Source organism: Pseudoalteromonas sp. T1lg22, from assembly GCF_002964645.1.
Lineage (GTDB): Bacteria > Pseudomonadota > Gammaproteobacteria > Enterobacterales > Alteromonadaceae > Pseudoalteromonas.
The window spans coordinates 40491-97202 of the sequence record NZ_PQBY01000010.1 but is presented as its reverse complement, the minus strand read 5'-3'; the positions used below and the strand labels follow the sequence as shown (position 1 = coordinate 97202).

Below are 56712 nucleotides of genomic sequence, written 5' to 3'. Positions count from 1 at the left end.
TTTCCAGTTGCTTATCGAGTATCTTCTCGAACTCTTCTTGGCTTTTCGGCAAGTGGGTTGCTCGGGAGTAGTCCATGTTAATGCTCTTTATGGCTTCTCGTATGTTTTCTTTGAATGGTGTGCTCATGTTTCATGCTCATAACTTAAATGACTTCAACTCACTAGGTGCTTTATAAATCATGTTCATCTAGTTAACTTGTCGACAATATCAGCTTTTTTTAGACGAATGAAAGTGGTGGTGTTATTTTATATTGTGCAACTTCCAAAAATGCCTAAATTTATGTATCTAGGTGCTAAGCCGCTGGAGCCTTTCCTCTTTATTTCTTTTTAAAATTTCAAAATCCCCTAGAACATGTTCAGAGGTACTTAGCTCCCAATAGCTACCCCTTGAATATCCCGTAGCAATTTTAAAATCCCTGAGAGGGTTAATCACTCGGTCTTTTTGTTTGGTTCAATAACGCCCGTTAAATGAGCCTAGGTAAAGGTTCTTATCTTCTGGTTCAAAATATAGGGTTGCAATTTTTGAGCTAGCCACCTATTATGAACCTACTTTATTGAACCAAGAGAATTGCAGCCATGCCATCAAGAACCTTCATCTACGCCCGTGTATCTACAAGTGAACTTACAGTTGAAAACCAATTAGAGGCCATCCAAAGGGCTGGGTATAGCGTTCCCGCTAACAGAGTTATCACTGAGGTTGTTAGTGGTGGGGTTAACGCTATGGAGCGTGAAGCGTTTAAAGCTATGGTCACTCACACGCTGGAAGAGGGTGATACTGTTGTGGTTCAGCGCTTGGACAGGCTGGGCAGAGATAACATTGATGTTCAGCAGGTGGTGGAGTTATTTGTGAGTAAGGGAATCAAGCTGGTTTCACTGGACTTGCCTGTAAGGGATTTATCATCTAGTGAAGGTAAATTGATGCTACAGCTATTCTCGGCATTTGCAGAGTTCGAAAAGAATAGAATTAAAGAGCGCACTATAGATGGTTTGAAAAGAGCCAAGTCCGAAGGTAAGAAATTAGGTAGGCCTAGTAACGAGTCTTTAAGGGGTGAGGTGATTCAACTGAGAAAGTCTATGAGCATCGCAGGAGTCGCTAAGGAGCTAGATATATCTGTCAGTACAGTTAAGCGCCTACAGAAGTCCTGAGAGCTTCTCAGATAGCTTATTTCAGACACAAAAAAGCCCCTAACCATCAACCTTGGAAGGGGGCTTTTTAAAATGGCTAAAATGGTTTTGGAGTATCATTTCTAGCGTCTCTTGGTTGTTAGAATGGGAGTTTGCTTATTAGCTCAGCTCGTTTTATTTCCAGTTGCTCCAGTAGCTTGGTTTCGTTCTTACAATAATTCACAGTCTTACGGTAAAGCCTAGTCGCTTTGATAGCTTCCATATCTTCCATTAGTAGTGCTGCTGGAAAGTATGCTTCCATCTTATTTCCACCTTTAGAAGTAAAGTGAAAAGTGAGAGTTTCATCTTTGAAGTAAAGCTTCTTCTTAAGCAGTAAAGTGTCAGCGTCACTCGTGGTTGGGTTGACTGGCTTGTGATGGGTTGAGATGCGCTTTACAAGGTCTTTATGCTTATCCTCTGAAGACATCTCAGAAGCTCTCTTTGATAGAATTTCAGTAACCTTGTTAGATGAATCACCGTGATGGTGTGAAGTGTTGGCCTTGAGCTGGTTTCCAACCCTGTTAATTAAAGATTGTCTATCCAGCATTTACAAACCCTCTGCTAATTCTTGAATCTGATTGAGTAGCTCAACTTCCTTATCTTTCTCAGCTTGAACGGCTTTAGTGTGTAAGGCTAGGGCTTTTATGGCTTCTTCACGAGCTTGATTGTGGGAATCAATCTCCACCCTCAACTCTGCTTCAGCCTCATCTCGTAAGGTTTTAAGGTCTTCCTCTTGAAGTGACTCTGATTTAGTCATCCAGAACTCTACGGCATTGGTGCGGGTATCGACTTTGAACTGGTAAAAGCTATGCGGGCTACCGTATTCTTTCCAACCTTCCTTAAGTAATCTTTCAAGTGTTTGGATAACTTCATATTTGTTGTTGTAGAAGATGAAGTGTTTCACAGCACCGAGTACGCCATGTGATTCAATATTCTTCTGGTACAACACTTTTGAACGCTCAAACCGAGCTTGTACAGTTTCTTTGGTAAAGCGTCTTTTGGGGCTTTGGGCAATAGTTAGCAATTTTTTGAAATCTGATTCTGATAGTTTCATGATATAATCCTCTTGTTTGGATGTAAGGAGACGCAACAGCCCCTTAGCACAAGAGGGAGCTAAGAAGGCTGGAGGGTCTATGGATAAAGCAGTGGTCTATACGAGCCTGTCATTAGGTGCTCGACCACATACGGCAAGGGGAGAACGTCCCTTATGAAATTCTTTTGAAGTTGGCGATAGGTGGAATCACCGATGATTTATCTATGGTAGTATTGAACTGGATAGATTGTTTAAGGTATTACTCAATATCTAGCCAGTGTAATTTGTAAGAACCTTGAAGTATCTTGGCTAATCTCTTGAGTAAATCTGTAAGAGATTCTAATCACCATACCTCTATTCACTTGTGGTAAGAAGGTTTGTTTACTAGAGATATTTAATAAGGATTTTATAAAATTTCTTGTAAGTGCTTTATAAAATCAAACCTTCCTGACAACCTACCTTAAAATAGATGTGATTCCCATTTGTAAAAATGGTTATGAACCCTTCGAAGTGCACACTAAGAAATGCTTTACAAAAGGTGTTATAAGTTTTTCTTTTACTAAAGATGATTTACTAAAGGTTATCCCTAATAACCTGTAACAATCTCCTCAATAAACTGTTACAGTAACTCCAACCAACCTTTTAAGTAAACTTTATAATACTATTATATTACCACACTTTTCCTAAAAAGTCAAGGTTTATTTTCTCCTGTTTTGCTAAGTGGTTGTTCCATAAAGGAATTTAGTTTGAAAATAATTCTTACAGCTATGGACATCAGTATAGTTATGTGCTATGGAGTGGCATTCTAATATCCCCGTTAGCTGCTCATGTATACTAGGCTCACCCGTTGTACATCTCGATACCACACTATTAATTTGCCTTGTTCCTCATTGTTTTACATTCTCCTCAGTTTTCCAAGAAAACCTAGTAAACCTAGTACCTCTACGCTATTAGTTTGTCTGTTTGCTCGTAGTATTTGAAAGAATCCATTTAAAGATGTGGAAAACATAACGAGCTTAAACCCATCAACCACACCCACCAGCCATAAATAAGCTCAGAAGCCCCTGTAACGCTCTGTGAGGGGTTTTAACTTTTTATTGGTAGTTGTTATGGGTTTTGGTGTTAAAGCTTCTTAGAATCGCTTACAGGAAGTGTTGGTGGTGTCTGGGAGCTTCTGTAAGGGTTTTTTGTTGGTGGTTTATAGGTTGGTGTGGGTTGGGTTGCTAAAGCCCCTTACAATCGCTTTGAGGGGCTTCTGGGGGCTAGGACTATAACCAAAAGCAAGCTCTACTCCATGTATCTTCGATTCTAGTTTTATAAGCCGCCGCGCCATTTTTCTTAAATCCTTTTAGTACTTTATATGTTGATTCGATTCCATCAGTCCCGCAAAAGTTTGTGTATACGGTCACTATCCCTTTGGAGTCACATACAATTTTATATCCACACTTTATTAGGGAAGCTCTTAATAATTCTTCATCGGCAAGTAGTGGTTCTTCCTCATCGGTGATGAAGTCAACAGTGAATGAGCTGCCTCCTTCCAGTAATAGTCGCTTACCTTCCAGTGAATCCAAATCCTTTTGAAAGGATTCTAGTGAATCTAGTAGACCATCTGTTACAACACGTTCAAGAGCTTTTTCTATGTTTTTTAACTTACTTTTCACTAAGGCTATCTCGCCATCTAAAGCTTGTAACTCTGCTTCATCGTTATTGTCTTGCCTGTGTTGTCTTAACATCCATTCCCAATGAAAGCTGTTTTGCTCATGGACGTATTCAAAAACCTTATAAGCAATGCTTCTATTGTTGCCGCAAGCTTCTTTTTTTCTAGAGCGTGTATTGCATCTGCTGCTCGTATATCCCTTTTGATAGTCAGTAGGAAACGAGAGGTTGGAACCACACTCACATTTAGCTATACCAGAGAAGAATAGTGACCTCGGTTCAACCTTTGGTTTCTTTGAGCGTTTAGTTAGTTCACCTTGCACCCTATAGAATAAGGTCTTGGGGATAGCAACGGGGTAAACCTCTGCACCTTCCCACAAACCTATTACAAGTGGATTGGCTAAGGTTTTCTTTACTGTCTTTGCATTAATTTTTGGAAGTAGTCCTGATGAATCACCTCTTAGGCGTTCTGCTATCAATGTTTGACCTAGGCCGCTTAGGTAGTCTTTGAACATCCTTTCCAATAGTGGTTGGTATTCTTCTTTTAAGTCTCCTTTCTTATCTAACCAAAATGGATGCGAAAATATTGGTCTAATACCATGTTCTTTAGCCTTCTTCCTCTTGGAATCCCAACTAGCAATTATCCTTGTAGATAATCTTTCACTGTATTGGTGGGCTGCTTGTACCTTACCAACGAGAATGTAAATACCGCCACCGTTAAGAGATTCACGGTTATAGGTCATATTGTCCTCAAGAGTGACTATCTCTATCCCAGCTCGGATAATACCCGTTAGTACGTTTAGCATCTCGGATGCTTCAGAGCGTCCTAGTCTATCTATAGCTTCCACAATAAGAAGCGTACCTTCGGGAAACTCACCTTTCTGAACGGCTTCTAGGAATGCTCCTAGGTCACCTTCCATCTGTTTACTATGATAAGCACTTAGACCAAGGTCTTTGAATGATTTTGAGTGTAGGCTTATATGCGGGTTTTTCTTTAGATACTTTATCAGTAGTTCTTCTTGTCGCTCTTCAGATGTCCCAAGACGTTGTTTGCTAGAACTGAATCTGAGGTAGGAAACTGCGAGTGTCATTATGGTTTCTGCCAAGCATTATTTTGGCTAGTTTAGCACCACTTGCAAATGGTGGTCTAGAGTCTTGCATATGGGCGTACACGGTCGTTGACCCTAAGAACTTAAAACCGCGCTTTTTTAGATCCTTGGCAAAGGCATCGGATTGTTCGCTGGTGGCGACATAATCCTCACGCGACCGAATCGAGTTCACCCTGGGCTTGTTATCGACAAACTGCCATTGATAGGCGCTAAAGCTGCCAAATTCCTTTTGCACTTCGATAAAACCGCTGGGCGTTATTAATGGTGGCGTTGATCTTGAGTTTATTGCGGACGATCCCTGCATCGTCGAGCAGGCGGGCGACGTCCTGGTCGTTAAAGGCGGCCACCTTGTGTACATCAAAGTTGGCGAAGGCACGGCGGTAGTTGTCGCGCTTTTTTAAAATGGTGTACCAGCTCAGTCCGGCCTGGGCCGACTCCAGAGTTAAAAACTCAAACAATTGTTGGTCGTCATAAATGGGCACGCCCCATTCATTATCATGGTAGGCCACATAATCTTCTTTGCTGAGATCCACCCAGCTACATCTGGTACACATAACTTGTTCCTTGGGTTGGGGGGCAGGTTTAAGCCTGCGTTGAGCCTTGGGGATCACTCAACCATTCCATCCGTGCTCGTTGTGGCGCAAACAGCGCGTTAAGATACTGCAGTACCTGCTCAAACTCTATATTTTCTAAAGTGTTCAACAGGTTGGCCTGCAAAGTAAAATCAACCCCCGGGTTACTGATCGCCAGCCAAAAGCGCTGTGAGCGCAGGCGCAGGTTTTTATCTTTCTCGGCAATTTGGCGATACAGACTTTGTTTACTGTGCTCCCAGGTTTGCTCATCCATTTGCGCCACCTGCTGGCAGTACTGGCTAATAAACTGATTATGGTGCGCCAAGAGCTCCTTTCCCGAGACATTGGGCGACTGCACATAAAATGCCAGGCCTGCGCGGGAATTAAAAGGTGCATAACCGGCGCCAACCAAATAGCCAAGCTGCTGCTCGGTGCGCAGGGCATTAAAGTAAGGCTGATTAAGGAGGTGATTGACCACCATCATCAGCACCTTCTCTTCAATATCGTGCGTGGCGGCCTGATAATAGATCACCATGGCATGGTCGTTACTGGGCAAACTAAGCTGTTGCTGGATTACAGAGGTGATCTCCGCAAGGGGGCGGTTAATGGCCTCGATATTGGCTCTTTGTTCCAGATGTGTCTGGATCAAGCGTAAAAAGTCGTAAGCATCGGCGGGTCGCCAATTGCCATGTAAAAAGGCTTCAATATGCACGGCGGCAAAAAACTCCTGACGGAATTGCTTAAACTGCAAATAACTGGTGCTTTTCAGTGCCTGTGCTAAGGCCTCCGGGGTTGGATTCCAAGGCATGATCTCGGCGCCGATGCGGCTGAAAATCTCGCTTACAGGTTTGTTTTGATTACTCGATTGCCAGTGGCGTACCAATTGCTTCTTGTATTCGGCATAGCGCTTGGCACAAATATCTGCATTAAAGAGGGCATCCAAGAGCCCCTGCGCCAACTCAAGCTGGCTCGAAGACAGGCCCGCAGTATGTAATGTTAAACCGCCCTGGTGCGACGATAAATGGTAGTTCAGGCCCGCCAGTTCGGCGGGGTAAAACTGCTCAGCCACGCAGTCGATAAAGAGATCCGCAAATAAGCGGGTCAGGGCCATATGTTGCACATCTTTGACCGCCAAATGGGAATCTATGGCGAGGTAAAAATGACCCTTGGCAACGCGATAGGTGGCGTCTTGTTTAAACCAGAAATTAAAGCCCGGATGTGAAGCCAGTTTTTCCGGGGTGGCACCGGGGGATTCCAGCTCATGAAGCACGCAAGGGCGCTGCAAATAAGGATTTACCTCGGGCAGCGACATGGTGCCCAGCGGCGTGTCTATGGCGGCCAGGGCGTCGAGCCACTGAGGCTCCAACGCCTTGGTGTAATAAGGGGTGTTGTACCATTGTGTGGTTTGATCGCTGCTTACGCCCGGGTGGATCAACACCAAGCGCATATTCTTCGGGCTCAACCAGTCGAGCACCTTAGCAAACTGCTGGGGCTCATAACCGGCCATCAAATAGTCGCCGTTAAGATAATGCTCGCTGGGGTAATGGTGCATATTCACGCTCAAACCGCTGACCCAATCCAGTAACCGAGCCTTTTCCTGATTATCGAAGGCGATTTGCAACAGCGTTTGCTTATCCCGATACAGGGCATGTAATTGTTCGGCGTTTTGGCGGATAAGGGCGATATAGGCAAACACCATCTCGACTATATCCTGATAATACTCGATGCCGTCATCGGTCAGCGCCAAGCTGATATTAAAGTCTTTAAAGTTGCTGCCGTTAATACCACCACCGGCAGACAGGGCATTGATCCAGCCCTGATTTTTTAGCAGAGAATGCAAGGATCCTTCGCCTTCATAGCCGAGTAAATGGGCAAGAAAGCTGACCGTTTTGTGCTTATAAAACTTATCTATGCTTGGCATAGCGAAGCTGATGATCAGCTTTTGCAAATGCTTATGGGGCTCAATATGCAGCTCCAGCCCCAGATCTTGCGGGCGATACAGAGGCTCTGCAATATCCGGCTTAGCGGTTGCATTGCTGTTGATATCCGCGAAAAGGTGCTCGGCCCAGGCCTTTAATTGCGCCAGAGTGTATGGACCACACAGCACCAAGGTCATCCACTGGGCCTGGTAGTGCTCGGCAAAGAAGGTTTCCAGCTCTTGCTTTATCGGGCCGTGAGCATCGCTCAGGGTATCGAGACTGCCCACCGAAAACTTGGCAAAGGGATGCTTTGGATTCACCGTTTCCTTGTGCGCCTGATAGATACGACGGCCATCGTCCTTAATCTTGAGTTTAAATTCGGCATCGATGGCGTTGCGCTCTTTGTCTATTTCCCCGTCATTGAACAGCGGCGCGATAAACAGCTGGCTAAAACGCTCCAGAGCCGGTTGAAAAAATTGCTTGGTGATGTCGAAGTAATAGCAGCTGTGCTCGGTGCCGGTCCAGGCATTGCTGCTGCCTCCATGGCGGCTGATAAAGTCGTGAAATTCACCGGCTTCGGGGTATTTGTCGGTGCCGAGAAAAAGCAGGTGCTCAACAAAATGGGCGAGGCCCTGACGGTGCCAGGGGTCATCAAAATGCCCGGCGTTAACGGTAAGCGCGGCGGCCGCTTTTTGACTATCACTGTCGGCGACTAACAAAACCCTAAGACCATTGGGCAGTGTTAGCGCTTGGTAGAGTCTGTTATCATTGCGGCTGATATTCAATTATTGCTCCTGAAACTAGAAAAGTTACAAGATGTTCAGGGCCAGCGGTTACGGCGAAGTGCCTACCTGAATATCGGGTGGTAAAGCTAAACTATAGCGAATATCGCGCCTTAATGGCTAGCTTTTGCGGCAAAACTTTTTCTCTAATTAGTTGATTTAACAGAAATGAAAACAGTTTTAATCATGCGTCATGGGGATGCGCAGGCAGTGCAGGGACAAGATAATTTGCGTGAGTTAACCGATAAGGGGTTGGCGCAGGCGGATCATGTTGGTCAATGGCTGGCGCAACGCTTTAATCCACAAGGGTTAATTGTCAGTCCCTATGTACGGGCACAGCAAACCGCGATGCAGGTGAAGGGGCATTGTCGTAACTTTATTTACAGTGAAGACAGCGAAGAGGTGACTCCTAGTGCCGATGCCAAACGCGCCGTTGATTACCTCAGCGCCTTGATAGCTGTGCATGATGAAATTGATTGCTGGCTGGTGGTCGCCCATATGCCCATAGTCAGCTATATGGTGGCCGAGTTGTGTCCGGATAAGATGCCTATCTTCCCAACCTGTGGTGTAGCTCAGATAGATTATGACCCACAGACGCTACGTGGCCATTGGCGGGCCTTGTATAGCCCGCAATAGCATAGTCCGTAATAACTGCGAATCTCCGGCTTTAGCCGCCAGCAATTTTTACCTTAAAGCCCTGTGCCTCAAGCAAGCCCTTTAGCTTGTCGCGGTCATCTCCCTGGATTTCGATAACGCCATCTTTAACGGCGCCGCCTTGGCCCATTTTTGACTTTAACAGCTTGGCCAGCTTCTTCAGATCATGCTCCTGCGGATCAATTCCCACAACCAGCATCACCCCTTTGCCTTTACGACCTTTGGTTTGTCGCTCTATGCGCAGCGCCCCGTCTTTAAACAACTTAACGTCGGCTTGCTCTTTCTCAACGGGTGCCTTAATACGGCCCGTTTCAGTTGAATACACTAGGTTATTGTCGCTCATCAGTACCTCCGACCTAAACAGGCTGTTAGCTTATCATAACTGGGCTCTGCGTCTTGCCAAAATAGTGCTGATAACTGCACTTCAAGCGGGTAGATAATCAGAGGCTTATGAGATCTAGGTAAGCAGTCGCAGCGGCCCCGATCCCATTTCATTTTGCTATTGCCTGTGCTTTTGCCTCTGTGCTAGCATCCTTTCAAAGTTTTGGATGTTTGGATGGCTAAATGATTTTATATAACGAGTGGGCACAAATTGAGGCGGATGAGTCGCAGACCCTGCAGTATCAAGCTTTATTACAAGAATATTTGGCGAATACAAGTGCCCAGGTGCAATGGCAATACCTTATTCCAGAGCTGGGTGAGGGTGGCGCATGCAGCTTGTTTGGTCATTTACAGGAAGAGCCCTTTAGCCTGCGGGAACATCTTGATATTGATGCCGAGGCACAGCTTGCCAAGTTGCAGGGGATAGTCGATTTTGTCGTACAACAAAGCGGCGTCGATTGGTTCGGTATTTATCAGTCCCGTGATATCCATGGTCAGTCGCAGTTGCTAAAGCTGGCGTATCACGGCGCCCCCAGTCGTCCCTTGTTTCCCATTACCCCTGAGTTTGCCGCCACCAGTAATAATGTGCAGGTTGTAAGCTCTGGAAAGGCCAGAATTATCAACAATGTGGAAGACTATGTTGCCAGCGGTGGCGAATACTATACATGTGATCCTAAAGTGAAGGCGGAAAGCTGCTTGCCGCTTTATTCGCAGAAGGGTAAAGTAGTGGGCATCATAGATGCAGAAGCATTCAGCACAGATTTTTTTACCCCCGAACGCATAGCCTTGTTGGTCGCCGCAAGCAAAGAAATTGTCGCGCATCTGCCAGCCTAATGTGGCCGGGTACTGCTAACCCTGAGATAAATAAAAAGAGAGTCCCATGTTCTCACAATTAAAACCATTACCGACGGATCCCATTCTTGGGTTGATGGCTGCGTTTAAGGCTGACACCAATGCCAATAAAATCGACTTAGGTGTCGGTGTTTATAAAGACGAGCAGGGTAATACCCCTGTGCTAAAAGCGGTAAAAAAAGCGGAAGAGTTTCGCTTAGCCAATGAGACCAGCAAGTCTTATATCGGATTGGCCGGTAACCTGGATTATTGTCAGAAAATGGAAGAATTGTTGCTAGGCGATGCACACCCTGCTTTGCTGGCAAACCGTGTACGCACGGCACAAACTCCAGGCGGTACAGGTTCACTTCGCGTAGCCGCTGAGTTTATTAAGCGTTGTAATGAAGATGCCACTGTTTGGGTGACAACTCCGACCTGGGCTAACCATATCAGCCTGTTTGAAGCTGCCGGTCTGACGGTAAAAGAATACCCTTACTACGACTATGAAAATAAGGGTTTATTGTTCGACGAAATGGTTAATGCCTTAAGTCAGATCCCAGCAGGTGATGTGGTATTGCTTCACGCTTGTTGTCATAACCCAAGCGGTATGGATTTGAACGCCGAGCAATGGCAAACCGTAACCGACATCGCTAAAGCACAAGGCTTTACCGTGCTTATCGATATCGCTTATCAGGGTTTTGGTACTAGCCTGGACGAAGATGCTGCTGGCCTACGCCTGCTTGCTTCACAGGTTGAAGAGTTGATCATCTGTTCTTCATGTTCGAAGAACTTTGGTCTTTACCGTGACCGTATCGGCGCCTGTTCTATCATCTCTAAAGATGCCAGCGCTGCCGATGTATCTAACTCGGTACTATTGAGTGTAGTGCGCAGCATTTACTCTATGCCTCCGGCGCATGGTGCGGACATTGTTAGCACTATTCTATCTAGTTCTGAGCTTACTACTATGTGGCACGATGAACTGGATGAAATGCGTTCACGCATCAATGAATTCCGTTCATTGCTAAAAGAGAAGCTAAACGACAAATGCCACGGCATGGACTTCTCATTTATTGAGCGCCAGCACGGTATGTTCTCTTTCTTAGGTATTAATAAAGAGCAGATCGAGCGTCTACAAAAAGAGTATTCGATTTACATCGTTGGTTCGAGCCGCGTTAACGTAGCCGGTATCAGCCACGCCAATATCGATTACTTCGCCGACGCCGTAGCCGAAGTAACGAAATAACTTTCGCTTAGAGCGAAGCAAAAAAGCCAGCATTTGCTGGCTTTTCTTTTTTTACTTAGGCTTCTTTGGCTTTCAGTTCGGTGACATTTTCCTGGCTGTCTTTATTTTGCGCTTTTGGCTTTTTTTCTGCTTTATTTTCGCTTGGTTTCGCGCCTTTTAACACCTGCATAAATTCATCTTTTTGTTTAGCGATTTGCAGTGCCAGGCCTTCTACCTGTTGTTCACTTAAGGGCACATCGGCATTTGCCAACAGACCTTCAAGGCTTTCGGCAATATCGAGCATTTTGTCATAAGCATCGGCTTCTTTCTTACTGGTAAAGGTCATGCGCTCGACTCCATTTCTTTCAACTACGTACTTAACGACAACAGCCATGGGATCTCCTAACTATACTGTTTTTTTATACAGTTAGATTAGGGTGGCAAGCAGCTAAGGTCAAGGTGTTTTTACGCTTTTTACTTAACTTGTGAGCGAGTGAGAGGCTTAGTGCTCGCGTTCATAAGCCTTTAGGTTGACAAGCCCTGTCTCGTCTTCTTTATTTAATAACGGTAGTACCAATGGAAGATTCATCACTTTAAGGAGAGAAGTATGAAACTACTTAACACCTCTGCAAGCGCCATTATCGGCGTTCTTGCCACTACACTCTTACTTGCCACCACAGCCCCGGTTATTGCAGCGCCAGCCGAGCCCAGTAAAAGCGAAGCCTCAAGCCATGCTAAGGTCAGCTTAAACCAGGCCACGGCCGAGCAATTGCAGACCTTGCCCGGTATTGGCCCGGCGAAAGCCAAGGCAATTATCGATTATCGCGATAAAAACGGTGGCTTTAAGAGTATTGAGCAATTGGATGATGTGCCAGGGATAGGCGAGCGGCTAATGGCTGAGCTCAAGGAAAAGGTGTCGTTGTAATTGGCATAATATAAAGGCAGCGTTAGCTGCCTTTATTATGTTCTGCAATCGCCTGCTCCAGGTGACGGCAGGCAAAGTAGTGGCGCACCGGCAGCACCAAAATGGGGTAGGCAAGACCGGCGATCAATAACCAGGGCAGCATGCTCCACCCCTCAAAGCGCACCAACAATAAAAACAGCGGCGTGATCAGCAGCAGTTTAATAATATTGAGCAGGATACGTTCCTGGGCACTTAACATTTCCAACGCCTCAGCCACCAGTTGCAAACGCTGACGGTGGCTAAAGGATTGCAGGCCGGGGATCTGGCTGGCTAAAAAATAAATCATGGCTTGTTTGGCTTAAAGAACAAGCTCGCACAGGTCACGATAACCGCTGCCGCAGCAAGGGCTGCAAAAATAACCTGCATCCAACCCGGCATAGACAGACCTAAAAACTGCCAGTCTATGTTGCCACAGTCACCGGTTGCAGCGAAAAATCCAGGGATCCATTCATGCAAGGGCACAGGGAAATTAGGCTCAAATTCACAAACGAAGGCAAAAGGGTCTGTGGTGGTTTGCATCATTATGTGCTCGCGGGCCAAAAGCAGACCCCAAATGCTGGCAACCAGCCAAGTTGCTAAGCCGCTCAGGCGCAGCCACAGATTAGCAGGGTTGATGGCGCCAATAAGGCCGGCCAATAACACGCCTAACACGGCGGTACGTTGGTAGATACACATGATGCATGGAGCTAAATCCATGGCGTATTGAAAATAAAGGGCCGTTGCCTCGAATAAAAAGGCAATCAGTGCCAACAACAACCAAGGAGCGCGTGTGCGCGAGATGCTACTTAACCAGCTCATGAGATTCTCTTATTAATTTTATTTTGGAGATTATGCCCCTGCACCTAGGTCTATGCAAGTTTAGGTCAATGGCACTCGAAAGCTGATACTTTATTATTGTCTTGTGTAATTGCCGGCTATACGAGGCGTGCTTTACAGTGAAGTTTTCTTGTTAGTTGCTGATCATCTGGTACAATCAGTGGAATAACTAAAATGAAATAAACCGTGTTGAAGTGGACCTTAGATGAGAATTTTTAAAGCGAAAAGCCCAGCTGGATTTGCTGAGGAATATATAGTTGAGTCCATCTGGAATGGGGAGTTTCCACCAGGCTCTATTCTTCCTGCCGAGCGCGAGCTATCGGAACTCATCGGCGTGACTCGCACGACACTGCGTGAAGTATTACAACGTCTTGCTCGAGACGGTTGGTTAACCATTCAGCATGGTAAGCCAACGCGAGTAAATAACTTTTGGGAAACATCGGGCCTGAACATTCTTGAGACGCTGGCGCGCCTTGATGAAGATAAAATGCCGGAGCTGACCGATCAGTTACTTTCTGCCCGCACTAACATCAGCGCCATCTATATGCGTGCAGCGATTAAAATAGACCCAGAGCGCGTTAAGGAAATTGTTGCCGAGCGCGATGGCGTTGAAGACACGGCTCAGGCTTTTGCTGATTATGATTATTTGGTACACCACCATCTGGCCAGTGCCGGCAACAACAAAATTTATGTGTTGATCCTCAATGGCTTTAGAGGTTTTTACTCCAAGATAGGTTGCCACTATTTCTCTGATCCTCGTACTCGTGAGTTAGCACGTCAGTTCTACTCGGACTTGGCTGAGCTGGCTGAGAAGCAAGATCACGACGGTGCTATTTCCTTGATGCGTCGCTATGGTCATCAAAGTGGTCAAATCTGGCAGGAAATTCGTGGCGATATGCCCGAAAATATTATGGATTAATAATTGGCCCGCTATTGCGGGCCTTTTTGTCTCTGCTCACTTAAAAATTTAACAATCACTTTTTTCGATAGCTGCTATCGTTAAATGCGATTGTTCTTTTGCGCCCTAGCTCAGTAACATAGCGCTCAGAATATAAATGCATGTATTTTTATAGTCGGGGTTGTTTTTCAACAGCCCGCCACTATATCTATGTGCAGGAAGAAATACAGACGGGGCGAAGTCATCGTCTCAGTCGCAAAGTACGATAAACTCAAACTATTTTGGAGAATAAAATGGGTGTATTAGTAGGCCGCAAGGCACCAGACTTTACAGCTGCAGCAGTGCTAGGTAATGGCGAAATCGTAGATGGCTACAACCTACACGAGACAATCAAAGGCAAGAAAGCAGTTATCTTTTTCTACCCACTTGATTTCACTTTCGTTTGTCCTTCAGAGCTAATCGCTTTCGACAAGCGTTATGAAGAATTCCAAAAGCGTGGCGTTGAAGTAATTGGTGTGTCTATCGATTCACAATTCTCACACAATGCATGGCGTAACACTGCTGTTGCAGACGGCGGTATCGGTCAAGTTAAATACGCTCTAGTTGCTGACGTTAAGCACGAAATCTGTCAAGCATACGACGTTGAGCACCCAGAAGCGGGCGTTGCTTTCCGTGGTTCTTTCCTAATCGACGAAGAAGGCACTGTACGTCACCAGGTAGTTAACGACCTACCTCTAGGCCGTAACATCGACGAGATGCTACGCATGGTTGACGCACTAGCATTCCACAGCGAGCACGGCGAAGTATGTCCTGCTGGTTGGACTGAAGGTAAAAAAGGTATGGACGCAAGCCCTGAAGGTGTTGCTAAGTTCCTATCTGAAAACGAAGGCGACCTATAAGGTTTCACCCTAGTTTGAAAAACCGCGCTTAGGCGCGGTTTTTTTGTGCCTGGATATTTGCCAAACTCGCTGATAAACAGCAAGATATAGTCCGTTTATGTGAACAAGGTAAGCTTATGGGTTGGTTGCGATGGCAAATGGGCCGCCAATTATCTGGGTACGATAAAATGTTTTTGGCCGGTGCCTATTGGCCGATTAAGTTTGATTGTTACCTGTTGCGCTTTAAGCAAGGTAGCTTTATCAAGCGCCATACAGACAAGGTAGAGTCCGGCCGCCACTATCGCCTTAATATCGTTATTAAAGCCGCGGGGAAAGGCGGTGAGTTCGTCTGCGAGCAGCCCATCTATGCCAGTAAGCGCATTAAACTGTTTCGCCCCGATATGCATGCTCATGAAGTCACAGAGGTAGAGGAAGGCACTCGATATGTCTTCAGTGTTGGCTGGATACGTAATAACTAGACAATAAAAAACCGCCCTTAGGCGGTTTTTTTAACTATTGCGAGTGCAATTACTGAAAGCTTACAGCGCGGCGCTCTTTACGCGGAGCTTTGCTTTTCGCATTAGGGTCACGGAAGCTGCGCTTCTTGCCTTCACTGCGTTCATTACGATCATTGCGGTCACGTGGTGGACGTGAATCACGTTGCTCACGTGGCTCACGTGGCGCATTCGCTTCAGAAGGGCTCAATGTTAGCTTCATTGGGCGCTTACAGATGTATACCTTCTGGAAGTGTGCCACTTTCTCAGCCGGCATGCCTTGAGGTAGCTCAACGGTACTGTGAGCATCAAACAAGCGAATGTCGCCAATGTACTTGCTAGAGATGTCAGCTTCATTAGCAATAGCGCCAACGATGTTTTTAACCTGTACACCGTGCTCACGGCCTACTTCGATACGGTAGGTATCCATAGGTGTGTTTGAGTCACGACGCTCACGGCGTGGCTTATCGCCATCACGACGGTTATCGTCGCGACGACGCTCACCTCGATCACCGCGTTCGTTACGGCGCTCATTTCGGTCGTTGCGCTCACCGCGCTCTGGACGTTCCTTCGCTTTGATCTCTTCCACTTTCAATGGCGTCTGCTGTTGCGCTAGGCATAGCAGGGCTGCGGCAAGGTCACCTTGGCTAAGTTGCAGCTTGTTACCGATTGAACTGGCAACCTGGGCAAAGAACTCGCTGTCTTTGTGCTCAAGGGCTGCCGCAATCTTGGTTTCAAGGGCGTCGATACGCTTTTGCTCAACCATTTTAGCACTTGGTAGCTGTACTTCTGCGATGTCGCTCTTGGTGTGGCGTATAATGTTTTTAAGCAGATAACGCTCGTTACCCTTAACAAACAAGATGGCCTTACCTTGGCGACCAGCACGACCGGTACGACCGATACGGTGTACATAGGCTTCACTGTCTTGTGGGATATCGTAGTTCACAACCAGACTGATGCGTTCAACATCAAGGCCACGGGCCGCTACGTCGGTAGCAATAACGATATCAAGTAAGCCGCTCTTCAGACGGTCTACTGTGCGCTCACGGGCTTGCTGGTTCATGTCGCCGTTAAGCGGTGCCGCCGAGAAACCTTCACGCTCTAGTAGTTCTGCCAGCTGTACCGTGTCATTACGGGTACGTACGAATACGATAGCGGCGTCAAACGTTTCCGCTTCCAAGAAACGCACGATAGCGTTGTTCTTGTGTACGCGGGCTTGCCAGTAAACCTGTTCTATGGTCGATACCGTGCTGTTACGTGGCGTGATGCGCACTTGCTCGGCGTCTTGCAGGTAGGTTTTACAGATAGACTGAATTTGTTTTGGCATAGTCGCAGAGAACAAACAGGTTTGCTTGTCTTCTGGCGTTTGCGCCATGATGCTTTCTACATCGTCGATAAAGCCCATGCGCAGCATTTCATCTGCTTCGTCCAGCACAAGTGCGCTAAGACGAGATAGGTCGATAGACTTACGGCTGATGTGATCCAATAGACGACCAGGGGTCGCGACTATGATTTGTGCGCCGCGACGCAATGCACTTAGCTGGATACCGTAGCTCTGGCCACCGTAAAGTGCTAGGACTTCTACGCCCCTAGTAAATTTTGCATATTGCTCGAACGCTTCCGCTACCTGGATAGCAAGCTCACGAGTGGGGGTAAGTACAAGGATCTGCGGATGCTTAGCATCGGCATCAATGTTGTTCAATAAAGGCAAAGCAAAGGCAGCAGTTTTACCTGTACCTGTTTGCGCCATTCCCAAGACATCCTTTTTGTCGAGTAAAAGGGGAATACATTGAGTTTGGATCTCGGAAGGAGTCTCATAACCCAACTGTTCCACTGCTTTTAAGATAGCAGGAGAAAGGTTCAACGACTCAAAGGTGACTGGTTCTGACATTAAAACGCCTCAGGAATTCAAAGAGCGCGCATTGTACAGGAATGAAGCAGTAATTGCTTGTATAAATTGAAACTATTTCCTATGTGATTGGTTTTGTATGAAATTTAATCAGGTGTATTTTAGGAAACCTGTGTAAACGGCATAAATAAAGGGTTTTCTGTTAGCGAATAAAGAGTTTTTTAGTCCTTGCCCAAAGTAGAAATGGCAGGATAAAAATGCTGAAAATGAGGTGTTTATTGATTTGTTTCGGGCTACGCTTGTTTTTTTAATTTTTAGTTTGTTTTATGAACAAATGAAAACGCCGCTTGGGTGAGCGGCGCTTTAGGGCAGCTGTTATTCTTGATACAGACCCAAGTTTGCCTTGGCGTAGGCTTCAAATTCTGTAAAGCCACCGATATGCTCTTGGCCGATAAAAATTTGCGGCACGGTTTCACAAGGTTTTCCGGCTGATTTCTCCAGATCTGCCTTGCTGATCCCTTCTTTAATGATATCCACATAGCGGAATTTAAAATCATCACGTTGCTCGGCTAGTTGACTGGCGACATCTTTTGCACGCACGCAAAAAGGACAACCATCTCGACCAAAAATAACAGTTAACATAATCTCTCCAGTGCTTCTTTTAAGGTACGAGGTGCAGTGTAACGAGCTTAAGGGCTCAGGTAAAATGCCAAAAAACGATTTATCCGTTCGCTAAAAGCGATTAAGTGCGATAAACGGTTTTAATCAGGTGATAACCAAACTTGGTTTTTACCGGGCCGTGCACCTCAAAAAGCGGCTTTTTAAAGACCACATCGTCAAAAGCCTTGACCATGGTGCCGCGTTCAAATTCGCCGAGATCGCCACCGCGTTTTTTCGACGGGCAGGTTGAGTATTGCTTCGCAAGCTTATTAAAGTCGCCGCCTTTATCCAGTTTGGCTTTAATTGCTAAACACTCTTCTTTGCTCTTCACTAGAATGTGATAGGCACAGGCTTTGGCCATGGTTTTACTCCTAAAATTTAAATCGATACGGTGTGATCTGGTCTAACACCTTTTGTTTCTCGCCAATGCCGCCGATGCGGTACGCGGTGCCTTCATGGGCAAGCAGGCCTCGGTGATCCATGGTTGCCTTTTGGGCGTGCTCCATGCGTTGCCAGCGATTGCTGGGAATATCAAAGCGCCATACCTGGCTCGAGGGCGAGCTGGGTTTGCCATTATACCCTATGCCATTATAGTTGTAGGGATTGGGTGAGCCGCCAATAAATACCAGGTTGCCATTAATGGTGCCCGCCGCCATGCGGTAGTGTGCTTTGCCGGTTGGATGAGTCAGGCTGTGCCATGAGATCTCGCGTGGGTCTTGTGGGTCGATAACCCCTTTAAGGCACTGGGCCTTGGCGGCAAAACCACGGTGCTTATCGGCAAAGGCCACGGTTTTAACCCCGTCACAAATGATCATCAGGTTATCTTTAATGGCCCCAGCATGGCCAAATACCGCATCGCCAAGGAAGGGTGAGGCCTGAGACCAGCTGTCTTTGGCGATATCGTAAACCTGCACTAGATTGACATTGCCGTCGTTGTGCCAGCCGCTGATCAGATAGATGTATTGGTCGTTGTAATTAAGGGCGACGCTGTCGTCTACCGGCACCGGCATGTTGGCCAAGCGCTGATACTGGTCTTTTTCCACGTCATAGCGGTAGGCATCCGGTACAGATAGCTCGGTATTATCGGCAGCCACTGTATAACCACCAAACACATAGGCGTATTTACCTACACCCACGGCGGTGGCTGCAAGGCGTCCGGTAAGCTGGGTTGAGGCCGGAACGGGCGCTTTAGTGTGCCAGGCATTGCTGCCAAGTTTTAATGCCCACACCTTGTTATGGATATCCAGGTGCGTTTTACCCGCCCCAAGACCCATAAAGCTGAGGAAATAACTGCCTTGATCTGTGTCCACCTTGGCCACAGCATTATTACTGACAGGTTCCGGGAGTGCCGGTAACTCTGCGGCGAACAGGGGGCCACACAGGGCCAGGCCCATGGCGGCGCAAAGCATTTTAATCATCTGATCTACCTCTTAATTTAATACCCAACTCAGTGGAGTAACCCATTGCCCGTGCACTGATCAATAAAGACTCATCAATCACGTAATAGGTTGGAAAGGCGGATATTTTATATTGCTGTGCGGTGTATTCGCTACCTAAAAGTATAGGCATTGTCAGCTGTAAATCATCGACAAATTCTTGTACCTGCGTCTTGGATTGATAGTCCAGGGCAATGGCGATGGCGTGAACATCGCCCTTGTCCATGGCTTTTTGTAAATTCGGCATAGACAACTTGCACACAGAGCACCAGGGGGCGAAAAAATATACCAGGGTTTTTTGCCCTTGCAGTTCCTTAATACTAAAGCGGGTATCGCTGTGTAATTGCGGCAGGGAAAAATAAGGCGCCGGGCTGTGGTCGGCAGACAAGAGGTTACGCTCCTGATAGGCGCTCACCGCGAAAAATACCACCGCCATCAGCACAAGTTGGAAAAAAAACTTCTTCATAAAAATTCTTTAGTTTCAAATTGATACATATTGTAGACCGGCTTTTTTAAGAAAAATGTGAAATTATTATCTTGAAAATATATATGGCGTCCATACATCTGATTATGAGGACGCCATAAAGGGTCCCAACCAAAACAAAGTTATTGATATTTATATATAAAGGTTGTTTGTTCAGCAGAAAAACAACCGCCAAATATTGCTTAAATTAAGGATATTATTATGCGTACAGTAGACCTTTCTCCACTATATCGTTCATTTATCGGTTTTGATCACCTGGCATCACTTATGGATGCAGCGGCACGCACCGATAAACAACCAAGTTACCCGCCGTATAACATAGAGGCACTGGGTAAAGATCAGTACAGAATTACCATGGCCGTAGCCGGTTTCAGCGAAAGCGAGCTGACCATTGAGTCGGAGAATAACACGCTCAAGGTTACCGGAACAAAGGCCGCTAAAGAATCGACAGAAGAGCGCAAGTTTATCCACCAAGGGATTGCTGAGCGCAACTTCGAGCGTAAGTTCCAGCTGGGCGACCATGTCAAAGTGTTGGCCGCAAGTTTGGAAAATGGCCTGCTGGTGATTGACCTGCAGCGCGAAATTCCAGAAGCGTTGAAACCGCGCAAAATTGAAATTGGCACAGGTAAGTTGCTAGAGAGTAAATAATTACTTGCCATTCTCTCTTTGATACGCCGCCCTTTTGGGCGGCGTTTTTATTATTTAGAGCCCGATGTGACTAAAACGGAGAAAAAGCGCGATAAACAATTGCGTGACCTACTCACCGAAATTTGTGACGATCATTGTAAAGCCATTGCCGGCTTTTGCTGGTTAACTCATAAAATAGACTGGAAAAGCCCGCAAAAGAGCTTCACACTCACCTTTGTTTTTACCACGGACGATGAGTTAGAGGCATATTTAGCAAGCGATACCCGAGCGTTAGTTGAAGACGAGCTAGTTAAGGCTCTTAAAGTGATAGGGCTGAGCCCGATTAATAAGACCAAACAGTTAGTCTACGACAGCGAACAACAATGCCAGATTCACCATAGGGGGAATTGGGCAAAACGGTTAAAATAACAAGGACTCAAAGTATGAGCACCGAACTGCCCAGCGCCGCAATTTTTGTCGATGTGCAAAATATTTATTATACCTGTCGCGAAACCTTTGCACGCAACTTCGATTACAACGCTTTTTGGCGTGAAGTCAGCGGTCAATATCGCATTGAAAAGGCCATCGCCTACGCCATCGACAGGGGCGATAACAAGCAGCGGGAATTCCAAAATATCCTTCGTGCCATCGGCTTTGAGGTCAAGCTTAAGCCTTTTATTCAACGCGCCGATGGCTCGGCGAAAGGGGATTGGGATGTGGGCATTACCCTGGACGCCATTGAATATGGTAGCCAAACCGACACCACCATTTTACTCTCCGGCGATGGCGATTTTGACCTGCTGGCGAAAAAGTTACGGGACGAAAAAAACAAGCGTGTGGAAGTGTATAGCTGCGAAAAGCTCACCGCCGCATCGTTAATTAATGCCGCCAGTTATTTTCGCGCCATAGATGAGAGCTTGTTGCTTGGATAGTGACTGCTATGAGCGAAGAGCTGACGTTCATCCTTCCACCGAAATTACTGTTTATACATCCATAATCCTTGAGTTTCTCCCATAGTCAGGAAAACGACCCAATGGGTCGTTTTTGTCGTGTCCACGTTTAGTGCAATGTAACGTAACTTCAATGCTGGCAAGTACTTTCTAAATTTGCTATCAATGGTCATAGGACAAAAACGAGACAGATTGCGGCAGGAAAACGACCCAATCGCTCGATATTAAATTGTTAGGCTTCGTAATTCAGCAATTTCATTTATTGCTTATGGTACGATGTGCCAAAATTTGTTGTAAATTCGAATAGAAAATATGTTCAATAAACTTTTAACTTCACTTTTAGCAAGCTTTTTATTATCAGGATGTGTGTACTCTGTCCATACTTCTAAACTTGATACTCCGGTTAAGAAACCAGCTTTCGAAGATCAGTTAACAACTGATTTCCACTCTGAGATGTCCATTGATAATAGTGAAAAAATGGTTTCCATTGGTGATGACCTGTTTAATGTGGCTCGTTACTACGAGACAGTTAGTGTTTATGAAGTTATTCCATTTTCTAGTCCAACAAATACTCGCTTCCCACAGAAGCAGCAGTGGATAGCAACTCACAATTACAACGACGGAGTATCTGGTGATCTGCTCGTGTATACGACCCCTGCATATCACCGTAGTCAAATTGGTATCATTTTGGATGAAAGTTATTCTCTTTCTACGTCAAAACCATTGGTGCAGCTAAGTGGTGCGAAAGAAGGGCGTCGTTGGAAGTTAATAGGACAAGGTACGTTTTTCTCACGAAGAGAACAATCTACCCGAAAGACTGAAGAGCCAACGTGGGGCTTAAGATTTGGCGGCTTTCAATCTGGTATGTATGTTTTTGAAATTGTGAATCGCTCTGAGTCAACGGTTACTGAAATTCTACAAACAGTAAAAGTCACGGAACAAGACTTTATGGCAGGCTTTGTTGTTCGGAACGTGTTTGTGAAAGGTACTCAAAGCTATAAATCTGGTGTAATTGGGTTTAAGGCAAAGGACCTGAAGGCAACCAAAGCCTAACAATAAATTTAAGCAGATTCGCAACGCTTGGCACTTTTGGTTTGAGTCAGCTTTAGTGTTTACGGCACAATACTTTAGGTAGGTGGCGGCGTTGCTCACTACTTAATTTGGCGTTCACCGTCCGCTTCTGGCACATTACTGTCCTTCAGCGCCGATTTTATGAATCTAATCGACGCTGTGATTCATGTGTCATCTCATTTATACAACTTCTTACTGCGCAATCGCCTGCGCTTTTAGCTGTTCCTTTAGCTCTGCACTCATTTTCTCTATTGCGGCGATTTTGCCTCTGGCGAATTGGCGTTGCTCTTCGCTGATGCCTTCGCGCTCGCCGCGCGCGAGCAGCTCTTTAAGCTGCTCTACTTTGACCTTGGCTGCAACAATATAGGCCTGTTTTACATCGGCTTGTTGCTGGTGCTGGAATTGCAAATAGGCCTGATGGTCGTCTAAATCACCCTGATATTGATATCCGCTGGTCTTTGCCTCACGTTGGGCTATGGGGGGCAGATAATCCGGTTGGCGAATAGGCGTTGGCTCAGCGGTTTCAGGGCTGTCTAGTTCAACCGCTTGCTCCTTTAATTCGCTTGCGTGCGCTAGTGCTTCTTCTATCTTGGGCGCTTTACTGACAGGATCAGAATGGTTTAAAACGGGTTGTCGTTTTGCAGACATGCTGCTGGGTTCAGCTGTGCGCAGGTAATTGCACACCAGAAGTGCAGCAGCTAGCAAAACCAAGGTGACTATCAGTTTTTTCATTGCTTGGCCTCCACCTGTGCCAGCCAGGTTGCTAATCCTTGTTGGTACTGGCTTTTCGCCAGTTCGCGGGCAATATGATTCTTTGCCTGGTAACGCACCGTTTGCGAGTCGACGGGGTAGGTCGCATGGCGTTTGCTTGCCGTGTATACCACAAGCCATTGACCTTTTGGCGTGCGCACCACACGAGACAAGGTGTTTTCCGGGTTGGTAAATGCCAGTTGATACGTAAAGCCTTTGTGTTTGTCTTGTCGCGTTAGCACGCCTTGTTGGGCAGCAAAGATGTCTTGCTGTTGCGTAAACGCTTCTTTAACGCCGAGCTTGCTCGCCTGAGTATAGAAGGTTTCCGCCTGCGTTTTGTCATCAAAGATTGCGCCATAAGCTGTAACGGAATCAATGTACTTAAACCGGTTTTTATGTTGCTGATAATATTGGTTAATTTGCGCATCTGTGATGCCTGCTTTTAAGGTGTCCAACATCGGACTATGACCATGCATCATGTCTTGCACACCCAGTTGGCTAAGTATTGTCGGCCTTAATATGTCCCCAAGCGCAAGTCGCTCCAATCGCGGTAGTGACAGTTGCTGTTGTTTTAACGCGGCAGTAATTTTGCTGATGGCCTCGCGATACTGATACCAACGGTTTAGCTCTGCGCTGTAGGCAGCTAGATCGCCTTGATGCAGGCGAAATTTAATTTGCATCGACATGGCCGTATAAAAATCTGCCAGTGTGAGGGCATCAAAGCCGCTTGATTTAGGTAACACCTCTATTTGCGTAAGGTCTGCTAGTTGTTTCTCTGTCAGCTGTGCATTACTTGGGTATTGGCCAAGTGTGCGTTGTAACCACTTTGCATCTTGGCGCGCTGGTGGCGTATATGTGTTAAGTGATGCCGCATTAAACCAAGCTTGTGCAGTCCAGGCATCAAACAAATAGCGGCGGATATGGTAATGGTTATCAAACCCCACATCGGCTTGGCGCTTAAGGAGTGCGGGGTAGTGTCGGTGAGCTTGTTCTAACAGGTAGGCATTTTCTAACAGGCGCGCCCGAGTATGCAGTGCCAGCTCGCTGTTATGCTGTTTATAAATTTCCTGCATAAAGCGAACTTCTTGCTTACTAGGTATATGTTCACTTGGAAGTTTAGCCTGGGCAATAAAAGATAGGCCGAATAGGCCTATCAAGATTGAGAAAAAGCAGCGCATTAGCGCTGCTCCATCGCATGGTTAAGTAAGTGAACGACCATGGCAATGGCATGAGGGATCACCATACGGCCAATTTGTACACGATCATAATGATCTTCAGAGTTGAGCACTATTCCGCCTTGGGCGTAGCTGAACGCACCGCCTTGGGTTAGCAATGGACGGATATCCTGACTTTGCGGGTCGGGGGCAGAAAATGAGGCCATGGCGTTGGAAACCAAGGTAAAGTCATTGAGCTGCTCTTGATCATAGTAGTCATTGACCCAGCTTTCCCAACTTGAGTGATTGAGCGCCGAGGTGGTCCAGGTGTGATGCGGCTGCAGTAGATCTGTGGTGTGAAATACAAACCCTAAGACCTGAGGGTTACCGCTTTGCAGGTAGCTTTGGTACCAGTACTGACCCAGGTTATCTATGGGTTGGAATGGCATTTCCTCAAAGTCATCGTACATACTGTAGCTGGAGTAGCTATCGATGCGATAGTGAGCTTCGGTGATGCCATAGGTGTTGTACTGGCTACTGTCGCCAAACCAGCCGCTGGCGCCACCCTGACCGTCATCCAGGTAGTCGCCCTGCAACCAGGAGGCCGCCATATTATCTATGTCACCCCATACGGTGAGCTTTTCATAGTTATAGCCACCGAAGTCATTGCCGTGCACATCCGCCCCCTGGGTGTGGTTTTGGAAGTGCCAGTAGCTGGTGTATTTCACTATGCTTTCGGCGGCTCCCCAGACAGGAGCCTGAACACACGAGCCTGACATGGCACCACAGAAAAAGGTGTCTTCGAAATCATCCACATCGTACGCCGCCTGGCCTAGCAGTTCTGCCAGGGCAGCCACCGACATATTGTGCTGTTGTGCGTATTGTTGCAATTTTGCATAGGCGGTGCTGCTTTGGTTTTGCTGCATATAGGCAATGGCATCAAGCACAATGCGCTTATGGGTTTGCTGGCTATATGCCTGGGCATCGGTCGTAATAGCGGCAACTAATAGGGCGCCGAAAATAAGAGGCTGTTTCATTTTGTTTCCATTTTAGTGTTAAATCAGCCTGTATTTAAATTGTCGCGCCTTACAATGAGGTTACTGAATTGTTAATTTTTAATTCCTGTTTTGTGTCTTTATAAATAATCGGCATTGTCTATGCACCACTGCGCTCTATTAAGCACGGCCTGACGGGCCTCATCGCTTTGCTTATCCCAGTTTCGATAAATCATGCCAATGCGGTGGTTATTGCCAAAGCGCGCTCTGTGCCGGTGTAAGAAGTGCCAGTAGAGGCTATTTAGGGGGCAGGCGAGGTCGCTGGTTTTTTCCTTGACCTTATAGTGACAGCCTTGGCAGTAGTCACTCATTTTATTGACGTAATTGCCGCCGGCGCAGTAGGGCTTGGTAGCAATAATGCCGCCATCGGCGAACTGGCTCATGCCCCGGGTATTGGGCATTTCCACCCATTCAATGGCATCGACATAAATACCCAGGTACCAGGCATCCACCTGGTCCGGGTCAACGCCCAGCAGCAAGCAAAAGTTGCCGGTGATCATCAGGCGTTGGATATGATGGGCATATCCATAGTCCAGGCTTTGGCCAATGGCGTGTTGCAGGCAGTTCATTTTTGTTTTGCCGCTCCAGAAAAATTCCGGCAGCGCTTGGTGCGCCTCGAGGGCATTACTGTGTGCGTACTTGGGCATATTGAGCCAATAGACGCCTCTGACATATTCACGCCAGCCTAAAATTTGCCTGGCGAAGCCTTCAACTTGCGCAAGGGTGATCCTTCCTTCAGATTCATGATATGCCTCTATTGCCGCGTTGATGACTTGCAGTGGGTGGAGGATTTTTGCGTTGAGCGCAAACGACAGGCGGCTATGGTACAAGGACCATTTAGCGTAGCTGTGGCAGGTCATGGCGTCCTGAAAGGTGCCAAACAGAGGCAGCAGATGATTACAAAAATACTCAAGCAACTGCAGTGCTTGTTTGCGTGTCACCGGCCACAGCAGCCTGGGCCCGCCTTTGCCTATGGTTTTTATTTTATGGCGAGCAATGCGCTCGGTAATTGCCTTAACGTCGTTATCAAAGCACAAGGGAGGGGGAAGCTGTTTAATGTCCTCGGCCTTGAGCTTGTTACGGTTCTCTTTGTCGAAGTTCCATTGGCCGCCAAGGGGTTTACCCTGGTCCATCAAGATATCGAAGCGCCTGCGCATCTTGCGATAGAATTGCTCCATGGTGTGATGGGTATCCGCCTGGAAATAGTCGCCTAACTCTTCAAATCCGAGCATAAAATGCTCACTGTCATAGCGCCTTATCTCAACGCTACTTAATGTCAGCTGCTCCAGTTGCCGGCGTAGCCGATATTCATCCGGTAGCTGATAGCTAAAACAGTCGGCTTGATGCTCGGTGACACAGTGGGCAATTAACTCATTGAGCTGTGCAAACTCTTGGGTGTCGTCCAGAGTAAGGTGTAAAACCTGATGCCCCGCCTGGCTAAGGGCAGACGCAAACCGTTCCATCGCAGCAAAAAAGCACATGCTCTTTTGAATATGATGCTTGGTGTAGTGCATTTCTTGATGCAGCTCAGCAATGATGTAAAGCACATCATCTCGCTTGGTTTTAAACCAAGAATGATTGGCATTGAGTTGGTCGCCTAAAATCAGGCGAACTTCTTTGTATTGTTGCTTGCTCATGCTCGCTCTCTTACTAGTGCCGTGGCCAGCCATTGTGATCCCGCTCCTGTGCTTGCACAGCCACTCCACCGTAACGCTTGATAAACCGGCCGTCGGGGTCGAATAACTCGGTTTGTTTAGCAATGTTGAAATGCCGTCCACCGCGGGGGTCGGCACCGACCCCGGCTATGTACTGCCAGTTGCCATAATTGCTGGCAACATCGTAATCAATTAAGTGATGCTCGAAGTAGGCCGCGCCATAGCGCCAATCCAGTTCCAATTCATTGACAAAACAACTGGCGACGATTTGCCTGCCTCTGTTGGACATCCATCCACTGGTATTGAGTTGGTGCATGAGCGCATTGACCAGCTCAAACTCGGTATTGCCATGACACCAGGCCTGATAACGTTCCGGGTAAAAGCTGGTTTTTGGGGCCGTGTGGCTCATGCCTTTAAATACAAATAGCGAGCGGCCTTGCTTTAGAGCCAGCCATTGAAAATACTCTCGCCACAAGAGTTCAAAGTAGATCCAGTAGGTTGATTCGTTCGCTCCATATTTATTTTCATATTTTATTAGTGCCATATACATTTGCCTCGCGCTAAGTGAGCCGTTGGCTAACCAAGGTGACAATCCGGTAGAAAATTTATCTCCCCACAAGGCATTACGTGTTTGCTTGTAGCGACTAGGAGCAGTGCTACTGAAATAACTAGTTAACGCTGTAGTCGCTGTTTGTGAAAACCATGCGCTCATTGGCTGCAAATCATTGTATATGTCCGTGCATAAGGGTAATTTACATTGCACCGAAGTAGGAAAATGTAGTGGGCTTCCCATGGTTGGATGGACCGCAACGCTAGATTCCACAAGCTTTCTAAAGCGGCTAAAGGTGTCGGGAGTGTCGTCAATTTGAAAGGGTAACTGCTCTTTTGCAAACAGCGTATGGTTGGACTTATGCCAAAAGTTGATCCCCCGTACTTGCTGTGTCAATTTACGCAGTGCTAATGACTCATTCCATCCGAATTGGTTGGCAATGGCGATATCACTCACTTTATGCTCTCGTATTATGCGAACTAAATCTTCTATGCTGTCGGCGAAATAGAGGTTGTGCCCTTGGCGCGATAGGTCATCGGCGAGGCATTTAAGCGTTTGCCCTCTAAACGAACATACGCTTTTGGAGACGTCTTGTTTTGGATAAGCGTTGTAGCTGGCACCGACGAGCTCATTTAGTGGCGTATAGATGAAAATAAGCTGCTTACAATGTTGGCAAAGTCGTTGCAGCAACTCATTGTCGGCGATTCTGAGATCGTTACTAAATAGATATAAGCCCGTAGACATAGGTTCATCATGTGAGTGTTCTATGTTTAGTGATACGGAATTAACAGTGAGTTCGATCGTTTTAGCGAAGACAGGTGTGTAAATCAGCTACAATGGAAGCAATTAAACAGTGCAAAAGGAGTTTTTATCATGTTCAAAAGGATATTGGCGATAACGTTATTATTATCTAGTAATCAGTTAGTTGCACAAACCGCGGTGTACAAATGTGTTATTGATGGGGTTGTAAGCTACTCACAATTACCCTGTAGCCAAGATGCGCAAAAGCTTGATGTCAAAACGCTAGTCGATAAACAACAAGTAATGACCTCAACGCCGGCAGATTCAGGTATTGCGAACTACATAGATAACCGAGCCATATCGCGTGAGTTAGCGCAAAGCAAAGACAAAATAGATACCTATTCATTGCAGATGAGGCAGGAGTTAACTGAGCTCGAAGCCCAAGCTAACGGTCAGCGCAAGAATCTTGCCGGTGCTGAACGAGAAAAGGCGATAGCAACACAAATGCAATCAAGCATCGATCATTACCAAGCGTTGATAAACAGAGAGCAACTTAATATCGATCGTCTTCTTCTCAAGCAACAGATGACCGCTGAGCCATCGAATAAGGATGATAGCGTTGATGAATACATCAAAATGCAGCGAATTGAGCGGGAGATACGAGAGCATGAAGATAAAATTGAGACCTATCATCAGCAATTAGATTCGGAGCTCAAGGCGTTGAAGATTAAGACTACGGGCCAGTCTGCGAACTTAGTGGCTGCGAAGTTCGATAATGCCAATGCGCAAAGAATGTCAGCAATAACAGCTAAGTACGCAACTTTAATCGACATAGAACAAAAAGCATTGCAACGTCTAACAAACGAGTATGCGCTATTAAAAGCGAAGTAGAATATGGTTCTAAAAAGAACGGTGCCTTAATGGCACCGCTTTTTAATTTAACCCACTTCTGCGATTAGCATCGTTGAATTGAGACTGATCAACTGCGCTTTAGCAAAGAAGTTGAACTCGGTGCTGGTGGTCCAGGTATAGGCACCCATATTCTCGGTAAACACCAAATCACCGTCGGCTAAGGCCGGCATTAAACAGTTATCGCTGATCACATCGATACTGTCACAGGTCGGCCCGGTTAAAACACAGGGTTGCACATCTTCATATACCAGGCTGTAAAAGCGCTGCTCTGGCTCACCATACACTCGGCCACTAAAGGCGCCGTAGACACCATCGTCCATGTAGTACCAGGTGGTGCCCCCGCGCTTGCTTTGACCCATCACGCTCATGACATGGGTCATAGCCGAAGCAACGATAAAGCGTCCTGGCTCGGCAATAAACTGTACCGTGTCGGGCCAGCTGCTCAAAGCATCGCGTATCGGTGCGCAAAATTCATAGATATCAATGGGCTGTCCCGCGTAGCTCACCGGGAAACCACCGCCAATATCCAAGGTATTCATAGCGCCTAGGCCTTCGGCGACGGCTCCTTCGAAGACTATTTTGCATTGTTCGATAGCATGCACATATTTACCCGCATCCATGGTTTGTGAACCAACGTGAAATGATAAACCACGTACGCGAATGCCTAACTCTTTTGCGCGCTTAAGCAAGGGTAAGGCATCAGCTCTGATCACCCCAAACTTCTTGGACAAGTCAGCGGCCGCATCTTTATTAGGGAAGCTCAGGCGCAGCAATAACTCGACTTGGTCGCGATAGGGCACAAACTTATGCAGCTCATTTTCGCTGTCGAACACAAAGGTGGTACAGCCATAGTTAAGAGCATGCTCTATATCACTTACGCGTTTGATCGGGTGAGTGTGGATCACCTGAGTAGGAGCAACACCTGCTTGAGCCACAAGATCCACTTCGCCGTTCGTGGCTAAATCAAAGCTGCCACCAAGCTCATTTAACGTGTGTACCACATCAATATGAGGCAAAGGTTTAAGCGCATAATGCAAGGTAACATTAGGCAAGGCGTTAGCCAGCTGTAAATAATTTTCACGCACTTGGTTTAGATCAAGCACCAGTAATGGGGTGCCGTGTTGCTTCGCAAGGGCGGTGCATAGAGAAAGGTGCTCGTTGTTTGTAGCAAAAGGCTGAGCAAAGGTAGAAACCGACATCATAACTCCAAAAGTTAATTTGGATAGTTACTCTTTCGCCTTGGCAAGAAATGCTGTACTAGGATTGGCTATCTAATAAAAGTGGCGCAATAATAGCCAAATTATTGCGCCACGCAAGCAAAATTTTTAAAAATTTTATCGCTTTATTTCAGCTGTTTATTCAGCGATATCGAAAGTAACCTGAGTGTCTTCACCGGCTACTACAGTCACGTCCTGAGTAGAGTACAGAGTAACTTCTTCATTCAGTACTTCAGCGTCGTCAAGGTGTGCCGTACAAGTGTAGGCAAGCTTGTAGCTACCCGCTGCAACGAAGCCGATTTCGAACTCGTTCAGTCCGCTTTCTTCATTGAATACCACGTTAGCCGTTGCGATTGGTGCATCGGCAGGTGAGGTTACACCGTCTGCCTCAACATACAGATCTTTAGGCTCAACAACATCACCGCTGTATAGGTAAACTGCATGGCCAAAGGCACCTGTTTCAGGAGCAAAGGCAATGTTGTCGGCTTCACAGCTCGTAATCATGGCTTCTGTTACTAAGCCTTCGATGTCTTCAACATCGGCAAGGTTTTCAAGGCGGATACCGGTAGGTTTAAGGTTCACAACTTCGCTGTTGCTAGGATCAACCAGTGATTTTTTCAGGTCGAACTCAAGAACGAACTGGTTTTCGCCAACCGCTAGGGTGAAGTCGTTGATTTGAATCTCACCAAGACCATCTTTGTTTTTACGGTTAACTACCAAAGGAGCAACGGTATCATCGTTGTATACAATGTGAGAAGTCATCGCGATATTGGCTTCATCACCGTTCACGATATTGGCGCGGAGCCAGTTGTACTGACCCGGCGCTACAACTTCATCATTGATAAGACTGAATACGTCGCTACCGGTGAATTCTAAAAGGTTAACCATTACAGGTTCACCGTCTGCGGTACGGGTTTCGAACATTGGACGTTCGCCGTCGGCACCATTAATGATGATGCTATCAAAAGCTACCCATACTTCTTTTGCATTACTGACAGGCGCATCAGATACACCTAGGCTGAATTGAGCCGTTTCTTCTTCACTCGAAGAACCACCACAGCCTGTTAGTAAAGTAGCTGAGATGGCCGTTGCTAGTAATAGTTTATTCATAGTTTTTGATTCCCTTTGTTTGCAGTATTTTTGAGCTTAACAAATGAGGCTGAACAGGCATTTAACAAGCATAAGTCAAAGATTGAAAAGGCGCTGAAAATGCTATTTAAGTTGCCCAAAGATACTTTTTAGTTCTTTTTTAGCTTTAGCGGTTAAGCATCATACTGAGACAAAACTCGGTTAGCCATCGCACTTTGAGGTGGAATTTTAAGGGAAGTTATATTGAGCAGGGCACTGGTTGGAGATAAAGATCTTGCCGGTCTGTGGGAGTAATGTCACTAGGGTTATGGAAGCGCCCAAGATGTGCCTGAAATAGACACGGCACTTGCATGACGCAGTGCCGTGTTTTTGGGTGTTACTTAACTTCTTTACCCGCCGCCTGTTGGTCGGCATGGTAGCTGGAGCGAACGAAAGGTCCGCAGGCAGCATGAGAAAAGCCAATTTCATCGGCATATTCTTTTAGTGCGTCGAATTCCTCGGGTGGCACATAACGCTTCACCGCTAGGTGGTGCTTCGAAGGTTGCAGATACTGACCCACGGTCAGCATATCAACATTGTGCTCACGTAGATCACGTAACACTTCTTCGATTTCACTCATTTCTTCACCCAAACCAACCATTAGGCCAGATTTAGTACGAACTTCTGGGTGCGCTTCTTTAAAGCGACGTAGCAGCTCTAGTGACCATTTATAATCGGCACCTGGACGTGCCAGTTTATACAGACGTGGCGCGGTTTCCAGGTTGTGGTTGAACACATCCGGCGGTGTTTCACTGAGGATCTCAAGTGCACGTTCCATACGACCACGGAAGTCGGGAACTAGGATCTCTATGGTAATACCCGGGTTGTGCTTGCGAATTTCACGGATACAATCGGCAAAGTGTTGAGCACCACCGTCACGCAGGTCATCGCGGTCAACCGAGGTGATCACCACATAGCTTAGCTTCATATCCTTGATGGTCAGTGCTAGTTTTTCCGGCTCTTCGGCATCCGGTTTAAGCGGACGGCCGTGTGCCACATCGCAAAACGGGCAGCGGCGGGTACAGATAGCACCCAAGATCATAAAGGTGGCCGTACCATGGTTAAAACATTCGGACAGGTTAGGGCAGCTGGCCTCTTCACATACCGAATGCAGGCCATGTTTACGCATGGCTTGTTTAATACCATCGATACGCTCGCTCGACTTAGGCAAACGGATCTTCAGCCACTGTGGCTTGCGCAGCATTTCTTCTTTTTCTGTCGGCAAGACCTTAACCGGGATCAGTGCCATTTTTTGGGCGTCACGAAGCTTTACGCCCGGCTCCATACGTACAGATGATTTTGTCATTCTTTCACTAAACCTTCTTGGTACTCAACCTCTGCAGGATTGAGTCGTTTAATTAATTGCTGCACCAGTCCTTGTCCGGCGCTTTCAACGCTTTGTGGACCGCCTAAGTCTTTACATTGCACCATTTGCAGGCCGGCGTAACCACAAGGGTTAATGCGTAAAAATGGGCCTAAATCCATATCGACATTTAAGGCCAGCCCATGGAAGGAGCAACCACGGCGTACACGCAGGCCTAGCGAGGCAACCTTGGCTTCATTCACGTAGACGCCCGGGGCATCTTTTTTGGCATAGGCTTCGACGCCATATTCTTGCAGGCAATCGATAATGCTTTCTTCGAGCCAGGTTACCAGCTCGCGTACGCCAATTTTCAGGCGGCGTAAGTTAAACAGTACATAGAGCATTTGCTGGCCCGGGCCGTGATAGGTCACCTGGCCGCCGCGATCGACCTGAACCACAGGAATATCACCCGGCATCAGCAGGTGTTCTTCTTTACCGGCCTGGCCCTGGGTAAATACGGGATCGTGCTCAACCAGCCAGATTTCATCAGCACTTTGCTCATCGCGCACATCGGTATATTCCTGCATGGCATGCCAAATGGGCATGTATTCTTGGCGTCCTAGCTGGCGAACAATTAGATTACTCACGGCGTGTCCTCTGTGGTGCTGTTAAAGCACGTAGCGGACATGCTCAAGGCTGCCCAGCTCAGTGTAGATAATTTCGATATGCTCTTTTGACGTTACGGTCGCAACCAGGGTGACCGACTCGTAGTTACCCTTGCTACTGGGCTTGGTTCTTGGCGCGTAGTCGCCCGGAGCATGTTCTTGCATAACTGTAAGTACTTGCTCAGTTAATTCTACGTTAGCAAGGCCCATTACCTTAAAGGTAAACGGACAAGGAAACTCTAGATACTCATCAAACTTGGTGTCTTTAACCGGATTGACCATAATGCTTGACCCTCATTTACAGCACAGGACGCAAACAAACTAATGGGCTCATTAGTTCACAATGGCGCATATTCTAGCATTTTTTAGCGCAAAAAAAACGCCCCTCAATAGGGGCGCTTATTCTGGATTAGGCCAGTTGTAAGTATATTTCTACTTACTCAATGATTTGCAAGCGTAAGTAGTCGTAGATCTTGCTGAAAAAACCACCTTCTTCAACACTTTCCAGAGTGACTAAAGGATAGCTGGCAATGTCTTCACCGGCTAGCTGCAGGTATAAGGTACCTACCTTAGTGCCCTTGGCCAGTGGCGCTTCCAATGTAGTATCAAGCTCGAAGTTGGCTTCCAGGTTCTTTTGTTGACCACGCGGAATAGTGATTGGTGTGCTCTCTAAAATACCCAGAGAAACGATTTCCTTATCACCCATCCAAATACGTTGCTCGGCAAACTTGTCACCGGCTTGATACGGAGTGATGGTTTCAAAAAAGCGGAAGCCGTAGTTAAGCAGCTTTTTGCTTTCAACCTTACGGGCACGCTCAGAGCTGGCACCCATGATCACAGCGATTAAGCGCATATCGCCCTTGGTCGCTGAAGAAACCAGGCTATAGCCGGCATCATCGGTATGACCGGTTTTAATGCCGTCTACCTCAAGGCTTTGATCCCATAACAGACTGTTACGGTTGAACTGCTTAATGCCGTTATAGGTAAAATCTTTTTCTTTATACAGGGCATACTCGTCCGGCACATCACGGATCAAGGCGGCACCTAGGGTCGCCATATCGCGTGGCGTGGTGTAATGCTCGTTGGTGTCTAGGCCGTGGCTGTTAATAAAGTGGCTGTTGCTCATGCCTAGTTTTTCCGCATGCGCATTCATTAAATCGGCAAATGCTGATTCGCTGCCGGCAATATGTTCGGCCATGGCTACACAGGCATCGTTGCCCGATTGAATTATGATACCGCGGTTAAGATCTTCAACACTGACCTGTTTACCTACTTCGATAAACATTTTTGATGATTCTGGGAAATTCTTTGCCCAGGCATTTTCACTGACCGTCACCATATCGGTGGGAGCCAGGTTGCCTGCGGCGATTTCTGTACCTACCACATAACTGGTCATCATTTTCGTTAAACTGGCCGGTGCCAATTTGGTATCGGCTTCGCCTTCAGCGATTACTTTGCCTGTGGTGAAGTCAACCAGGAAATAACCCTTGGCATTAACCTCAGGAGCTGCGGGGATAATTTGGGCGTTAGCGGTAAAAACGGCGCTAGCACATAGCAGTCCACTTAAGCCTTTTAGAAGAGAATGTTTAATTGATTTCATTATGCTTGTTTAATCTGTTTTGGGTGAAAGTGCGGTTAGGGTGTTATCTTAAAGGGCTTGGTCGTCATAAAGCAAGAAAGCTTGGGCAAACCTAGTACTTTTTAATTGCTCTAATAACGTCTTAGCCTGTTGCTCGTCGCTTATTGGACCTAAGCGAAGGCGAAAAATTCCATCTTTGTGCTGTTTTATATGGGTCGGGACGTGATAATCCTGCTCTAGCTGCAGTGCCAGCGCCTGAATATTCGCCAATTGTGACCCGGCAGCAACTTGTATGTATTTGGTGCGCGGCTTTGCGTCGGCAAGGGTAATGGCTTCGAGCTTAACCTTGGCTGTACCCTTTAAGTGATAACCCAGTTTATACGCCGCAGCGTAGGATAAATCGATAATACGGTCTTCATGGAAAGGACCGCGGTCGTTAACTCGTACCACCACGCTCTGACCATTGTCGATATTGGTGACGCGCACAAAGCTAGGTAGCGGCAAGGTTTTATGGGCCGCGGTCATGGCAAACATATCGTACACCTCGCCGTTGGAGGTGTGATAGCCGTGAAATTTGCGCCCGTACCAAGAGGCGATACCGCTTTGGGTGAAGCCGGTTTCATCAAATATAGGCACATATTGCTTGCCCCTGACTTGGTAAGGACGATTCGCCGCGGCGCTTTTCGCTTCGTCTGTGACCACTGCGTCTTGTAGTTCTAAGTCCGAAGGGTGACGCAGCGGTGCGGCATCATGCTCCATCTGATAGCGGCCGGATTGACCCTTGCTCGGGGCGCTGCCGGGTGAACTACAGGCGGTGATAATGAAACTAAGTAAGACGATAAAAAGCGCGCGTAAGGCCATTATTTATTCAACATCCGTTTTTCCGTGGCGATACTCATTATGATGCCAAAGCCTGCGAGCAGTGTCACCATAGATGTGCCGCCGTAACTGATCAGCGGCAACGGAACACCCACCACGGGCAATAAGCCAGATACCATGCCGATATTTACAAAGACATAGACAAAGAAGGTCAGGGTCAGAGCGCCAGCCAATAGTTTACCGAAGGCTTCCTGAGCATTCACGGCGATATAGAGGCCGCGGGCGATAATAAAGAGGTAGACACCGAGCAGGAATAAGACGCCGATAAGGCCAAACTCCTCGCTCAGTACCGAGAAGATAAAGTCGGTATGGCGCTCGGGTAGAAACTCCAGTTGCGACTGAGTGCCTTGCAGCCAGCCCTTGCCCTCAATACCACCTGAGCCTATGGCGATTTTCGATTGAATAATATGATAACCCGAGCCTAAAGGGTCACTTTCCGGATTGAGGAAGGTGAGTACCCGCTGCTTTTGATAGGCGTGCATGCCATAGTGCCAAAACAGCGGCGCACCGGCGCCGACTAATACCGCTAAAGAGCCGATCAGGCGCCAACTGACGCCCGCTAAAAACAGCACAAAGATGCCTGAGCTGGCGATCAGAATCGAGGTACCTAAATCAGGCTGCTCCTTAATGAGCAAGGTCGGCACCATGACTATCGCCAAACCGATAAAGAGGTTGCTTAATTTCGGTGGTAAATGGTTGCGACCAATATACCAGGCGACGCACATGGGCACCGCCAGTTTCATGATTTCCGAGGGTTGAAAGCGAATACCTATATTGAGCCAGCGCTGCGCGCCTTTGGAGCTGACACCGACAAAGAGCACGGCGACCAACATTAAGGTGCCTACAAGATACACAGGGATCACCACGCGTTTTAGGGTGCTTGGCGAGACTTGTGCACAGATCATCATGGCAATAAAGGCGCCGCCCATGCGGGTGCTGTGGCGCATCATCATGCCGGTATCCTGGCCACTGGCGCTATACACTATGGCTAAGCTACCTACCATCATAGCTAACAGTGCCAAAAACAGCGGCAGGTCGATATGCACACGCTGCCAAATAGAAACCTTATTGGTGACTGGCGTCATGACTGCGGCTCCTTCTTGCCTTGGCTAATGGGGTTGGCGAGGAAATAATAATCCATTACCTGACGGGCAATAGGTGCCGCCACCGTGGCGCCGCCACCGGTGTTTTCAACGATAATGGTGACTACAATTTTTGGGTCGTTAAAAGGGGCAAAACCCACATAAATGGCGTTGTCGCGATGACGCTCTTTGAGTTTATCGGCCTCGTAGCGTTCACCCTGGGCAATGCTGACCACCTGCGCCGTACCGGTTTTACCGGCCGGGTCGTAGGTCGCACCTTTAAAGGCTTTATGCGCCGTACCTGTGATCTTGGTCACTGTGTTATGCATGGCGTCGAGGGCAACTTGCCAGTGTCTCGGGTTGTTCAATACTATCGGTGGCTTTTCGTCATTATTGATTACTTCTACTTGCTCATCGCGGCGCAGCGCTTGTGCCAGATGCGGCGGATGGTGTCTGCCCTTATTCACCAGGATATTAATGGAGTTGGCGATTTGAATCGGCGTTGCCGTCCAGTAACCCTGACCTATGCCCACTGAGATGGTATCGCCGCGCCACCAGGGCTCGCGGAAACGTCCTTCTTTCCATTCCCTGGTAGGTAAAATGGCGGTGGTTTCTTCTTTTATATCTATACCGGAGAGATCGCCAAAGCCAAATTGCGCCATAAAGTCGCTGATCTTGGTGATCCCGGCGCGATAGGCGATATCGTAAAAATAGGTGTCGCACGACTCTTCGATGGCCTTGTACACGTCAACATGGCCATGACCCCAGCGGCGCCAGTCACGCCATTTATGCTCAACATTGGGAATTTGGAAAAACCCTGGGTCGAACATCTTGGTTTGCTCTGTCACTAATCCTTCTTCCATGCCGAAAATCGCCATATGCGGTTTGATGGTAGAAGCCGGAGCGTAGCGCCCCTGAGTAGCGCGGTTGATAAGCGGTCTGTCCGGATTTAACAGGGCCTTGTAGTCCGCCGAGCTGATGCCGTGAACAAAGAGGTTAGGGTCGTAGCTGGGGTTGGAATACAGGGCCAGGATGCCACCGGTTTTCGCATCCAGGGCGATTACCGTACCGCGCTTATCTTCCATGCTCAATTGAGCGATTTGTTGCAGGCCAATGTCTAAGGTCAGTACCAGATCTTTACCCGGTACAGGCGCGGTTTCATCCAAACTGCGCAGCACTCGGCCGCGGTTATTGATCTCCACCGATTGCGAGCCCACTTCACCGTGCAATTCGGTTTCATAAAATTTTTCTAAACCCAATTTACCAAAGTCGCGGGTGGCGCGGTAGTTGGTGGCTAAATCTTCGGCCTCAAGCTGTGCCAGCTCCTTTTTATTGAGCTTGGCCACATAACCCAGGGCATGGGTTAAGGTATCGCCATAGGGGTAATGACGAGCCAGTCGGGCTTCTATGCTAAAGCCGGGAAATTTATGTTGATTGACGGAAAAAAGCGCTACCTCTTTTTCATCAAGGCGGCCTTTAAGCACCTGGCTTTTAAAGCGGCGGTTATGACGGATGTCGTCTAAAAATTCTTCTTTTTGTTGCTCGCTGATGCTGATCAGCTTACCAATGTCATCAAGCGCGGCATCGAGATCATCCACCTCTTCGGGGATCACCTCCAGGTTATATACGGGCTTGTTTTCCGCCAGCAGATTGCCATTACGGTCATAAATAAGGCCGCGGTTGGGCGCTATGGGGATCACATTAATGCGGTTATCGTTCGAGCGTGTTTGATAGGTTTGGTGCGAAACTATCTGTAAGTTATACAGGTTTGAAATAAGTATCGCGACCATGATCAAGACAAAAACAAAGGCGGTAAAGGCCCGCCGCGCAAACAAATTGGCCTCGGCGGAATGGTCGCGGATCGGAGTGCGTTTACGCAGCATGGGTTCTTATTATTCTCGGTGATAAGGGTGGTTGTTGTTTAAGCTCCAGCCCCGGTACAGGCTTTCGGCTACAATAATGCGAACCAAGGGATGTGGCAAGGTCAGATTCGACAGCGACCATTTTTGTTCCGAGCGGGCGATACACTCGGGCGCCAGGCCTTCTGGGCCGCCGATCAATAAGCTGACATCACGGCCATCAAGCTGCCACTTTTCCATGGCTTTGGCCAATTGATGGGTGTCCATGGCCTTGCCCGTCACCTCCAGAGTGACTATGCGGTTGCCCTTAGGGATGGCGGCCAAGGTACGCTCACCTTCTTGCTGCAAGATGCGTTTAATATCGGCATTCTTGCCGCGCTTACCGGCGGGGATCTCGACCAGCTCTAAGGCCATATCTTTGGGAAAGCGGCGCTGATATTCGCTAAAGCCCGCTTCAACCCAAGCAGGCATCTTGGTGCCCACGGCGACCAATTGGATCTTCACCGCTTAACCCCAGAGTTTTTCTAACTGGTAGAAGTCGCGGGTTTCGTCTTGCATAACATGGACGATTACATCGCCAAGGTCGACCAATACCCATTCACCCACGTCCTGACCTTCTTGGCCGATAACGTCGAGGTTATGTTCTTTGGCTTCTTTAGCTAGATGGCGAGCAATAGATTGTACCTGGCGTTTGGAGTTACCAGAGCACACCACCATGTAGTCGGTAATGTCTGAGCTTTCGCGTACGTCTAAGGTGATCACGTCGCGGGCTTTCATGTCATCAATTTTGTCTAATGCAAAGTCAAGTAGTTCGTTGGTTTGCAAAATACACTCTCTGTTTAATCAAATTCATTTAAGCGGGTGATGTTATCACTTTTAACCGGTCATATACAGGCGCTTATCGCGTATATATTGGCTCACCGCCGCGGGTATTAAATCTTCACAGGGCTCTCCGCGCTGCAAGCGCTCGCGCACTAAGGTTGAGGAGACAGCCCGTTGCGGCCCGGCTAAAAAGTACACCAGTCCCGCTTGTTTAGACTCCAGCGCCGAACCTTGGTTGCATTGGTGCTGGTTTAAATAGGCCTGCAACTGAGGCGAGGGGGACAGATGCTCGTCCGGGCGCTGATACACCACCAGATGACATAACTCGAGAATGTCGCGCCATTGGTACCAGGAATCAAAACCGTTAAAGGAGTCCATACCCAACAAAAACAAAATGGGTTCCTGCGTCCGACCGCTGGCGTTGAGTTCGCTGCGCAATTCTTGCAGGCTCAATAAGGAATAAGAGGGGCCGCTGCGGTGCAATTCGCGCTCGTCTATGGCAAAGCGGGGCTCGGCGGCAATGGCGAGTTTCAGCATTGCCAACTTATCGGCATTGTCGATACCGCTTGCCTGTTTATGTGCGGGAACCCGATTGGGCATAAAATACAGGGTGTTACCGCCGAAGTGCTCAAGGCACTGCTCGGCCATATTCAGGTGGGCAAAATGCACCGGATCAAAGGTGCCGCCAAATAACAACATGCTTACTCCACAAAGCTAGGTGCGGCAAAAGGCAGTGCCCGGCAAAAGCTGACGCTGATATGGGCCAACATGGGATAGGGAGAGCCCAGTTTGCCACTTTTGTAGGCGCTATCGAAATCGGCCAGCAGGTCGAGCAACGCACTTAAGTGTTCGCTGCGCAGGCGCTGCAAGGCCTGGCTGTACATACCTTGTTGGTTTTTCCAAATGGCCAGCTGTTTGCAGGCGCTGTTAAAGTCTTGCCCGTTTTGTTGCAAGCTCAGCAGCTTTTGTAATTGCTGCGCTTCCTTGGTCAGGGCCCAGGCTATGGCGGTGGGCTCGGTATTATCGTTTTGCAACCGGGTTAATACCTGGATGGCCTTAGTGCTGTCGCCCAGCAAGATGGCATTGGCCAAATCGAAAATATCGAACTTGTTTTGATTCAGTAGGGTTCCAAGCAGGGTATGACCATTAATGGCGCGCTGCCCATAGAGCAGGGAGAGCTTTTCCAGCTCCTGATAGCAGGCCAGCAGGTTGCCTTCTGTGGTATCGAGCAACACCTGTTTAGCATCGCCTTCGAGGTTTAACTGCAGGCGACGGCAATGGCCGTCGAGCCAGCGGCGCAAGTGATTGCCGCTTAAGGGGTAGCAGGGGATAAAGAGGCCCTGCTGATCTAGGGCCTTAAACCAGGCGCTGCGCTGGATTTCTTGTGATGCCTTCATGCCGTGCAGGACGATAACACAATCCGGGTTAGGGGATTGCACATAGCCTTTGAGGTGCTCGGCTCCGGTTTTGCCGGGCTTTTGTCCCGCCATATCCACTTCAATCAGGGTGCGGGCGCTAAAGAGCGACATACTTTGATAATGGGCGTCCAGCTCTAGCCAATCGAATTGCGCCCCGGCGCTCAGCTTAATGACTTCATCGAAGCCTTGTTGCTTGGCGCTGTGGCGAATTTGCTGCACGCATTCACTGACCTGAAAGGGCTCCTCGCCAAAGACCATGTAAAATGGCGCTAACCCTTTTTGTAGTTGTTGCGGCAGTTGATTGGCGTAGACGCGCATTAGAGCTGGGCCAACTCACGAACGATGCGACGACTGGCCTGTTTGCGCAACTCGTCGAGCAAGATGGTCATCTCATTGGCCTTAGCTAGGGCATTATCCGGGTCATCCTGATAATTACGATAGAGCTCAAAGTATTGCTCAATTGGCTTGGCGTTGGCGCGCTCTAAGCGATAGGAAACCGAATAAATCAGCTCATATTCCGCCACCTGACCGTTTTTAAACAGCGACAGTACGCGTCTGTCGAGACTATCGGCTTTTAGAGTGAGTGTCGGGGAGTTAGCTCTAAGATTTTGGTTTACCAGTACATTGCTGTGCTCAAGCTCCTGCAATACCTCGGCAAAAAGGGCCGAGTTAGGGTCCTGCGCCGTGACTTCTAAGGTCATCAGATCTGCAGGCAGATCGGAAGCTCGTTTAAGATGAAAGCCGCAGCCGCTTAGCATAAGCGCTAAGCAGCCGAGGATCATAAGGTTGAGCAAACGCGATGGGGCGAACATCTTAGTTCGCCACCACGTTAAGCACTTTGCCTTTAATATAAATCACTTTACGCACAGTTAGGCCTTCGGTGAATTTCTGTACATTGGCATCGGCAAAAGCAGCTTGCTCTACCGCTTCTTGATCGGCATCCGCCGCAAGAGTCAGTTTCGCACGTACCTTACCATTGATCTGGACCACGACCAGCTTTTCACTTTCAACCATAGCCGATTCATCGGCAACCGGCCAAGTAGCGTCAAGCACATCGCCTTCTTTGCCCAAGTCTTGCCATAGCTGGTGCGACAAGTGCGGGGTGATAGGCGCAAGCATGATCAACATGGCTTCTAGGGCTTCGTTGGCCACCGCTTTGTCACCTTCATCCGCTAATGGTGCCTTGATCAGCTTGTTAGACAGCTCCATCACGGCGGCAATGGCGGTGTTGAAGGTTTGACGGCGCTCTAGGTCGTCGGTGATCTTGGCGATCGCCTTGTGCAGTTCACGACGCAGTTCTTTTTGCTCTTTCGAGAGCGAAGCAACATCTAACGCTACAAAACCGGCTTTTTTCACATCTAGCGCATATTTGTAAACACGCTTAATGAAGCGGTGCGCACCTTCTACGCCCGAGTCTGACCATTCCAGGGTTTGCTCTGGTGGCGCAGTGAACATCATAAACAAGCGCACGGTATCGGCACCGTATTGCTCGATAACATGCTGCGGGTCGATACCGTTATTTTTCGACTTCGACATCTTGCTCATACCGGCGCTTTCTACCGGCTGGCCGTCGTCTTTGTGCCATGCCTTGATGATGCGGCCCTTGTCGTCTTTTTCGGTTTCAACGTCAGTGGGTGAAATCCAGATATCGCCGCCTTTTTCATCCTTACGGAAGTAGGTTTCAGCAAGTACCATGCCTTGACACAGCAGGCGCTCGAACGGCTCGTCAGAATTAACTAGACCAAAGTCACGCAATAGCTTGTGGAAGAAGCGCGCATATAATAGGTGCAAGATCGCGTGCTCGATACCGCCAATGTATTGGTTTACCGGTAGCCAGTAGTTGGCTGCACCCGGCTCTAACATGCCTTCATCGTAGCGCGGGCTACAGTAGCGGGCATAGTACCAAGACGACTCCATAAAGGTATCGAAGGTATCTGTTTCGTGGAACACGGTTTCGCCGTTAATGGTAGCCTTGGCCCACTCTGGATCTGATTTGATCGGCGAAGTTACACCGTCCATGACTACGTCTTCTGGCAGACGCACCGGCAGCATGTCTTCAGGCGCGGCCAGCTCAGAGCCATCTTCTGTGTTCAACATAGGAATTGGTGAGCCCCAGTAACGCTGACGGCTTACACCCCAGTCACGTAGGCGGAAGTTAACCTTGCGCTCACCCACGCCAAGCGCGGTTAGCTTGTCGGCGATGGCATTGAAGGCGCCATCAAAATCCAGGCCATCGAACTCGCCAGAATTAACCAGCGTGCCTTTTTCCGTGTAGGCGGCTTTTGAAAGGTCACACTCATCGCCTTCGTTTGCTGCGATAACCTGTTTGATATCAAGGCCGTAAGCCGTTGCAAATTCAAAGTCGCGCTGATCGTGTGCCGGTACGGCCATAACTGCGCCTGAACCGTAATCCATCAATACGAAGTTGGCGATCCAGATTGGCACTTCCTGACCCGTTAATGGGTGGATGGCGTACAAACCTGTGGCAATACCCTTTTTCTCCATGGTGGCAACATCGGCTTCGGCCACCTTGGTGTTTTTACATTCTTCAACGAAGGCCGCTACCTCGGCATTGGCTGCCGCTGCTTCCTGGGCAATCGGGTGCGCTGCGGCCACGGCCACATAGCTCACGCCCATAAAGGTATCCGGACGGGTAGTGTAAACGCTGAATTCACCCTGGCCATCGGCACGTTTAAAGGTGATATCTACGCCTTCTGAGCGGCCAATCCAGTTACGCTGCATGGTGCGTACCTGCTCAGGCCAGTGCTCTAGCTTGTCTAAGTCATCCAGCAACTCTTGTGCATAGTCGGTGATCTTAATAAACCACTGCGGAATTTCTTTTTGTTCAACTACCGCGCCTGAACGCCAACCTTTACCATCGATAACCTGCTCGTTGGCAAGTACGGTTTGGTCTACCGGATCCCAGTTAACTGTTGACATCTTCTTGTACACCAAGCCTTTTTCGTAAAGCTTAGTGAAGAACCACTGTTCCCACTTGTAGTATCCAGGGTGACAAGTCGCGATTTCACGATCCCAGTCATAACCAAAACCAAGCAGTTTTAGCTGGTTGCGCATGTAATCGATATTTTGATAGGTCCAGTTAGCCGGCGCCGTGTTGTTTTTAATCGCGGCGTTTTCAGCAGGTAGACCAAAAGCATCCCAACCCATAGGCTGCATTACGTTTTTACCTTGCAGGCGCTGGAAGCGAGAAACTACATCACCAATGGTGTAGTTGCGCACGTGACCCATGTGCAGTCGACCACTGGGGTAGGGGAACATGGAGAGACAGTAAAACTTCTCTTTCGAGTCGTCTTCTGTGGCTTTAAATACCTTGTTTTCTTCCCAGTATGACTGGGCTTTCGCTTCAATTTCCTGCGGGTTATATTGCTCTTGCATCTACTCTTCCAGACTTCTTGCAAAATGATGACAAATTTGCCCGATAGCATACCCCAAATCTATGGTTAATCACAGCAAGGGACAGGCTTTTTTGTCGCCATTATTGAATTGTGGGCAGGCAGGCTATAGTTAACTAGTAGGGGTAAAAATTATGCAAGGAGTTAATATGGCAGATTATCGACAATGGTTATCCGAATTTAGCGATTGGCTAAAGGATGTAAACGACCATGAAGTCAAAGATATGGTGGCCACCTTTTTAGAGTCTAAGCAGGCGCTAAAGGATTTAAGCAAGGATAAGTACGAAGAATATAAGCGTTTATTTGGCTCGGGATATAGACCACCTTATCGAGCACGAGAACTATTACAACTCATTGGCCTGGCAGGAGCTTAAGGAGAGCCTCTGGTTTGAGTTATCCCATATCGAAGACAAGTCCCAGTTGGAGTGGCAGGCGTTGAGCCAAGACTTTAAACATAAAGGGGTTTATCATAGCGGAGAATGGATAGCCATGGGCACCTTAGTGTGCCAAAATTGCCATTCTAAGGTAGATGTTTACCACCCCAGTGAAATTCTGCCCTGCACCGAGTGCGGCGGCATTCACTTTAATCGTCAGGCGCTGCAGCCATAGCCAATTTTAGCGGCGTTAAAAATAACAAGGGCCCGGCTATGGGCCCAGCAAAAGACGTGTTGTATGAAACATAAAACATCAGGCGTGGTCAGCACCTTAAGTGCTTGCGCTCTTGCGCCGCAAATTTCCGAAAATCATATTCGTACTTGTCTCACTCATCCTTACCCCGAAGAGCTGCCTTTTATCGGCCAAAAGCGTGCCGACAGTGCCCTTGATTTTGCCTTGGGTATGCACTTGCCGGGTTACAATGCTTATGTGATGGGCGAGCCGGCTCTGGGTCGTTACACCCTGGTGCAACACAAGCTGCAACAGTATGCCAAGGACAGGGAAACCCCCAGAGAATGGTTGTACGTAAACAACTATCAGGATCACCGTGAGCCTATTGCTATCTTGATGAACCCGGGTGAAGGGCAGGTTCTGGTGGACGATATTGACGCCGTGCTTGAGGAAATTCTCGATACCTTTCCTGCTGCCTTTGACAACCCTGGCTATCAGCGTAAGAAAAAGTCCATCGACCGCGAATTTGAAGACAAATACGAAGATGCGCTGGCCCATGTAGAAGAGCTGGCCAATGAACACAGCGTGGAGCTGATTGAAGATCAAAACAACGTTGGCTTTGTGCCCATAGTGAACAATCAACGTTTAAGCGATGAGCAATTCAGCGCCCTGGACGAGCACACTCAGGAGCGCTTTATCAACGCCATTACTGAGCTCGAAGATGCCTTAATCGATGCCCTGATCGAGCTGCCGAAATGGAAACGTGAGTCGAGCGAAGCGCTGCGTAAGCTGAAAAAGGCCACCGCAGAGGCGGCCATTAAGCCGTTACTGCGTGAATTGGAGCACAAATACGCCACCCATATCGGCGTATTACGCTATCTAAAAGACCTGCGCTCGGAGCTGGTGGATACAGTACTGGAATGGCTAGATGAAGAGCAGAGCAATGACAAGAGCGAGGAGGAGTATGACCGCAAGGAAATGCTTACCGAATTCTTTGCTCCTAACCTTTTGGTGCCCTACAAGGAGCACGATGCCGCACCGGTAATTTACGAGCCGAATCCGACCTTTGGTAATCTTTTTGGCAAGATTGAATATTCTACCTCGCAAGGCTCTTTGGTGACCAGTTACCGCAGTATTCAGCCCGGCGCCTTGCACCGTGCCAACGGCGGCTATCTGATTATGGATGCCGAGAAGGTGATGGCCAATGCCCAAGTGTGGGATGGCTTAAAGCTGAGTTTAAAAACCCACCAGATCAAAAATGATTTGCCCTATCAGGATAGCTCTGTGGGCAGCAGCTTTACCCTGCGCCCCCAGCTTATTCCCCTGGATGTAAAAGTGCTTTTGTTGGGCTCTCGCGACCTCTACTACGCACTTAACGAATACGATGAAGAGTTTGCCGAGCACTTTAGGGTGCTGGCGGACTTTGATTTCTACCTGCCGGGCACGGACAAATACCAGTATCAGTTTATTACCAAGGTGCAGGAATATTGCCGCGAGACCTTAAAAACCGAAGTGAATTGCGATGCCATGTCACTCTTGCTGCGTTTTAGCCACCGTCAGGCCGAACATCAGCAAAAACTCTCGGCGCGTTTTGCCGATGTGATGGAGTTGGTGGCAGAGGCCAGCTATTACGCCCGTCAGGACCGCAGCGAGCAGATCCACGCCACTCATGTACACGAGGCCCTGGCCGGTAAGGAGTATCGCACCGGGCAAATGAGCGAACATATGCTCAGCGATATCCGCGAAGGTCATATTTTGATTGCCACCGAGGACAAGGCGGTGGGTATGGTCAATGGTCTCACCGTGTTGCATGTGGGCGATACCTCATTTGGTACCCCGGCGCGCATCAGTGCTTCCGTCTATGCCGGCAGTGATGGTGTTATTGATATTGAACGTGAGGCTGAGCTGGGTAAGGCGATTCACTCTAAAGGGGTGATGCTGTTGACAGGTTATTTGGGTAGCAAGTATGCCCAGGATTTCAGCCTTACCCTGAGCGCCAATATTGCCATCGAGCAAAGCTACGGCTATATCGATGGTGACAGCGCGTCTTTGGCGGAATTGTGTGCCCTGGTATCGAGCATTACCCGAGTGCCCATCGACCAGGGCATCGCTATGACCGGCTCGATTAACCAGCGCGGTGAGGTGCAGGCCATAGGCGGTGTGAATGAGAAGATTGAAGGTTTCTTCAAGCTTTGTCAGATGCGCGGCTTAAGTGGTGAGCAGGGGGTGATCATTCCTAAATCGAACTGCTTGAATCTGGTATTAAACCAGGACGTGATTGATGCCGTGGAGCAGGGACGTTTTCATATTTACCCTGTGGCCAATGTCGATGAAGCGCTAAGCCTGCTTACAGGCAAGGAGTGCGGCGAGCTAAAAGATGGTGCCTATACCAAGGGCAGTATTCACGACCTGGCCATGACCCGACTGCGCGAAATTGCCGCCATAGTCGGTGGGGAGGATGAAGACGATGCTTAATCTTATTCTTTCGGCCATTATTCTTGTCTTACTGGTCTTGACCATACGCGGGCACCTGCGCAACCGTAAGGTTGCGGCCCTCAACAAGCAGAGGGAAGCCGATTTCTTTGCCAAAAACAAAGAGCAGGAAGGGCTGGAGGAGCTGCCAAGCGGGGTGCAAATCCTGTGGCAGAGTCGCAGCGATGAGGGAGTACAGCCAGAGCCAACATCCAAGGTTTGTGTGCACTATCGTGGCACCTTGCTAGATGGCCGTGAGTTTGACAGCTCCTATAAGCGTGACAAGCCTTTAGATTTTAAATTGAATCAGGTGATCAAGGGCTGGCAGCTGGGGCTGCAACAGATGCGTGTGGGCGATAAGGCCACCTTGTACATCCCCGCCCACCTCGCCTATGGCGACCGTCGCGTGGGGATCATTGAGCCTGCCAGTGCGTTAATTTTTGAGGTTGAGCTACTGCGCCTCGGTTAAATCAGTACTAATCAATAAAAAACCACCGTCCCTGCGGTGGTTTTTTATACCTGCCTTTTGTCGCATTGCGCTGTTGTTCCCCGCCTTGATAGCCTAGTTTTAATGAAGCTGTGCCGTTCAAAGAGCCAGCAGCCCAAAGCAATCAACAGGGGATGAAACAATGAAACTAGGTAAACCTTTATGTCAGGCTCTGCTCTTTAGTGCCGTCACTGGCCTAAGTATGCACACCTATGCCGCTTCATTAGCGGCGCAAATCGATACCGTCAATGCCGAGGTAGGAGACAAGCTGATCGAGTGGCGCCGTCACTTGCATCAATACCCGGAGCTCAGTAACAGCGAATTTGCAACCGCCAAATATGTCGCCGAACATCTCGAAAGTTTAGGCCTAGAGGTACAAACGGGCGTCGCCCATACCGGGGTAGTGGCAAAAATTAAGGGTGGTAAAAGTGGTCCCTTGATAGCGCTGCGCGCCGATATGGATGCGCTGCCAGTGACCGAGCAGGTGGACTTGCCTTTTGCCTCAAAGCAAACAGCCACTTACCGTGGTGAAGACGTAGGTGTAATGCATGCCTGTGGCCATGACGCTCACGTCGCCATCTTAATGGCGGTGGCACAGTCGCTGGTGGCCTTAAAGGATGAACTTGCCGGCGATGTACTCTTGATCTTTCAACCCGCCGAAGAAGGGGCGCCTCAAGGCGAGGAGGGTGGCGCCGAGTTAATGCTCAAAGAAGGTTTGTTTGCGCAAAAGCCCGAGGCGGTATTCGGCCTGCATGTAACCTCATCCCTTAACAGCGGCCAGATAGGGTTGCGCTCTGGGCCGCTGATGGCCAGCTCGGATGCCTTTAGTATCAAGGTCAGTGGCCGTCAAACCCATGGTTCGAGGCCGTGGAATGGCATAGATCCAATCGTGGCCTCCAGTCAGATTATTATGGCCACTCAAACCATAGCGTCACGTCAGGTAGATGTGACCAAGGCACCTTCGGTTATTTCCTACGGTGCCATTAAAGGTGGTGTGCGCAATAACATTATTCCCGATGAGGTGGAAATGGTCGGCACCATTCGCACCTTTGATCAGGATATGCGTGCCGACATTAAAAAACGCTTACAACATACTGCCGAATTGACTGCACAAGCCGCAGGTGCCAAGGCCGAGGTGCATATAGACCATGGCTATCCGGTGACTGTGAATAACCCCGAACTCACGGCGAAGATGATGCCTACCCTGGAGCAAGCGGCGGGTAAGGATAATGTCATTATTACCGACCTGATCACAGGTGCCGAGGACTTTTCCTACTACGCCCTAGAAACGCCGGGAATGTTCTTTTTCTTAGGGATCACTCCAGCCGAGCAAAACGCAAAAACGGCGCCAAGCAACCATTCGCCACACTTCTATATTGATGAGCAGGGGCTGCCGCTAGGCGTGAAGGCCCTCACTAATCTGGTGTTTGATTACCTGGATAAGTGATACTGAAATAGGAAAGTGAAAAGGCGCTATTAAGCGCCTTTTTTACTTCGGTAAGTAATGCCCATACTAACCAGGGCAAAGCCAATCAACAGCAGCCACACCGGCCATGTACCTTGGCGGGCGTAGAAGCTGTCGCCGTCGATAAGCTGTACATCGGTAAGTAATACATCATCAACAAACTGAGGCAGGCTCACCTGCTTTTGTGACAGCGGATCATACACCCCAGTGACCCCTGTGTTGGTAACGCGAACCAGGGGACGCATTAGCTCCAGCGCCCGCATACGTGATATTTGCATATGCTGATGGGGGCCGTGGGAGTCGCCAAACCAGGCGTCGTTGCTGACGGTAAAGAGAATATCCGAGTCACTGCGATAGTTGGCGCGCACCAAATCGGGAAAGACGATTTCATAGCAGATTGCCGGCAAAATATGATAGCCGTTGGCGAGCAGGTTATTCTGCACTCGCTCTCCACGGCTAAAGCTCGACATGGGCAAGTCGAACAGCGGCGCTATGGGGCGCAGGAGATCCTCAAAAGGCACGAACTCGCCTATGGGCAAAAGCTGGTGCTTGCGATAGCGATTTCTATGCAGGTAAGTATATTGACCCTCACTGCTGTCGGCCTCTTGTTTACCCATAACCACAAGCGTGTTGTAGGCCTTGCGGGTGTCATACTGGTAATCCACTATGCCGGTGATAAGGGCGCTGTCGTTAAAGACCGCGGCCTTATCCAAAGAGCGCAGGAAGTCGCCGGCCAGGGACTCCAGTTCGGGCACGGCCGCCTCGGGCCAGACCACCAGATCCGCCTGCCAGTGAGTGCGGGTCATATCCTGGTATTTGAGCATGGTTGGCCAGAAGTTTTCCGGCTCCCAGCGCATGCTTTGTTTGATATTGCCCTGCACCAGAGCCACCGAAAGATGCTTGTTGGCATACTGATTAGCCGGGGCAAAGTATGCACTAAGCGCTATTATAGCCACCAGGGCACAAGTACCAACCAGGGGTTGCCAGGCACGGTTCAAGACTAAGCGAAACAGGCTGTAACCCAGTGCCAATACGACACAGGCGAGACCAAACTCACCGACCAGGGGGGCAAGAATATTAAGCGGTGAGTCGGTTTGCGTATAACCCAGGGAGAGCCAGGGAAAACCAGTTAACAGTGTGCCGCGTAGCCACTCAGCGAACGCGAAACTAAGAATTAGAGGGGCAAACCAGCTGCCGCTGCGACGGTAACACCAGCCGGTAATCGCCAGCGCTATCGCCGGAAACAGGGCCAGATAGCACACCAATAGGGCCATGACCGCCAAGGAGGCGATAATGGGTAAGCCGCCGAACTCGGCAATGGAAACATGAACCCAGCTAACTCCGGCGCCAAACCAGCCAAGGCCAAAGGCAAAACCGTACCAGGCTGCTTTTTTGGGCGTTTGTTGATAGCTGCACCAGCTCAGCACTGCGATGCTGAGAAAGGCGATGGGCCAAATTGAAAATGGGGCATAGGCCAGGGTTAAAACAAGGCCGGCCACGAAGGCCAGCCAGGTTTTACTATCCCTTAGTGCGCCCTTAAGCCGCGTCAGAGTCTTCGCCATCATTCGATTTTGGCAAAGTCACTTGCAGTTGCAAAATACGACGGCTGTCGGAGCTTGTTACCTTAAACTGCAAGGGAGGGATGTCGATGATTTCACCGCGCCCAGGCATATGGCCAAAGGCATGAAGAACAATACCACCTATGGTATCGGCTTCGTTGGTATTGAAATCTGTGTTGAATTTATCGTTAAATTCATCGATAGGAGTGAGGGCTTGCACTGAAAAAACATGCTTGGAAATTTGCTTAATTTGCAGATTTTCTTCCTCATCATCGTGCTCATCTTCGATTTCGCCGACGATAATTTCCAAAATGTCTTCAATGGTTACCAGGCCGGATACACCACCATATTCATCAATGACTATGGCCATATGGTAGCGTTGCTGACGGAACTCGTTAAGCAGGGTGTCAACACGCTTGCTTTCGGGAACAATCACAATCGGGCGTAATACTTCGCGTAAGGTAGGAAGATCGGCTTCCTTATCCATCAGCAGAGGAAGTAAATCCTTCGCCAGCAAGATCCCTTCAATATGATCTTTGTCCTCACAGACCACAGGAAAACGCGAGTGTGACGACTCGATCATCTGCGGTAATTGGTCGAACAAGGGTTTATCGACATCCAGGGTGATCATTTGCGAGCGGGGGATCATGATATCTCGTACTTTGAGTTCAGAGACACCCAAAACACCTTCAATCATTTCCTTGGTTTCAGGATCGATCAGATCGCGCTCCTGGGCATCTGAGATCACTTCTGCCAGCTGTTCCTTATTTTGGGGCTCTCCTTGAAACATCTGGCTGATACGATCTAACCAGGATTTTCCAGAAGAACCCTCTCTACTATGCGAGTTTTCGTCGCTCATTAGCTTTATGCGCTCCAAGTTGAATTAATTCCGATAATGAGACCTAGCTCACTATTGGGATTAACACTCATCATCCCTGTATGGGTCGCTAATATTGATGCTGGCCAGCAAACGTTTTTCCAACGCTTCCATAATCTCGGCATCGGCCTCATTTATATGGTCATAGCCAAGTAAATGCAAGCACCCGTGTACCACCATGTGGGCAAAGTGGTCATGAAATGCCTTATGTTGTTCCAAGGCTTCACCATATACCACTTGCGGGCAAATAATCAAATCACCCACCAAGGGTAATTCGATTCCGGCCGGGGCGTCAAATTCAAAGGATAAGACATTGGTCGGCTTGTCTTTACCACGGTAGCTGTGATTCAGACTTTGGCTTTCCTGCTCGTCGGCAATGCGAATGGTGACCTCTGAGTCGGGCTTCAGCTCATCCAGTACCAGTGCCGCCCAGCGCTGAAACTGAGCCTCGCTTGGTAAGTTATCAAACTCACAGGCTATTTGCAGATCGACAGTGGTGCTCATTGGTCAGACTCTTTTTTGGCTTGTTCTTTTTGCAGTCGCTTAACGCGCTCTGTTTCTTCGTGATGCTCATAGGCCTCAACGATGCGCGCTACTACTGGGTGGCGAACAACATCATGAGATTGGAAGAAGTTCATGCTTATTTCATCAACCTCACCCAAGACTTCAATGGCATGGCGCAGGCCTGAGCGGGCGCCACGAGGTAAGTCAACCTGGGTGATATCACCTGTGATCACCGCCTTAGAGTTAAAGCCGATACGGGTCAGGAACATCTTCATTTGCTCCACCGTGGTGTTCTGGCTTTCATCGAGAATAATAAAGGCGTCGTTCAAGGTACGGCCACGCATATAGGCAAGTGGTGCAACCTCAATGACATTTTTCTCAATTAAGCGCTCAACCTTTTCAAAGCCCAGCATCTCAAACAAGGCATCGTAAAGCGGGCGCAAATAGGGGTCTATTTTCTGAGTTAAATCACCCGGTAAGAAGCCCAGTTTTTCACCGGCTTCTACCGCAGGGCGGGTAAGCAAAATACGACGGATTTCCTGGCGCTCCAGGGCATCAACGGCAGCTGCAACGGCCAGATAGGTTTTACCCGTACCGGCAGGACCAATACCAAAACAAATGTCATGATTAAGAATGTTGGCCACATATTGGCTTTGATTCGGGTTACGGGGCTTAACCACGCCTCGGCGGGTTTTAATAAAGACTTCTTTACCCCAGACGCTCGGGGCTTCTTGCTCCAGCACATCGGCTTCAATAATGGCCAGATGCACATGCTCGGGCTCGATTTCTTTTTGCTTGCCTTTGACCGGCGCAGTTTCAAGGTACAGGCTTTTGATGATCTCGCCTGCAGCCTTTGCAGTGTGTGGTTTGCCGGTTATTTTAAAGAGGTTTTCGCGGTGCGCAATTTCAACTCCCAGACGACGCTCGATGTGTTTTATGTTCTCGTCAAAAGGACCGCATAAAGAAGAAAGGCGGGTGTTATCGGACGGTTCTAAATAAATATCGATGTTCTTCAGCTGGTTACTCAAAGTTGCTTCCTGTTGATTGGCGCCGTGGCCTTGGCCACAGCGCATTATTTTTATTAATTAGGGGTAAAGGTACCCACGCCAATCTCATTGGTTTGCTCTTCGCTTGGTGCCTTGGCGAGAATATCGCTTGGGGCCACGTCACGACGCAGATTCATATCTGCTTCGGTACGGATAAGTTCACCACGTAGTGAGTTTGGCAGCGCTTCGGTAATACGTACATCGACAAATTGACCGATCACCGAGTGTGGACCTTCAAAGTTTACCACACGGTTGTTCTCGGTACGGCCGCGCAGTTCCATCGGGTTCTTCTTCGAAGGACCTTCAACCAAAATACGCTGCTCGGTACCAAACATATCACGGCTGATCTTCTGCGCCATTTGATTGATGCGATCTTGTAAAATGTAAAGGCGTTGCTTTTTCTCGTCTTCGCTTACGTCATCCGGTAAATCGGCCGCCGGCGTACCCGGACGGGCGCTGTAGATAAAGCTAAAGCTCATGTCGAAGCCGATGTCATTGATAAGCTTCATTGTTGCTTCAAAGTCTTCGGTGGTTTCACCTGGGAAGCCGATAATAAAGTCAGAGCTCATGCTGATATTCGGGCGCACCTTGCGCAGGGCACGAATAGTCGACTTGTATTCCATCGCCATGTGGCCGCGTTTCATCAGATTAAGAATGCGATCTGAGCCGCTTTGCACTGGCAAGTGTAAGTGATCAACTAGCTCTGGTATATCGGCATAGGCATCGACTATGTCTTGCGTAAATTCAACCGGGTGCGATGTGGTGTAACGAATACGGTCGATACCATCGATGGCGGCGACATAGCGCAGTAGATCTGAGAAATAGCAAATCTCACCGTCATGGGTGGCACCACGGTAGGCATTTACGTTTTGACCAAGCAGGTTTACTTCACGCACGCCTTGCTCGGCCAACTGAGCCACTTCAAGCAACACATCATCCAGAGGGCGACTTACTTCTTCACCTCGGGTGTAAGGCACCACGCAGAAGGTACAGTATTTAGAGCAGCCTTCCATAATTGATACGAATGCGCTTGGGCCTTCCGCTTTCGGCTCAGGTAAACGGTCAAATTTCTCGATTTCCGGGAAGGTAATATCAACGACCGAGCCTTCTTTGGCTTGTACTTGCTGGATCATTTCCGGCAGGCGGTGCAAGGTTTGCGGGCCAAATACGATATCAACGAAAGGCGCGCGTTGGCGAATGGTGTCGCCCTCTTGTGAAGCAACACAGCCACCCACACCGATAACCAGGTCCGGGTTTTTATCTTTTAACGGCTTCCAGCGGCCTAACTGGTGGAATACTTTCTCTTGTGCTTTTTCACGGATAGAGCAGGTGTTAAGCAAAATCACGTCCGCATCTTCGGCCTCTTCGGTCAGTTGATAACCATTGGTATCATCTAGAAGATCCGCCATTTTCTGGGAGTCATATTCATTCATCTGACAACCCCAGGTTTTAATATGCAGCTTTTTGCTCATTGAAATATTGCCTCGTTTTCAATCCGGTACTGACTATGCACGACTAGGCCAAGTTAATACTCTGGACCTGTGGTCATTGACTTAGCTTAGCCTAAAGGACGCGTATTTTATATGCTATCGCGCTATGAGCCAAGTATAGTTTTGATATTTGCCGCGCCGGGGTGCAGTAAATCAAAGATGCTTGACATCTTGATGTCAACAACTGCCATTTGCCTAAAGAACTGGGTTACAATTGCGCCAGCGAAACAAGAATAAGAGACAAGGCCAATGAGTGTAAAACAGGTGCTGATTGTCGGTGGCGGTATGGTGGGCGCAGCCTGTGCCATCAAGCTGGCCAAGCAGGGCATGCAGGTATGCGTTATCGAGCAGCAGGTAATAGACCCGCAGGCGGTTCTACAAAGCGATCAGGTTGATATTCGCGTATCCGCTATTAACCGCTTTTCCGAGCAGCTGTTGGACGAGTTAGGGGCCATGCCGGCTTTGCGTCAAAACCGTATTGCCCAGTACACCCAATTGGAGGCGTACGAAGATAAGCCCGAGCAGCTGCTTTTCGACTGCCAGGAACTTGGCGCCAGCCACTTAGGGCACCTGGTCGAGAACAAGCTTCTACAAGCAGCCCTGTGGGCCCAGTTCGACCAATACGACATCAAGGTATGCTCACCCGAGGGACAAGCTCAGCAACTGCTGCAAACGTCTCAAGGAGCGACTCTTATCTATGAACACGAGCAGTTTCATTGTGATCTGATTATTGCCGCCGACGGTGGCCGCTCTCGTATTCGTCAATTAGCAGGAATTGGTGTGACCGGCTGGCAGTATCAGCAACATTGTATGGGCATACTGATAAAACTGGACGCCCCACAACAAACGAAAACCTGGCAACAATTTAAACCCAGTGGCCCCATTGCCTTTCTACCCATGCAATATCCCTATGCCAATCTTATTTGGTATGACCAAGGCACCAAGCTTAAGCAACTGCAACAGCTGGATAAATCGGCGTTAAAGAAACAGATTGAAGCGCACTTTTTTACTCTTCCCGGTGACTTTGAGGTAGAAGCCGCCGCCGTGTTCCCCTTAGCCCGTCAGCATGCAAATACCTATATCGGCTCACGCGTCGCACTCATTGGTGATGCTGCCCACACCATTAATCCTTTGGCGGGACAAGGAGTTAATCTTGGTTTTAAAGATGTGGATGCACTTGCTAAGGCGTTAGCTGACACCAGCGCGACCTTAGCGGACGCTCTGGCGCATTATCAGCGCACGCGCCGCACGGACAATCTGCTGATGATGAGTATGATGGATGCCTGTTATTTTGGTTTCTCGAACAGCTTATCGCCACTTAAATATTTGCGTAATTTGGCTTTGACAGCAGCGAACAAGGCTGGTCCGCTGAAACAACAGGTCTTGAAACACGCCATGGGCGGCATTACTTAATTGTAAAAGTGACTGCAAATCTATCTAAGCTGCTCAATAGGGCGGCTTTTTTTATGCCATAAAAAATCAGGTATATAACGAATGGATAGAAAGAAGTTTAAGGGTGTTTAAATGATTAAGAATCAGGATTGATATTTTTGAAGGATAACTAAGAAGGTTAA

Annotated in this window: 56 protein-coding genes and 2 pseudogenes (1 of these 58 cut by a window edge); 18 read left to right on the top strand and 40 right to left on the bottom strand. The window is 48.3% G+C overall.

Features of this window, described 5'->3' with window-relative positions; translation table 11 throughout:
• Positions 1-127, bottom strand: partial view of a hypothetical protein gene (locus C2M24_RS06270; protein ID WP_105213678.1) — the 5' portion only. It extends 473 nt beyond the left edge of the window; the window shows 127 of its 600 coding nt (coding positions 1-127); the start codon lies at positions 125-127; the stop codon falls past the left edge of the window.
• 449 nt (positions 128-576) lie between these two features.
• Here C2M24_RS06270 and C2M24_RS06265 point away from each other — a divergent pair, with 449 nt between their 5' ends.
• Positions 577-1146, top strand: coding sequence for a recombinase family protein (locus tag C2M24_RS06265; RefSeq protein ID WP_105213677.1), 570 nt, complete (start codon positions 577-579; stop codon positions 1144-1146).
• 118 nt (positions 1147-1264) lie between these two features.
• On the opposite strand, the gene C2M24_RS06260 is transcribed toward C2M24_RS06265, so the two are convergent.
• The 5 genes and pseudogenes from C2M24_RS06260 to C2M24_RS06240 form a co-directional block, all read right to left on the bottom strand.
• The gene (locus C2M24_RS06260; protein ID WP_105213676.1) at positions 1265-1711 is read right to left on the bottom strand and encodes a hypothetical protein; all 447 of its coding nucleotides are present in this window, start codon (positions 1709-1711) and stop codon (positions 1265-1267) included.
• Positions 1712-2218, bottom strand: a complete 507-nt coding sequence (locus C2M24_RS06255; protein ID WP_105213675.1) for a hypothetical protein — start codon at positions 2216-2218, stop codon at positions 1712-1714.
• A gap of 1247 nt (positions 2219-3465) precedes the next feature.
• Positions 3466-4944, bottom strand: a complete 1479-nt coding sequence (locus C2M24_RS06250; protein WP_105213674.1) for a recombinase family protein — start codon at positions 4942-4944, stop codon at positions 3466-3468.
• Positions 4945-5008: 64 nt separating this feature from the next.
• Positions 5009-5516 (bottom strand): annotated as a pseudogene (locus tag C2M24_RS06245) (DNA-3-methyladenine glycosylase I); the annotation flags it as partial.
• A 28-nt stretch (positions 5517-5544) separates the two neighbouring features.
• Entirely contained in the window at positions 5545-8238 is a 2694-nt protein-coding gene (locus C2M24_RS06240; protein ID WP_105213673.1) for an insulinase family protein, read from the bottom strand.
• 165 nt (positions 8239-8403) lie between these two features.
• Here C2M24_RS06240 and sixA point away from each other — a divergent pair, with 165 nt between their 5' ends.
• Positions 8404-8871, top strand: a complete 468-nt coding sequence (gene sixA / locus C2M24_RS06235) for a phosphohistidine phosphatase SixA (RefSeq protein ID WP_105213672.1) — start codon at positions 8404-8406, stop codon at positions 8869-8871.
• A 31-nt stretch (positions 8872-8902) separates the two neighbouring features.
• On the opposite strand, the gene C2M24_RS06230 is transcribed toward sixA, so the two are convergent.
• Positions 8903-9232 carry a stress response translation initiation inhibitor YciH gene (locus C2M24_RS06230; RefSeq protein ID WP_105200700.1) on the bottom strand — a complete coding sequence of 110 codons (330 nt, stop codon included), beginning with the start codon at positions 9230-9232 and terminating at the stop codon, positions 8903-8905.
• Between the two features lie 221 nt (positions 9233-9453).
• Between C2M24_RS06230 and C2M24_RS06225 the strand changes: the two genes are divergently transcribed.
• Together C2M24_RS06225 and C2M24_RS06220 are read left to right on the top strand one after the other, a co-directional pair.
• Positions 9454-10104 carry a GAF domain-containing protein gene (locus C2M24_RS06225; protein ID WP_105213671.1) on the top strand — a complete coding sequence of 217 codons (651 nt, stop codon included), beginning with the start codon at positions 9454-9456 and terminating at the stop codon, positions 10102-10104.
• Positions 10105-10150: 46 nt separating this feature from the next.
• Positions 10151-11344: an amino acid aminotransferase gene (locus C2M24_RS06220; RefSeq protein ID WP_105200698.1), complete on the top strand. Its 1194-nt coding sequence runs from the start codon at positions 10151-10153 to the stop codon at positions 11342-11344.
• Positions 11345-11399: 55 nt separating this feature from the next.
• Here the strand turns inward: C2M24_RS06220 and C2M24_RS06215 are convergent, their stop codons facing one another.
• A complete protein-coding gene (locus C2M24_RS06215) occupies positions 11400-11717 on the bottom strand; it encodes a YebG family protein (protein WP_105213670.1) in 318 nt (105 codons plus the stop codon).
• A 213-nt stretch (positions 11718-11930) separates the two neighbouring features.
• On the opposite strand from C2M24_RS06215, the gene C2M24_RS06210 reads away from it, so the two are divergent.
• Positions 11931-12248, top strand: a complete 318-nt coding sequence (locus tag C2M24_RS06210; RefSeq protein WP_105200696.1) for a ComEA family DNA-binding protein — start codon at positions 11931-11933, stop codon at positions 12246-12248.
• Between the two features lie 22 nt (positions 12249-12270).
• Here the strand turns inward: C2M24_RS06210 and C2M24_RS06205 are convergent, their stop codons facing one another.
• Positions 12271-12573, bottom strand: coding sequence for a DUF6170 family protein (locus C2M24_RS06205; RefSeq protein ID WP_233999505.1), 303 nt, complete (start codon positions 12571-12573; stop codon positions 12271-12273).
• Positions 12570-13085 (bottom strand): disulfide bond formation protein DsbB, encoded by a 516-nt coding sequence (gene dsbB / locus C2M24_RS06200; RefSeq protein WP_105200695.1) that lies wholly within the window; start codon positions 13083-13085, stop codon positions 12570-12572. Before dsbB ends, C2M24_RS06205 begins: the two co-directional genes overlap by 4 nt.
• A gap of 223 nt (positions 13086-13308) precedes the next feature.
• Between dsbB and fadR the strand changes: the two genes are divergently transcribed.
• From fadR to C2M24_RS06185, 3 genes are all read left to right on the top strand, one after another.
• Complete coding sequence (gene fadR, locus C2M24_RS06195) at positions 13309-14022, top strand: fatty acid metabolism transcriptional regulator FadR (RefSeq protein ID WP_105200694.1); 714 nt, start codon at positions 13309-13311, stop codon at positions 14020-14022.
• A gap of 272 nt (positions 14023-14294) precedes the next feature.
• Positions 14295-14900: a peroxiredoxin gene (locus C2M24_RS06190; RefSeq protein ID WP_105200693.1), complete on the top strand. Its 606-nt coding sequence runs from the start codon at positions 14295-14297 to the stop codon at positions 14898-14900.
• Between the two features lie 116 nt (positions 14901-15016).
• Complete coding sequence (locus tag C2M24_RS06185; protein WP_105213669.1) at positions 15017-15358, top strand: 2OG-Fe(II) oxygenase; 342 nt, start codon at positions 15017-15019, stop codon at positions 15356-15358.
• A gap of 49 nt (positions 15359-15407) precedes the next feature.
• Here C2M24_RS06185 and C2M24_RS06180 read toward each other — a convergent pair whose 3' ends face one another.
• From C2M24_RS06180 to C2M24_RS06160, 5 genes are all read right to left on the bottom strand, one after another.
• Positions 15408-17264: a DEAD/DEAH box helicase gene (locus C2M24_RS06180; protein WP_105213668.1), complete on the bottom strand. Its 1857-nt coding sequence runs from the start codon at positions 17262-17264 to the stop codon at positions 15408-15410.
• Between the two features lie 333 nt (positions 17265-17597).
• Complete coding sequence (locus C2M24_RS06175) at positions 17598-17864, bottom strand: GrxA family glutaredoxin (protein ID WP_105200690.1); 267 nt, start codon at positions 17862-17864, stop codon at positions 17598-17600.
• Positions 17865-17964: 100 nt separating this feature from the next.
• Positions 17965-18243 carry a peptidylprolyl isomerase gene (locus C2M24_RS06170; protein WP_105200689.1) on the bottom strand — a complete coding sequence of 93 codons (279 nt, stop codon included), beginning with the start codon at positions 18241-18243 and terminating at the stop codon, positions 17965-17967.
• 10 nt (positions 18244-18253) lie between these two features.
• Positions 18254-19300, bottom strand: a complete 1047-nt coding sequence (locus C2M24_RS06165; protein ID WP_233997959.1) for a Kelch repeat-containing protein — start codon at positions 19298-19300, stop codon at positions 18254-18256.
• The gene (locus tag C2M24_RS06160) at positions 19293-19784 is read right to left on the bottom strand and encodes a TlpA family protein disulfide reductase (protein ID WP_105200688.1); all 492 of its coding nucleotides are present in this window, start codon (positions 19782-19784) and stop codon (positions 19293-19295) included. The genes C2M24_RS06165 and C2M24_RS06160 overlap by 8 nt, the downstream gene beginning before the upstream one ends.
• A 219-nt stretch (positions 19785-20003) precedes the next feature.
• On the opposite strand from C2M24_RS06160, the gene C2M24_RS06155 reads away from it, so the two are divergent.
• The 4 genes from C2M24_RS06155 (at position 20004) to C2M24_RS06140 (ending at position 22432) form a co-directional block, all read left to right on the top strand.
• On the top strand, positions 20004-20450 hold the full coding sequence (locus C2M24_RS06155) for an Hsp20 family protein (RefSeq protein WP_105200687.1): 447 nt from the start codon (positions 20004-20006) through the stop codon (positions 20448-20450).
• A 66-nt stretch (positions 20451-20516) separates the two neighbouring features.
• Complete coding sequence (locus C2M24_RS06150) at positions 20517-20858, top strand: Fis family transcriptional regulator (RefSeq protein ID WP_105213667.1); 342 nt, start codon at positions 20517-20519, stop codon at positions 20856-20858.
• A gap of 14 nt (positions 20859-20872) precedes the next feature.
• The gene (locus C2M24_RS06145; protein ID WP_199775695.1) at positions 20873-21361 is read left to right on the top strand and encodes a LabA-like NYN domain-containing protein; all 489 of its coding nucleotides are present in this window, start codon (positions 20873-20875) and stop codon (positions 21359-21361) included.
• Positions 21362-21691: 330 nt separating this feature from the next.
• Positions 21692-22432 (top strand): hypothetical protein, encoded by a 741-nt coding sequence (locus C2M24_RS06140; RefSeq protein ID WP_158683702.1) that lies wholly within the window; start codon positions 21692-21694, stop codon positions 22430-22432.
• 210 nt (positions 22433-22642) lie between these two features.
• Here C2M24_RS06140 and C2M24_RS06135 read toward each other — a convergent pair whose 3' ends face one another.
• The 5 genes from C2M24_RS06135 to C2M24_RS06115 all read right to left on the bottom strand — a co-directional run bounded on the left by C2M24_RS06135 (position 22643) and on the right by C2M24_RS06115 (position 28358).
• Positions 22643-23182 (bottom strand): hypothetical protein, encoded by a 540-nt coding sequence (locus tag C2M24_RS06135; protein WP_105213665.1) that lies wholly within the window; start codon positions 23180-23182, stop codon positions 22643-22645.
• Positions 23179-24378: a peptidyl-prolyl cis-trans isomerase gene (locus C2M24_RS06130; RefSeq protein ID WP_105213664.1), complete on the bottom strand. Its 1200-nt coding sequence runs from the start codon at positions 24376-24378 to the stop codon at positions 23179-23181. Before C2M24_RS06130 ends, C2M24_RS06135 begins: the two co-directional genes overlap by 4 nt.
• A complete protein-coding gene (locus tag C2M24_RS06125; protein WP_105213663.1) occupies positions 24378-25391 on the bottom strand; it encodes a phospholipase in 1014 nt (337 codons plus the stop codon). The genes C2M24_RS06130 and C2M24_RS06125 overlap by 1 nt, the downstream gene beginning before the upstream one ends.
• A 98-nt stretch (positions 25392-25489) precedes the next feature.
• Entirely contained in the window at positions 25490-27046 is a 1557-nt protein-coding gene (locus C2M24_RS06120; RefSeq protein ID WP_105213662.1) for a cryptochrome/photolyase family protein, read from the bottom strand.
• 13 nt (positions 27047-27059) lie between these two features.
• The gene (locus tag C2M24_RS06115; RefSeq protein WP_105213661.1) at positions 27060-28358 is read right to left on the bottom strand and encodes a DASH family cryptochrome; all 1299 of its coding nucleotides are present in this window, start codon (positions 28356-28358) and stop codon (positions 27060-27062) included.
• A 129-nt stretch (positions 28359-28487) separates the two neighbouring features.
• Here C2M24_RS06115 and C2M24_RS06110 point away from each other — a divergent pair, with 129 nt between their 5' ends.
• Positions 28488-29246, top strand: coding sequence for a DUF4124 domain-containing protein (locus tag C2M24_RS06110; protein WP_105213660.1), 759 nt, complete (start codon positions 28488-28490; stop codon positions 29244-29246).
• 47 nt (positions 29247-29293) lie between these two features.
• On the opposite strand, the gene C2M24_RS06105 is transcribed toward C2M24_RS06110, so the two are convergent.
• The 15 genes from C2M24_RS06105 to leuS all read right to left on the bottom strand — a co-directional run bounded on the left by C2M24_RS06105 (position 29294) and on the right by leuS (position 44615).
• Positions 29294-30466, bottom strand: a complete 1173-nt coding sequence (locus C2M24_RS06105) for a type III PLP-dependent enzyme (RefSeq protein ID WP_105213659.1) — start codon at positions 30464-30466, stop codon at positions 29294-29296.
• Positions 30467-30622: 156 nt separating this feature from the next.
• Positions 30623-31594 carry a DUF4382 domain-containing protein gene (locus tag C2M24_RS06100; RefSeq protein ID WP_105213658.1) on the bottom strand — a complete coding sequence of 324 codons (972 nt, stop codon included), beginning with the start codon at positions 31592-31594 and terminating at the stop codon, positions 30623-30625.
• A gap of 355 nt (positions 31595-31949) precedes the next feature.
• Positions 31950-32918: a lipoyl synthase gene (gene lipA, locus C2M24_RS06095; protein ID WP_105200677.1), complete on the bottom strand. Its 969-nt coding sequence runs from the start codon at positions 32916-32918 to the stop codon at positions 31950-31952.
• Entirely contained in the window at positions 32915-33562 is a 648-nt protein-coding gene (lipB, locus tag C2M24_RS06090) for a lipoyl(octanoyl) transferase LipB (RefSeq protein WP_105200676.1), read from the bottom strand. The genes lipA and lipB overlap by 4 nt, the downstream gene beginning before the upstream one ends.
• Before the next feature lie 21 nt (positions 33563-33583).
• Complete coding sequence (gene ybeD / locus C2M24_RS06085) at positions 33584-33862, bottom strand: DUF493 family protein YbeD (protein ID WP_105213657.1); 279 nt, start codon at positions 33860-33862, stop codon at positions 33584-33586.
• A 154-nt stretch (positions 33863-34016) separates the two neighbouring features.
• Positions 34017-35180, bottom strand: coding sequence for a serine hydrolase (locus tag C2M24_RS06080; protein ID WP_105200674.1), 1164 nt, complete (start codon positions 35178-35180; stop codon positions 34017-34019).
• 48 nt (positions 35181-35228) lie between these two features.
• Entirely contained in the window at positions 35229-36020 is a 792-nt protein-coding gene (locus C2M24_RS06075) for a septal ring lytic transglycosylase RlpA family protein (protein WP_105213656.1), read from the bottom strand.
• A complete protein-coding gene (rodA, locus tag C2M24_RS06070) occupies positions 36020-37123 on the bottom strand; it encodes a rod shape-determining protein RodA (RefSeq protein WP_105213655.1) in 1104 nt (367 codons plus the stop codon). Before rodA ends, C2M24_RS06075 begins: the two co-directional genes overlap by 1 nt.
• Positions 37120-39003: a penicillin-binding protein 2 gene (mrdA, locus tag C2M24_RS06065; RefSeq protein ID WP_105213654.1), complete on the bottom strand. Its 1884-nt coding sequence runs from the start codon at positions 39001-39003 to the stop codon at positions 37120-37122. The genes rodA and mrdA overlap by 4 nt, the downstream gene beginning before the upstream one ends.
• 9 nt (positions 39004-39012) lie before the next feature.
• Positions 39013-39483, bottom strand: a complete 471-nt coding sequence (gene rlmH / locus C2M24_RS06060; RefSeq protein ID WP_105200671.1) for a 23S rRNA (pseudouridine(1915)-N(3))-methyltransferase RlmH — start codon at positions 39481-39483, stop codon at positions 39013-39015.
• A 3-nt stretch (positions 39484-39486) separates the two neighbouring features.
• Positions 39487-39804, bottom strand: a complete 318-nt coding sequence (rsfS, locus tag C2M24_RS06055) for a ribosome silencing factor (RefSeq protein ID WP_105213653.1) — start codon at positions 39802-39804, stop codon at positions 39487-39489.
• A 51-nt stretch (positions 39805-39855) separates the two neighbouring features.
• Positions 39856-40500, bottom strand: a complete 645-nt coding sequence (gene nadD / locus C2M24_RS06050; RefSeq protein WP_105213652.1) for a nicotinate-nucleotide adenylyltransferase — start codon at positions 40498-40500, stop codon at positions 39856-39858.
• Positions 40501-40502: 2 nt separating this feature from the next.
• Positions 40503-41537 carry a DNA polymerase III subunit delta gene (holA, locus tag C2M24_RS06045; RefSeq protein WP_105213651.1) on the bottom strand — a complete coding sequence of 345 codons (1035 nt, stop codon included), beginning with the start codon at positions 41535-41537 and terminating at the stop codon, positions 40503-40505.
• On the bottom strand, positions 41537-42031 hold the full coding sequence (locus C2M24_RS06040; protein WP_105213650.1) for an LPS-assembly lipoprotein LptE: 495 nt from the start codon (positions 42029-42031) through the stop codon (positions 41537-41539). The genes holA and C2M24_RS06040 overlap by 1 nt, the downstream gene beginning before the upstream one ends.
• A 1-nt stretch (position 42032) precedes the next feature.
• The gene (gene leuS / locus C2M24_RS06035) at positions 42033-44615 is read right to left on the bottom strand and encodes a leucine--tRNA ligase (RefSeq protein WP_105213649.1); all 2583 of its coding nucleotides are present in this window, start codon (positions 44613-44615) and stop codon (positions 42033-42035) included.
• A gap of 166 nt (positions 44616-44781) precedes the next feature.
• Here leuS and C2M24_RS06030 point away from each other — a divergent pair.
• From C2M24_RS06030 to C2M24_RS06015, 4 genes and pseudogenes are all read left to right on the top strand, one after another.
• Positions 44782-45241: pseudogene (locus tag C2M24_RS06030) on the top strand (zinc ribbon-containing protein).
• A gap of 63 nt (positions 45242-45304) precedes the next feature.
• Positions 45305-47713: a Lon protease family protein gene (locus C2M24_RS06025; RefSeq protein WP_105200664.1), complete on the top strand. Its 2409-nt coding sequence runs from the start codon at positions 45305-45307 to the stop codon at positions 47711-47713.
• Positions 47706-48179 carry an FKBP-type peptidyl-prolyl cis-trans isomerase gene (locus tag C2M24_RS06020; RefSeq protein ID WP_105213648.1) on the top strand — a complete coding sequence of 158 codons (474 nt, stop codon included), beginning with the start codon at positions 47706-47708 and terminating at the stop codon, positions 48177-48179. The genes C2M24_RS06025 and C2M24_RS06020 overlap by 8 nt, the downstream gene beginning before the upstream one ends.
• 220 nt (positions 48180-48399) lie before the next feature.
• A complete protein-coding gene (locus C2M24_RS06015) occupies positions 48400-49644 on the top strand; it encodes an amidohydrolase (RefSeq protein ID WP_442792505.1) in 1245 nt (414 codons plus the stop codon).
• A gap of 29 nt (positions 49645-49673) precedes the next feature.
• Here the strand turns inward: C2M24_RS06015 and lnt are convergent, their stop codons facing one another.
• From lnt to miaB, 5 genes are read right to left on the bottom strand one after another with little or no spacing between them, the layout of a single operon-like run.
• On the bottom strand, positions 49674-51224 hold the full coding sequence (gene lnt, locus C2M24_RS06010) for an apolipoprotein N-acyltransferase (RefSeq protein ID WP_105213767.1): 1551 nt from the start codon (positions 51222-51224) through the stop codon (positions 49674-49676).
• Entirely contained in the window at positions 51199-52080 is an 882-nt protein-coding gene (corC, locus tag C2M24_RS06005; RefSeq protein ID WP_105200661.1) for a CNNM family magnesium/cobalt transport protein CorC, read from the bottom strand. The genes lnt and corC overlap by 26 nt, the downstream gene beginning before the upstream one ends.
• Before the next feature lie 60 nt (positions 52081-52140).
• A complete protein-coding gene (gene ybeY, locus C2M24_RS06000; protein ID WP_105213646.1) occupies positions 52141-52602 on the bottom strand; it encodes an rRNA maturation RNase YbeY in 462 nt (153 codons plus the stop codon).
• Complete coding sequence (locus tag C2M24_RS05995) at positions 52599-53630, bottom strand: PhoH family protein (protein ID WP_105213766.1); 1032 nt, start codon at positions 53628-53630, stop codon at positions 52599-52601. The genes ybeY and C2M24_RS05995 overlap by 4 nt, the downstream gene beginning before the upstream one ends.
• Before the next feature lie 53 nt (positions 53631-53683).
• A complete protein-coding gene (gene miaB, locus C2M24_RS05990) occupies positions 53684-55120 on the bottom strand; it encodes a tRNA (N6-isopentenyl adenosine(37)-C2)-methylthiotransferase MiaB (protein ID WP_105213645.1) in 1437 nt (478 codons plus the stop codon).
• A 267-nt stretch (positions 55121-55387) separates the two neighbouring features.
• On the opposite strand from miaB, the gene C2M24_RS05985 reads away from it, so the two are divergent.
• The gene (locus tag C2M24_RS05985; protein ID WP_105213644.1) at positions 55388-56551 is read left to right on the top strand and encodes an FAD-dependent oxidoreductase; all 1164 of its coding nucleotides are present in this window, start codon (positions 55388-55390) and stop codon (positions 56549-56551) included.
• Positions 56552-56712 lie beyond the last annotated feature (161 nt).

Bases quoted from the DNA above. Each gene is read 5' to 3' on its own strand.
- C2M24_RS06155 (WP_105200687.1), top strand. From the start codon at position 20,004: ATGCGTACAGTAGACCTTTCTCCACTATATCGTTCATTTATCGGTTTT.
- miaB (WP_105213645.1), bottom strand. From the start codon at position 55,120: ATGAGCAAAAAGCTGCATATTAAAACCTGGGGTTGTCAGATGAATGAA.
- C2M24_RS06130 (WP_105213664.1), bottom strand. From the start codon at position 24,378: ATGCGCTGCTTTTTCTCAATCTTGATAGGCCTATTCGGCCTATCTTTT.
- C2M24_RS05985 (WP_105213644.1), top strand. From the start codon at position 55,388: ATGAGTGTAAAACAGGTGCTGATTGTCGGTGGCGGTATGGTGGGCGCA.
- C2M24_RS06015 (WP_442792505.1), top strand. From the start codon at position 48,400: ATGCACACCTATGCCGCTTCATTAGCGGCGCAAATCGATACCGTCAAT.
- lnt (WP_105213767.1), bottom strand. From the start codon at position 51,224: ATGGCGAAGACTCTGACGCGGCTTAAGGGCGCACTAAGGGATAGTAAA.
- C2M24_RS06140 (WP_158683702.1), top strand. From the start codon at position 21,692: ATGTTCAATAAACTTTTAACTTCACTTTTAGCAAGCTTTTTATTATCA.
- C2M24_RS06225 (WP_105213671.1), top strand. From the start codon at position 9,454: ATGATTTTATATAACGAGTGGGCACAAATTGAGGCGGATGAGTCGCAG.
- C2M24_RS06105 (WP_105213659.1), bottom strand. From the start codon at position 30,466: ATGTCGGTTTCTACCTTTGCTCAGCCTTTTGCTACAAACAACGAGCAC.
- holA (WP_105213651.1), bottom strand. From the start codon at position 41,537: ATGCGCGTCTACGCCAATCAACTGCCGCAACAACTACAAAAAGGGTTA.
- C2M24_RS06145 (WP_199775695.1), top strand. From the start codon at position 20,873: ATGAGCACCGAACTGCCCAGCGCCGCAATTTTTGTCGATGTGCAAAAT.
- C2M24_RS06025 (WP_105200664.1), top strand. From the start codon at position 45,305: ATGAAACATAAAACATCAGGCGTGGTCAGCACCTTAAGTGCTTGCGCT.
- C2M24_RS06110 (WP_105213660.1), top strand. From the start codon at position 28,488: ATGTTCAAAAGGATATTGGCGATAACGTTATTATTATCTAGTAATCAG.
- C2M24_RS06165 (WP_233997959.1), bottom strand. From the start codon at position 19,300: ATGATTAAAATGCTTTGCGCCGCCATGGGCCTGGCCCTGTGTGGCCCC.
- C2M24_RS06205 (WP_233999505.1), bottom strand. From the start codon at position 12,573: ATGATTTATTTTTTAGCCAGCCAGATCCCCGGCCTGCAATCCTTTAGC.
- ybeD (WP_105213657.1), bottom strand. From the start codon at position 33,862: ATGGTCAATCCGGTTAAAGACACCAAGTTTGATGAGTATCTAGAGTTT.
- C2M24_RS06250 (WP_105213674.1), bottom strand. From the start codon at position 4,944: ATGACACTCGCAGTTTCCTACCTCAGATTCAGTTCTAGCAAACAACGT.
- C2M24_RS06190 (WP_105200693.1), top strand. From the start codon at position 14,295: ATGGGTGTATTAGTAGGCCGCAAGGCACCAGACTTTACAGCTGCAGCA.
- C2M24_RS06115 (WP_105213661.1), bottom strand. From the start codon at position 28,358: ATGTCTACGGGCTTATATCTATTTAGTAACGATCTCAGAATCGCCGAC.
- C2M24_RS06080 (WP_105200674.1), bottom strand. From the start codon at position 35,180: ATGAAATCAATTAAACATTCTCTTCTAAAAGGCTTAAGTGGACTGCTA.
- C2M24_RS06170 (WP_105200689.1), bottom strand. From the start codon at position 18,243: ATGGCCAAAGCCTGTGCCTATCACATTCTAGTGAAGAGCAAAGAAGAG.
- C2M24_RS06125 (WP_105213663.1), bottom strand. From the start codon at position 25,391: ATGAAACAGCCTCTTATTTTCGGCGCCCTATTAGTTGCCGCTATTACG.
- nadD (WP_105213652.1), bottom strand. From the start codon at position 40,500: ATGTTGTTATTTGGCGGCACCTTTGATCCGGTGCATTTTGCCCACCTG.
- C2M24_RS06230 (WP_105200700.1), bottom strand. From the start codon at position 9,232: ATGAGCGACAATAACCTAGTGTATTCAACTGAAACGGGCCGTATTAAG.
- C2M24_RS06185 (WP_105213669.1), top strand. From the start codon at position 15,017: ATGGGTTGGTTGCGATGGCAAATGGGCCGCCAATTATCTGGGTACGAT.
- fadR (WP_105200694.1), top strand. From the start codon at position 13,309: ATGAGAATTTTTAAAGCGAAAAGCCCAGCTGGATTTGCTGAGGAATAT.
- dsbB (WP_105200695.1), bottom strand. From the start codon at position 13,085: ATGAGCTGGTTAAGTAGCATCTCGCGCACACGCGCTCCTTGGTTGTTG.
- sixA (WP_105213672.1), top strand. From the start codon at position 8,404: ATGAAAACAGTTTTAATCATGCGTCATGGGGATGCGCAGGCAGTGCAG.
- C2M24_RS06135 (WP_105213665.1), bottom strand. From the start codon at position 23,182: ATGAAAAAACTGATAGTCACCTTGGTTTTGCTAGCTGCTGCACTTCTG.
- C2M24_RS06120 (WP_105213662.1), bottom strand. From the start codon at position 27,046: ATGAGCAAGCAACAATACAAAGAAGTTCGCCTGATTTTAGGCGACCAA.
- C2M24_RS06215 (WP_105213670.1), bottom strand. From the start codon at position 11,717: ATGGCTGTTGTCGTTAAGTACGTAGTTGAAAGAAATGGAGTCGAGCGC.
- C2M24_RS06255 (WP_105213675.1), bottom strand. From the start codon at position 2,218: ATGAAACTATCAGAATCAGATTTCAAAAAATTGCTAACTATTGCCCAA.
- C2M24_RS06075 (WP_105213656.1), bottom strand. From the start codon at position 36,020: ATGGCCTTACGCGCGCTTTTTATCGTCTTACTTAGTTTCATTATCACC.
- C2M24_RS06265 (WP_105213677.1), top strand. From the start codon at position 577: ATGCCATCAAGAACCTTCATCTACGCCCGTGTATCTACAAGTGAACTT.
- C2M24_RS06160 (WP_105200688.1), bottom strand. From the start codon at position 19,784: ATGAAGAAGTTTTTTTTCCAACTTGTGCTGATGGCGGTGGTATTTTTC.
- C2M24_RS06220 (WP_105200698.1), top strand. From the start codon at position 10,151: ATGTTCTCACAATTAAAACCATTACCGACGGATCCCATTCTTGGGTTG.
- corC (WP_105200661.1), bottom strand. From the start codon at position 52,080: ATGAGCGACGAAAACTCGCATAGTAGAGAGGGTTCTTCTGGAAAATCC.
- ybeY (WP_105213646.1), bottom strand. From the start codon at position 52,602: ATGAGCACCACTGTCGATCTGCAAATAGCCTGTGAGTTTGATAACTTA.
- rodA (WP_105213655.1), bottom strand. From the start codon at position 37,123: ATGACGCCAGTCACCAATAAGGTTTCTATTTGGCAGCGTGTGCATATC.
- leuS (WP_105213649.1), bottom strand. From the start codon at position 44,615: ATGCAAGAGCAATATAACCCGCAGGAAATTGAAGCGAAAGCCCAGTCA.
- C2M24_RS06100 (WP_105213658.1), bottom strand. From the start codon at position 31,594: ATGAATAAACTATTACTAGCAACGGCCATCTCAGCTACTTTACTAACA.
- C2M24_RS06210 (WP_105200696.1), top strand. From the start codon at position 11,931: ATGAAACTACTTAACACCTCTGCAAGCGCCATTATCGGCGTTCTTGCC.
- C2M24_RS06040 (WP_105213650.1), bottom strand. From the start codon at position 42,031: ATGTTCGCCCCATCGCGTTTGCTCAACCTTATGATCCTCGGCTGCTTA.
- C2M24_RS06260 (WP_105213676.1), bottom strand. From the start codon at position 1,711: ATGCTGGATAGACAATCTTTAATTAACAGGGTTGGAAACCAGCTCAAG.
- mrdA (WP_105213654.1), bottom strand. From the start codon at position 39,003: ATGCTGCGTAAACGCACTCCGATCCGCGACCATTCCGCCGAGGCCAAT.
- C2M24_RS06175 (WP_105200690.1), bottom strand. From the start codon at position 17,864: ATGTTAACTGTTATTTTTGGTCGAGATGGTTGTCCTTTTTGCGTGCGT.
- lipA (WP_105200677.1), bottom strand. From the start codon at position 32,918: ATGACAAAATCATCTGTACGTATGGAGCCGGGCGTAAAGCTTCGTGAC.
- C2M24_RS06180 (WP_105213668.1), bottom strand. From the start codon at position 17,264: ATGTCAGAACCAGTCACCTTTGAGTCGTTGAACCTTTCTCCTGCTATC.
- C2M24_RS06020 (WP_105213648.1), top strand. From the start codon at position 47,706: ATGCTTAATCTTATTCTTTCGGCCATTATTCTTGTCTTACTGGTCTTG.